Source organism: Chelativorans sp. M5D2P16, from assembly GCF_034427935.1.
In the GTDB taxonomy this organism is placed as follows: domain Bacteria; phylum Pseudomonadota; class Alphaproteobacteria; order Rhizobiales; family Rhizobiaceae; genus Chelativorans.
In genome coordinates, this window is record NZ_JAXQNM010000039.1 from 59,786 (window position 1) to 115,804 (window position 56,019).

General features: G+C 64.3%; 56 protein-coding genes and 1 pseudogene (2 of these 57 only partly in view). 33 read left to right on the plus strand and 24 right to left on the minus strand.

Annotation, left to right across the window (positions count from 1 at the left end; all coding sequences use genetic code 11):
• The 4 genes from SIN08_RS19915 to SIN08_RS19930 all read left to right on the plus strand — a co-directional run.
• Positions 1–843, plus strand: the 3' portion of a protein-coding gene (locus SIN08_RS19915) for an extracellular solute-binding protein (RefSeq protein ID WP_322453360.1). 402 nt of this gene lie to the left of the window's left edge; the window shows 843 of its 1,245 coding nt (coding positions 403–1,245); its start codon lies beyond the left edge, outside the window; its stop codon occupies positions 841–843.
• Positions 844–910: 67 nt separating this feature from the next.
• Complete coding sequence (locus tag SIN08_RS19920) at positions 911–1,786, plus strand: sugar ABC transporter permease (protein WP_322453361.1); 876 nt, start codon at positions 911–913, stop codon at positions 1,784–1,786.
• Positions 1,783–2,625, plus strand: coding sequence for a carbohydrate ABC transporter permease (locus SIN08_RS19925; RefSeq protein WP_322453362.1), 843 nt, complete (start codon positions 1,783–1,785; stop codon positions 2,623–2,625). The genes SIN08_RS19920 and SIN08_RS19925 overlap by 4 nt, the downstream gene beginning before the upstream one ends.
• 58 nt (positions 2,626–2,683) lie before the next feature.
• Positions 2,684–3,751, plus strand: coding sequence for a sn-glycerol-3-phosphate ABC transporter ATP-binding protein UgpC (locus SIN08_RS19930; protein ID WP_322453363.1), 1,068 nt, complete (start codon positions 2,684–2,686; stop codon positions 3,749–3,751).
• Positions 3,752–3,875: 124 nt separating this feature from the next.
• Here the strand turns inward: SIN08_RS19930 and SIN08_RS19935 are convergent, their stop codons facing one another.
• The 7 genes from SIN08_RS19935 to SIN08_RS19965 form a co-directional block, all read right to left on the minus strand.
• On the minus strand, positions 3,876–5,159 hold the full coding sequence (locus tag SIN08_RS19935; protein WP_322453364.1) for a MerC family mercury resistance protein: 1,284 nt from the start codon (positions 5,157–5,159) through the stop codon (positions 3,876–3,878).
• Between the two features lie 50 nt (positions 5,160–5,209).
• Positions 5,210–5,443, minus strand: a complete 234-nt coding sequence (locus SIN08_RS19940) for a zf-HC2 domain-containing protein (RefSeq protein WP_322453365.1) — start codon at positions 5,441–5,443, stop codon at positions 5,210–5,212.
• Positions 5,440–6,048 carry a sigma-70 family RNA polymerase sigma factor gene (locus SIN08_RS19945; protein WP_322453366.1) on the minus strand — a complete coding sequence of 203 codons (609 nt, stop codon included), beginning with the start codon at positions 6,046–6,048 and terminating at the stop codon, positions 5,440–5,442. Before SIN08_RS19945 ends, SIN08_RS19940 begins: the two co-directional genes overlap by 4 nt.
• A 192-nt stretch (positions 6,049–6,240) precedes the next feature.
• Positions 6,241–6,609: a DsrE family protein gene (locus SIN08_RS19950; protein WP_322453367.1), complete on the minus strand. Its 369-nt coding sequence runs from the start codon at positions 6,607–6,609 to the stop codon at positions 6,241–6,243.
• A 255-nt stretch (positions 6,610–6,864) separates the two neighbouring features.
• Positions 6,865–8,148, minus strand: a complete 1,284-nt coding sequence (locus SIN08_RS19955; protein WP_322453368.1) for an NAD(P)/FAD-dependent oxidoreductase — start codon at positions 8,146–8,148, stop codon at positions 6,865–6,867.
• Positions 8,145–8,468: a c-type cytochrome gene (locus SIN08_RS19960; RefSeq protein ID WP_322453369.1), complete on the minus strand. Its 324-nt coding sequence runs from the start codon at positions 8,466–8,468 to the stop codon at positions 8,145–8,147. Before SIN08_RS19960 ends, SIN08_RS19955 begins: the two co-directional genes overlap by 4 nt.
• A gap of 29 nt (positions 8,469–8,497) precedes the next feature.
• Positions 8,498–8,944, minus strand: a complete 447-nt coding sequence (locus tag SIN08_RS19965) for a hypothetical protein (RefSeq protein WP_322453370.1) — start codon at positions 8,942–8,944, stop codon at positions 8,498–8,500.
• 225 nt (positions 8,945–9,169) lie between these two features.
• Here SIN08_RS19965 and SIN08_RS19970 point away from each other — a divergent pair, with 225 nt between their 5' ends.
• Positions 9,170–10,174 carry a helix-turn-helix domain-containing protein gene (locus SIN08_RS19970; RefSeq protein WP_322453371.1) on the plus strand — a complete coding sequence of 335 codons (1,005 nt, stop codon included), beginning with the start codon at positions 9,170–9,172 and terminating at the stop codon, positions 10,172–10,174.
• A gap of 1,174 nt (positions 10,175–11,348) precedes the next feature.
• On the opposite strand, the gene SIN08_RS19975 is transcribed toward SIN08_RS19970, so the two are convergent.
• From SIN08_RS19975 to SIN08_RS19985, 3 genes are all read right to left on the minus strand, one after another.
• Positions 11,349–11,594, minus strand: coding sequence for a hypothetical protein (locus SIN08_RS19975; RefSeq protein ID WP_322453372.1), 246 nt, complete (start codon positions 11,592–11,594; stop codon positions 11,349–11,351).
• 114 nt (positions 11,595–11,708) lie between these two features.
• Positions 11,709–11,918, minus strand: coding sequence for a cold-shock protein (locus tag SIN08_RS19980; protein ID WP_322453373.1), 210 nt, complete (start codon positions 11,916–11,918; stop codon positions 11,709–11,711).
• Between the two features lie 500 nt (positions 11,919–12,418).
• On the minus strand, positions 12,419–12,562 hold the full coding sequence (locus tag SIN08_RS19985) for a hypothetical protein (RefSeq protein ID WP_322453374.1): 144 nt from the start codon (positions 12,560–12,562) through the stop codon (positions 12,419–12,421).
• A gap of 948 nt (positions 12,563–13,510) precedes the next feature.
• On the opposite strand from SIN08_RS19985, the gene SIN08_RS19990 reads away from it, so the two are divergent.
• Positions 13,511–13,939, plus strand: a complete 429-nt coding sequence (locus SIN08_RS19990) for a RidA family protein (RefSeq protein WP_322453375.1) — start codon at positions 13,511–13,513, stop codon at positions 13,937–13,939.
• Positions 13,940–14,180: 241 nt separating this feature from the next.
• On the opposite strand, the gene SIN08_RS19995 is transcribed toward SIN08_RS19990, so the two are convergent.
• A complete protein-coding gene (locus tag SIN08_RS19995) occupies positions 14,181–15,209 on the minus strand; it encodes a LacI family DNA-binding transcriptional regulator (protein WP_322453376.1) in 1,029 nt (342 codons plus the stop codon).
• A 124-nt stretch (positions 15,210–15,333) separates the two neighbouring features.
• On the opposite strand from SIN08_RS19995, the gene SIN08_RS20000 reads away from it, so the two are divergent.
• The 7 genes from SIN08_RS20000 (at position 15,334) to SIN08_RS20030 (ending at position 22,666) form a co-directional block, all read left to right on the plus strand.
• Positions 15,334–15,918, plus strand: a complete 585-nt coding sequence (locus SIN08_RS20000; RefSeq protein ID WP_322453377.1) for a gluconokinase — start codon at positions 15,334–15,336, stop codon at positions 15,916–15,918.
• Between the two features lie 18 nt (positions 15,919–15,936).
• Positions 15,937–16,956 carry a TRAP transporter substrate-binding protein gene (locus SIN08_RS20005; protein ID WP_322453378.1) on the plus strand — a complete coding sequence of 340 codons (1,020 nt, stop codon included), beginning with the start codon at positions 15,937–15,939 and terminating at the stop codon, positions 16,954–16,956.
• 55 nt (positions 16,957–17,011) lie between these two features.
• Positions 17,012–17,593 (plus strand): TRAP transporter small permease, encoded by a 582-nt coding sequence (locus tag SIN08_RS20010; protein ID WP_322453379.1) that lies wholly within the window; start codon positions 17,012–17,014, stop codon positions 17,591–17,593.
• The gene (locus tag SIN08_RS20015; RefSeq protein ID WP_322453380.1) at positions 17,593–18,918 is read left to right on the plus strand and encodes a TRAP transporter large permease subunit; all 1,326 of its coding nucleotides are present in this window, start codon (positions 17,593–17,595) and stop codon (positions 18,916–18,918) included. Before SIN08_RS20010 ends, SIN08_RS20015 begins: the two co-directional genes overlap by 1 nt.
• A 326-nt stretch (positions 18,919–19,244) precedes the next feature.
• Complete coding sequence (locus tag SIN08_RS20020) at positions 19,245–20,942, plus strand: thiamine pyrophosphate-requiring protein (protein WP_322453381.1); 1,698 nt, start codon at positions 19,245–19,247, stop codon at positions 20,940–20,942.
• Between the two features lie 10 nt (positions 20,943–20,952).
• Positions 20,953–22,173, plus strand: coding sequence for an alpha-hydroxy acid oxidase (locus tag SIN08_RS20025; protein ID WP_322453382.1), 1,221 nt, complete (start codon positions 20,953–20,955; stop codon positions 22,171–22,173).
• A 4-nt stretch (positions 22,174–22,177) separates the two neighbouring features.
• Positions 22,178–22,666, plus strand: a complete 489-nt coding sequence (locus SIN08_RS20030) for a TIGR02444 family protein (RefSeq protein ID WP_322453383.1) — start codon at positions 22,178–22,180, stop codon at positions 22,664–22,666.
• Here SIN08_RS20030 and SIN08_RS20035 read toward each other — a convergent pair.
• Complete coding sequence (locus SIN08_RS20035; protein WP_322453384.1) at positions 22,663–23,244, minus strand: UbiX family flavin prenyltransferase; 582 nt, start codon at positions 23,242–23,244, stop codon at positions 22,663–22,665. The genes SIN08_RS20030 and SIN08_RS20035 overlap by 4 nt on opposite strands.
• A 120-nt stretch (positions 23,245–23,364) precedes the next feature.
• Complete coding sequence (locus tag SIN08_RS20040; protein WP_322453385.1) at positions 23,365–24,303, minus strand: LysR family transcriptional regulator; 939 nt, start codon at positions 24,301–24,303, stop codon at positions 23,365–23,367.
• A gap of 127 nt (positions 24,304–24,430) precedes the next feature.
• Here SIN08_RS20040 and SIN08_RS20045 point away from each other — a divergent pair, with 127 nt between their 5' ends.
• The 7 genes from SIN08_RS20045 (at position 24,431) to SIN08_RS20075 (ending at position 32,677) form a co-directional block, all read left to right on the plus strand.
• A complete protein-coding gene (locus SIN08_RS20045; protein WP_322453386.1) occupies positions 24,431–25,861 on the plus strand; it encodes a UbiD family decarboxylase in 1,431 nt (476 codons plus the stop codon).
• Positions 25,861–27,048, plus strand: coding sequence for a mandelate racemase/muconate lactonizing enzyme family protein (locus SIN08_RS20050; protein WP_322453387.1), 1,188 nt, complete (start codon positions 25,861–25,863; stop codon positions 27,046–27,048). Before SIN08_RS20045 ends, SIN08_RS20050 begins: the two co-directional genes overlap by 1 nt.
• Positions 27,049–27,108: 60 nt before the next feature.
• Positions 27,109–28,116, plus strand: a complete 1,008-nt coding sequence (locus tag SIN08_RS20055; protein WP_322453388.1) for a TAXI family TRAP transporter solute-binding subunit — start codon at positions 27,109–27,111, stop codon at positions 28,114–28,116.
• A 122-nt stretch (positions 28,117–28,238) separates the two neighbouring features.
• Positions 28,239–29,249 (plus strand): TAXI family TRAP transporter solute-binding subunit, encoded by a 1,011-nt coding sequence (locus SIN08_RS20060; RefSeq protein WP_322453389.1) that lies wholly within the window; start codon positions 28,239–28,241, stop codon positions 29,247–29,249.
• 77 nt (positions 29,250–29,326) lie between these two features.
• Positions 29,327–30,385, plus strand: coding sequence for a TRAP transporter fused permease subunit (locus tag SIN08_RS20065; protein WP_322453390.1), 1,059 nt, complete (start codon positions 29,327–29,329; stop codon positions 30,383–30,385).
• Complete coding sequence (locus SIN08_RS20070) at positions 30,316–31,218, plus strand: TRAP transporter large permease subunit (RefSeq protein ID WP_322453391.1); 903 nt, start codon at positions 30,316–30,318, stop codon at positions 31,216–31,218. Before SIN08_RS20065 ends, SIN08_RS20070 begins: the two co-directional genes overlap by 70 nt.
• Before the next feature lie 7 nt (positions 31,219–31,225).
• Positions 31,226–32,677, plus strand: coding sequence for an aldehyde dehydrogenase family protein (locus SIN08_RS20075; RefSeq protein ID WP_322453392.1), 1,452 nt, complete (start codon positions 31,226–31,228; stop codon positions 32,675–32,677).
• A gap of 245 nt (positions 32,678–32,922) precedes the next feature.
• Here the strand turns inward: SIN08_RS20075 and SIN08_RS20080 are convergent.
• Positions 32,923–33,039: pseudogene (locus SIN08_RS20080) on the minus strand (amino acid ABC transporter ATP-binding protein); the annotation flags it as partial.
• Positions 33,040–33,133: 94 nt separating this feature from the next.
• Here SIN08_RS20080 and SIN08_RS20085 point away from each other — a divergent pair.
• Genes SIN08_RS20085 through SIN08_RS20105 form a run of 5 tightly spaced genes read left to right on the plus strand, consistent with a single transcriptional unit; the run spans position 33,134 to position 37,211 of the window.
• Positions 33,134–34,180 carry a LacI family DNA-binding transcriptional regulator gene (locus SIN08_RS20085; protein WP_322453393.1) on the plus strand — a complete coding sequence of 349 codons (1,047 nt, stop codon included), beginning with the start codon at positions 33,134–33,136 and terminating at the stop codon, positions 34,178–34,180.
• 57 nt (positions 34,181–34,237) lie between these two features.
• On the plus strand, positions 34,238–34,909 hold the full coding sequence (locus tag SIN08_RS20090) for an amino acid ABC transporter permease (RefSeq protein ID WP_322453440.1): 672 nt from the start codon (positions 34,238–34,240) through the stop codon (positions 34,907–34,909).
• Positions 34,910–34,919: 10 nt separating this feature from the next.
• Positions 34,920–35,576, plus strand: a complete 657-nt coding sequence (locus SIN08_RS20095) for an amino acid ABC transporter permease (protein WP_322453394.1) — start codon at positions 34,920–34,922, stop codon at positions 35,574–35,576.
• 28 nt (positions 35,577–35,604) lie between these two features.
• Positions 35,605–36,405 (plus strand): transporter substrate-binding domain-containing protein, encoded by an 801-nt coding sequence (locus SIN08_RS20100; protein ID WP_322453395.1) that lies wholly within the window; start codon positions 35,605–35,607, stop codon positions 36,403–36,405.
• A 32-nt stretch (positions 36,406–36,437) separates the two neighbouring features.
• Positions 36,438–37,211, plus strand: coding sequence for an amino acid ABC transporter ATP-binding protein (locus tag SIN08_RS20105; RefSeq protein ID WP_322453396.1), 774 nt, complete (start codon positions 36,438–36,440; stop codon positions 37,209–37,211).
• A gap of 284 nt (positions 37,212–37,495) precedes the next feature.
• Here the strand turns inward: SIN08_RS20105 and argE are convergent, their stop codons facing one another.
• From argE to SIN08_RS20130, 5 genes are all read right to left on the minus strand, one after another.
• Positions 37,496–38,683: an acetylornithine deacetylase gene (argE, locus tag SIN08_RS20110; RefSeq protein WP_322453397.1), complete on the minus strand. Its 1,188-nt coding sequence runs from the start codon at positions 38,681–38,683 to the stop codon at positions 37,496–37,498.
• Positions 38,684–38,708: 25 nt separating this feature from the next.
• Positions 38,709–40,778, minus strand: a complete 2,070-nt coding sequence (locus SIN08_RS20115) for an FAD-dependent oxidoreductase (protein ID WP_322453398.1) — start codon at positions 40,776–40,778, stop codon at positions 38,709–38,711.
• Between the two features lie 250 nt (positions 40,779–41,028).
• Positions 41,029–41,964 (minus strand): LysR substrate-binding domain-containing protein, encoded by a 936-nt coding sequence (locus tag SIN08_RS20120; protein ID WP_322453399.1) that lies wholly within the window; start codon positions 41,962–41,964, stop codon positions 41,029–41,031.
• Between the two features lie 32 nt (positions 41,965–41,996).
• On the minus strand, positions 41,997–43,505 hold the full coding sequence (locus SIN08_RS20125; RefSeq protein WP_322453400.1) for an aldehyde dehydrogenase: 1,509 nt from the start codon (positions 43,503–43,505) through the stop codon (positions 41,997–41,999).
• A 183-nt stretch (positions 43,506–43,688) separates the two neighbouring features.
• Positions 43,689–44,819 carry a branched-chain amino acid ABC transporter substrate-binding protein gene (locus tag SIN08_RS20130; RefSeq protein WP_322453401.1) on the minus strand — a complete coding sequence of 377 codons (1,131 nt, stop codon included), beginning with the start codon at positions 44,817–44,819 and terminating at the stop codon, positions 43,689–43,691.
• Positions 44,820–45,013: 194 nt separating this feature from the next.
• Here SIN08_RS20130 and SIN08_RS20135 point away from each other — a divergent pair, with 194 nt between their 5' ends.
• From SIN08_RS20135 to SIN08_RS20150, 4 genes are read left to right on the plus strand one after another with little or no spacing between them, the layout of a single operon-like run.
• Positions 45,014–45,931 carry a branched-chain amino acid ABC transporter permease gene (locus SIN08_RS20135; protein WP_322453402.1) on the plus strand — a complete coding sequence of 306 codons (918 nt, stop codon included), beginning with the start codon at positions 45,014–45,016 and terminating at the stop codon, positions 45,929–45,931.
• Positions 45,932–45,933: 2 nt separating this feature from the next.
• Positions 45,934–47,109: a branched-chain amino acid ABC transporter permease gene (locus tag SIN08_RS20140; RefSeq protein ID WP_322453403.1), complete on the plus strand. Its 1,176-nt coding sequence runs from the start codon at positions 45,934–45,936 to the stop codon at positions 47,107–47,109.
• A complete protein-coding gene (locus SIN08_RS20145; protein WP_322453404.1) occupies positions 47,106–47,891 on the plus strand; it encodes an ABC transporter ATP-binding protein in 786 nt (261 codons plus the stop codon). Before SIN08_RS20140 ends, SIN08_RS20145 begins: the two co-directional genes overlap by 4 nt.
• Positions 47,884–48,585, plus strand: a complete 702-nt coding sequence (locus SIN08_RS20150; RefSeq protein WP_322453405.1) for an ABC transporter ATP-binding protein — start codon at positions 47,884–47,886, stop codon at positions 48,583–48,585. Before SIN08_RS20145 ends, SIN08_RS20150 begins: the two co-directional genes overlap by 8 nt.
• Positions 48,586–48,682: 97 nt before the next feature.
• Here the strand turns inward: SIN08_RS20150 and SIN08_RS20155 are convergent, their stop codons facing one another.
• From SIN08_RS20155 to SIN08_RS20165, 3 genes are all read right to left on the minus strand, one after another.
• Positions 48,683–49,357 carry a DUF1028 domain-containing protein gene (locus tag SIN08_RS20155; RefSeq protein ID WP_322453406.1) on the minus strand — a complete coding sequence of 225 codons (675 nt, stop codon included), beginning with the start codon at positions 49,355–49,357 and terminating at the stop codon, positions 48,683–48,685.
• Between the two features lie 4 nt (positions 49,358–49,361).
• Positions 49,362–49,778 (minus strand): RidA family protein, encoded by a 417-nt coding sequence (locus tag SIN08_RS20160; protein WP_322453407.1) that lies wholly within the window; start codon positions 49,776–49,778, stop codon positions 49,362–49,364.
• Positions 49,779–49,876: 98 nt separating this feature from the next.
• A complete protein-coding gene (locus SIN08_RS20165) occupies positions 49,877–51,148 on the minus strand; it encodes an NAD(P)/FAD-dependent oxidoreductase (protein WP_322453408.1) in 1,272 nt (423 codons plus the stop codon).
• 470 nt (positions 51,149–51,618) lie between these two features.
• Here SIN08_RS20165 and SIN08_RS20170 point away from each other — a divergent pair, with 470 nt between their 5' ends.
• Positions 51,619–51,816 carry a hypothetical protein gene (locus SIN08_RS20170; RefSeq protein ID WP_322453409.1) on the plus strand — a complete coding sequence of 66 codons (198 nt, stop codon included), beginning with the start codon at positions 51,619–51,621 and terminating at the stop codon, positions 51,814–51,816.
• Positions 51,817–51,832: 16 nt separating this feature from the next.
• The gene (locus SIN08_RS20175; RefSeq protein WP_322453410.1) at positions 51,833–53,233 is read left to right on the plus strand and encodes an APC family permease; all 1,401 of its coding nucleotides are present in this window, start codon (positions 51,833–51,835) and stop codon (positions 53,231–53,233) included.
• 169 nt (positions 53,234–53,402) lie between these two features.
• Here the strand turns inward: SIN08_RS20175 and SIN08_RS20180 are convergent, their stop codons facing one another.
• A complete protein-coding gene (locus tag SIN08_RS20180; RefSeq protein WP_322453411.1) occupies positions 53,403–54,260 on the minus strand; it encodes a LysR family transcriptional regulator in 858 nt (285 codons plus the stop codon).
• 94 nt (positions 54,261–54,354) lie between these two features.
• Here SIN08_RS20180 and SIN08_RS20185 point away from each other — a divergent pair, with 94 nt between their 5' ends.
• Positions 54,355–54,735, plus strand: a complete 381-nt coding sequence (locus SIN08_RS20185; RefSeq protein ID WP_322453412.1) for a tautomerase family protein — start codon at positions 54,355–54,357, stop codon at positions 54,733–54,735.
• A gap of 123 nt (positions 54,736–54,858) precedes the next feature.
• Here SIN08_RS20185 and SIN08_RS20190 read toward each other — a convergent pair whose 3' ends face one another.
• The gene (locus tag SIN08_RS20190; RefSeq protein ID WP_322453413.1) at positions 54,859–55,872 is read right to left on the minus strand and encodes a GlxA family transcriptional regulator; all 1,014 of its coding nucleotides are present in this window, start codon (positions 55,870–55,872) and stop codon (positions 54,859–54,861) included.
• Positions 55,873–55,972: 100 nt separating this feature from the next.
• On the opposite strand from SIN08_RS20190, the gene SIN08_RS20195 reads away from it, so the two are divergent.
• Positions 55,973–56,019: the 5' end (the start) of a sarcosine oxidase subunit beta family protein gene (locus SIN08_RS20195; RefSeq protein ID WP_322453414.1), read on the plus strand. 1,207 nt of this gene lie beyond the right edge of the window; only the first 47 of its 1,254 coding nucleotides appear in the window; it begins with the start codon at positions 55,973–55,975; its stop codon lies off the right edge, out of view.

Sequence of the window (56,019 nt, forward strand, 5' to 3'; positions counted from 1 at the left end):
ATCTACTCAATGCCGATCATGACCAACACGGAACTTTTCTTCTACCGCTCGGATCTCTTCGAGGAAGCCGGCATCGAGCCGCCGACGACCATGGAAGAGTACATGGCCGCCGCAGCCCAGCTCGATACACCAAGGCGGGCGGGCACGATCATGTCGCTGAAGCCCGTCGACGCTGCGCTGAACGAGGCACATTGGTATATCAATGCCATCGGCGACGGCTGGTTCGACGAGGAATGGCGGCCGATCTTCAACAACGAGGCGGGCGTCGAGGCCATCACCATGATGAAGGAGATGACGCAGTACGCGCCGCGCGGCTTCACCTCGCACGCCAACGACGAGTCGACCATCAATCTGCAGCAGGGGCTTGCGGCCATGGGGCTGCAGTGGTTTACGCGCGCCGCGGCGATGGACAATCCCGAGCAATCACGCGTGGTCGATCAGATCGACTGGGTGGCCCCGCCAGGCGGTGGGGCGCGGCTGGCCAATGACGGCTTCGCGATCTCCAAGTTCTCCTCCGCCGACAAGGAAGAGATGTTCCGCATGCTTGCCGAAGCGGCGAGCGAGGAAAGCATGCGCGAGGGCGCCCGGTACGCCATGCCGCCGCGCCTTTCGGTGCTTGAGGACGAGGAACTGGCGAAGCAGTACCGGTGGTACCCGGCGGCACGCAGGGCACTCGAAACAGGCAAGGCGTTTCCCGCCATGCCCGACTTCCTGGATGTCGGCGAGATCGTGACGCGGCACATCCTGCAGGCCGTCACCGGCGAGGTCGAAGTCAAGGCGGCGCTCGACCAGGCGGCCGCCGAAACGGAAGAGCTGCTTCGCTCGCGCGACTACTACAAGTGATCGACCGTCCAGCGGCCCGCGGCCTCTTCCGGCCGCGGACCCCGCCTTTCATTGATGGAATTGCACGATGGTGCGTTGGCAAAGAGGTCTGTGGCTCTTCTTCCTGCCCAGCTTTGGACTGCTTGCAGTGGTCCTGCTCTGGCCGCTCGCCTATGCCTTCTACCTGAGCTTCTTCGACTACTATCTCGGCTCCGACGAGCGGAGCTTCGTCGGCTTCGGCAATTACGTCGCGCTCCTGACCGAGGCGCGGCTCTGGGCGTCGATGTGGACGACGATCATCATCGCCTTCGGTTCCGTCGGGCTCGAATTCGTCGTCGGTTTCGCCCTGGCCCTCGGACTTTACCGGCTGCACGGCAGCGCCAAGGTGCTTTCGGTTCTGCTGTTCCTGCCCCACATCGTCACGCCGGTGGTCGCGTCGCTTTTCCTGAAGTGGATACTCGCTTCGAATTGGGGGTTGCTCGATGCAACGCTGCTGACCTTCAACATCACGCCGCCCGACTGGCTGGGCGATCCATTCTGGGCGAAGCTCAGCGTCATCTTCGCCGATGCCTGGATATTCACGCCGCTCATCATGATGGTGCTCTATGCCGCGCTTCAGGGCCTCGACCATGCGCTGATCGAGGCGGCGCAGATCGATGGCGCAAGCAATTGGCGCATTCTGCGGCACATCATCATACCGGCCCTCATTCCGGCGATCATTTTCACCATCTCCGTGCGGCTGATGGATGTCTTCCGCTTCTTCGACATCATCTACGTCCTCACCGGTGGCGGTCCGGGCACGGCGACCGAAACGATAACCATGTACACCTATCAGCTCGGCTTCAGGATGTTGCAGGTCGGCAAGGCGTCGGCGCTCGGCGTCATCACGCTCGTGGTGGTCGCCGTGCTGCTGCTCAGCTTCAACAAGCTCCTGAACCGCATCTACAGGGCGGGTGACATATGAGGAAGACGGACAATTTCGCACGGCGGCGCCGTGAACGGCTTCTCGTGTTCTTCGCCCTGAGCATCTTCACGATACTCAATCTGGTGCCGCTCCTGTGGGCCTTGCTGACGTCGCTCAAGGATCCGGCGGACGCCTTCACCATCCCGCCGACGCTGATCTTCGAACCAACGCTCGAATACCACCGGCAGGTATGGCTTGAGAACGACTTCGTCCGCTTTCTCATGAACAGCCTGATCGTATCGGCGGGAACGGTCCTGATATCCGTGCCAGCCGGCAGTCTCGCCGCCTATGCGCTGTCGCGCATTCCAAGGCGCAGTGCCGGCCCGATACTGAGCACGCTCTTCACGATCCGCATGTTTCCACACATGCTTCTGGCGATCCCGTTCTTCGTGATGGGCAGCTATCTCCACATGATCGATACCTATCCGCTGCTCATCCTGGCTCTCGTCGCCATCAACCAGCCTTTCACGATCTGGCTGATGCACGGCTTCTTCCTGGAGATCCCGCGCGATCTGGACGAGGCGGCGGCGATCGACGGCTGCAGCAGTTGGCAGGCATTCCGGATCGTCATCCTGCCCCTGGCGCGGCCGGGCATGACGGTCGCCGCCCTGTTCAGTCTGCTGCTTTCCTACAACGAGTTTCTCTTCGCTCTCGTGCTGACCGGCGTCGATACCAAAACCCTGCCGGTGGCGATCGCCTCCTTCGGCGGTGAAGACATCACCTCCTGGTCCCTCTCGGCCGCCGGCGCCATCGGCATCATGCTTCCCATCGTCGTCATCATGCTGCTCCTGCAGCGCCATCTTGTGCGCGGCCTGACCGCCGGAGCGGTCAAGGGATGAGGACCGGCGCTGCCACACCACCCGCTCTCCGTTTGAAACGATACCGGACCCCTGACCGATGGCACCACTGAAAATCCATCACGCGATCAAGTCCTACGGCGCGGTGCGCATCCTGCACGGAATCGATGTCGAGATAGACGACGGCGAGTTCGTCGTCCTTGTCGGTCCTTCGGGCTGCGGCAAGTCGACACTTCTGCGCCTTATCGCCGGGCTGGAAGACATGACGGAGGGCGACATACTGATCGACGGCAGGGTCGTGACGCGCCTCCACCCGAAGGACCGTGACATCGCAATGGTCTTTCAGTCCTATGCCCTCTATCCGCATATGTCGGTCGCCGAGAACATGGGCTTCTCGCTCCGGATGCGTCAGGCGCGCAAGGAGGAGATCGACCGCAAGGTGCGCGAGGCCGCGGCGATCCTGGACCTGACGCCCTTGCTCGAGCGCTATCCGCGCCAGCTCTCCGGCGGCCAGCGCCAGCGCGTGGCGATGGGTCGCGCCATTGTGCGCGATCCCAAGGTTTTTCTCTTCGACGAGCCGCTTTCGAACCTGGATGCCAAGCTCCGGGTCCAGATGCGCAGCGAAATCCGCGAACTGCATAAGAAGCTGCGCACGACCACGGTTTACGTGACGCACGACCAGATCGAGGCAATGACCATGGCCGACAAGATCGTGGTGATGCGCGACGGCCATGTGGAGCAGATCGGCACGCCGCTCGACCTCTACGACGATCCGGCAAATGTCTTCGTTGCCGGCTTTCTCGGGTCGCCGGCGATGAACCTTCTGGAGGGCCGCGTGAGCGACCACGATCCGCTGGCATTTCAATTGATGAATGGCGGCACGATCCGTTTGCCACGGGCGCTGCCCGTCGAAGCGGGCCGGACGGTCATCCTCGGCCTGCGCCCTGAAGACATCGTGCTCGCGACAGGAGGCACCAAAGCGCGGGTGCAACTGGTCGAGCCAACCGGGGCGGACGTACAGGTCAACTTCGCCGTCGGCGGAAACACCGTTACCGCAGTCTTTCATGAGCGCCTCGACCTGGAGGAGGGCAGTGAGGTGGCGCTCGGCATTCCGATGGAAAAGCTTCATATCTTCAACGCCGAGACGCAGCAAAAGCTTGCCTCGTGACCGGGTCCTATCCCGAAGAGCGGGCCGGCTTCCATGCGAGCGAGCATTGTCTTGGCAAGCTCGCCTTACGGCTGACTGGCGGATGAAACGCCGCAGGCTTGACCGCACACCGGAGGCGCCGTCATCATTCACCCTTGCCGTGGTGGGGCATCATCACCGACCCGGCTGAAGCATCGCGGCCGAAGCCTTTACGTTCGCTCGGGATGCACTCGGATCGGTAAATCAGATAGAGATCGAGGCCGACACCGCCGATCAGGACAGCAAAGCCCAACGCCTCGACGAACGGATTGTAGTTCCAGAACATGACGTAGGCGATCAGGGCAGCGCCGAGTCCCGTCGCCAGCAAGGGCCAGGGTTGCCGGTGACGCGGCAGGTTGAAGGCGGTGGCGATGACCGCCAGGACGGCGGCGCCGACAATGGTTGCCGCCCACGTGCCCTCGGGAAGCGCCAGGGCAATGCCCATCAGCGACAGAAGCCCCAAAAAAGCGAGCGTGCCGTAGCAGGCGATTAGCGAAGCCGCGGCCGCCAATGCTCCCCACAATCCCCGTCCACCGATCGCCACCTGCAGGCGCCTCGGGTGGAGGCGGCTCGCAACGCGTTTGACGATGGCCGGCGTCTTCGCTTCGACCGGCCGGCGCATGACGACATCGATCGAGCGTGCGCCGAGACCTGCGGCGATGCGGCGCGTGTCGGCGCTCGGGCTTTCGGCGAAATAGTCTAATTCCGAGAGCACCTCCACATCCGCGAAGCCGGTCTCGCGGAAAAGCTCCAGATAATCCTCGTCGACCGACGCACCGACCACGCATTCGGCCCACAGCTTGGGGTCGCCGCGCCCGCCGACCGGCACCGGCCTGCCGATGACGATGTCGGCAAGTTGCACGCGTCCCTCGGGCTTCAGCACGCGGAAGATCTCGGCAAATGCCTTGCGCTTGTCGGGGACGAGATTGAGCGCGCCGTTCGAGGTGACCACGTCCACCGAATTGTCGGGCAGGGGAATGTGCTCGGCATCCGCCTCGATGGTCTCGACATTCTCGATCCCGCCCTCGTCCAGCGTTTCCGCTAAGCGGGCCAGCATGGCGGGCGTGATATCGAGCGCATAGACCTTGCCGCCTTCCCCGACAAGCCGGCTGGCGATCAGCGTGTCGGTTCCCGAGCCCGAGCCGATGTCGAGCACCGTATCCCCCGGCCTGATGACGCTGGCGCGGAAGGGATAACCGACGCCGACGAAGCGATCCACGACAGCCTGCGGGAGGCGGTCGAGTTCTTCTTCGGCATAGCCAAGGGCGCGCGCGGCCGGACGGCCGACGGGGAAATGGAAGCCCTGGTGCGGATCGTCCGCCACACTGCCATACATGGCTTGCACGGCCATTCTGATCTGTTCTTTCGAGAATCCCAGGATCGCAACCATATCGCCCTCCGGTTCTTCTTCGAGCCTCGGCGCCGTGTCCCTTGATGTGTTCAGTAGTGCTCGACGATCGCCCGGACGCGTCGGCGCAGGGATTCGGGTGCCTTTACCTTGCCGGTCTCGTTGACGCGCGCGCGCAGCTTCCGCTCGAACTCCGCCCGCGTGAAGCAGGCCCGGCAGGTTTCCATGTGGCGGGCAAGCGCCTCGTCGGTCTCCGCATCCAACTCGCGGTCGAGATATTCGAGGAGCTTGTCGATCACCTCCTCGCAGCGCAGGTCCTGCGTCATCGGGAACCCCCTTTCGCATTGCAGGTCGCTATGCCCGCTTCGCCCGCCTGATGCCACAGGGCCGCCTGTAAAAGGCTGCGGCCGCGGGCGAGCCTGGAACGCACCGTGCCGACGGGAATATCGAGAGTCTCTGCCGTTTCGGCATAGCTGAGACCCCACAGCTCAACCATGATCACCACCAGCCGGAATTCCTCCGGAAGCTCTTCCACCGCGCTTTCGATGTCTTCGCGCAGGAGCTTGTCCAGAAGCTCCTGCTCCGGATTGCCCCACCACAGGAGGAAGGGCTGATGTACCTTCTCGAACAGGGAAAAGCCGTCCTGCCCGCATTGCGTTTCGCGCGGCCGCGCCTGCCGCTTGCGGCGCTCGCTGATGAAGCCGTTGACGAGGATGCGGAAAACCCATTTCTCGAAAGCCTGCCGATCCTTGAGCTTGGGAAGCGTGGCCCAGGCCTTGGCGAGTGTCTCGGCGACCAGGTCCTCGGCATCGGTGCGGTTGCGCGTTAGTCGCAGGGCGGTTCCGTAGAGCCGGTCCAGGAGACGCTCCACTTCCGCCTCGAAGAAGGCTTGAGGCGGACACTCTGACTGCTTCTTACGGGCTTCGTTCATCGCTCCGTTGCCCAAGGCCGAGGCCGCCGCCGGTCCCGGCTGTTCCCGCCACTTTATGCCCTGGCGGCCGAATGCGATACGCTTTTCACGCCGCATTCCGGCTGGCCCAAGTGGACTGCTTCTTCTTCAGGGCGGCGGGATCGGCGCGTTCCTCGCCAACCTGCCGCCGCGTGGCTGCTTCGCGTTCCCTGCTCAGAAGCTCAAGGTCGCAGCGCCCGCCTTGATGCGCTCGTGCATGGGGCTTGCGCCTGTAACGATGACGCCGTCGATCAGGTCCTCCTCGGTGTAGCCGCGCGCCTTCACGCAAGGCGTGCAGGCCCACAGCGTGCCGCCGCGTTCGAGAAAGTCGCTGATGAGCGAAGGAAGCGGCTCCAGCGGTTCCACATGGGTCATGTCGACCGCGCGCTTGCGCACCAGATCGACGGCGGCACTGGTCAGGAACACCGACACCTTGAGGCCGGCCGTCATCCCGCCATTGGCGATGGTGAAGGCGACGGACGAAACCTCGTGGTCGGCGCCGTGGGTCATCAGCACGACGAGTTCTTCGGTCGGATTGGCCATCGTTTTCCTCCTTGTGATCCTTGCTTGAAGTTGCGGTCTTTGCGTCTGCGGGGCGTTCCCGGGATTTCATTTTAGATACCGGCCCTGGCTGAGGCCCGTCTTTGCAATCGGGGAAGCAAGGTTTGGCGATATGCGCATAGCGATCAGTGCCTGCCTTCGCGTGAGAAGGCCCGCAGGCGCGATGGGGGCAAAAATAGCGAGCCGCGCTTGTTGGTTTTCCCCGTCTTTTCAGGACGCGCGGCGGTATGCGACGGGCTACCACCGCCGGCCCCAGATGTCCTGCGTGATCGCCTCGTACCAGCCGGCGGCGTAGCGGGCCTCGGCACGGCGGAAGGCCGAATCGGCATCGGCGGGGCTCAGGCCCCCGGCGCCCGGCACTTCCGCGATCTCGCCGTCGGCCAACCTGTAGTGACCGGCCACAGAGATGCCGTAGTCGGGCGAAAGCAGGCTATAGCAGGTGTTGGTCCAGACGGGCGGCGGCGGCGCACGACCGTCGAGCATGGCGGCGATCGCCGCGGCGACCACCTTGCCCTGGGCACTGGCGGAGAAGCCGGACTTCGGCATGGGCGCGGCCACCGTGGCGTCGCCCACCACGTGAATGTCGGGGACGGCACGCGACTGGAAGGTCTCGGGCTCGATCGGCACCCAGCCGGACTCGTCCGTCACCCCGGCGCGCTCGGCGATCAGGCCGGCCTTCTGCGGCGGGACGACGTTGAGCACGTCGGCGCGGTGGCGGCCGCCGAACTCGGTCTCAACCTCGCGCCTTTCGGCGTCGACGCGGATCACCCGGCCGTCGTCGGACTGGCTCACCCACTCGATCATGTCACCGTAGAGCTCTTTCCAGCCGGCGGTGAACAGGCCCTGCTTGGAGAAGGCGTTCTTGGCGTCGAGGATGAGGATCTTGGAGCGTGGCTTGGCGCGCTTGAAGTAGTTGGCGACGAGGCTCGCGCGCTCGTAGGGCCCGGGCGGGCAGCGGAAGGGATTGGATGGCGCGACCAGCACGAAAACACCGCCGTCTTCCATCGCCTCGAGCCGACGCCTGAGAAGGCGGGTTTGGGCACCGGCCTTCCAGGCATGCGGCGCCTCCTCGGTGGCGGTCGCGTCATAGCCTTCGATGGCGTCCCAGCGCATGTCGATGCCGGGCGACAGCACCAGTTTGTCGTAGGCGAGTTCCGCGCCGCCGGCGAGCCGCACCCGATGTGCCGCGCCGTCGACGTCTCCTGCCATATCGCGGATCACTTCCACCCCGAGGGCGCGGAGTTCGTCGAAACCGTGGCCGATCGCGCCGAAGTCGCGCAAGCCTGCAAGATAGAGATTGGAGAACGGGCAGGTGTAGAAGCGCTCCGCCGGCTCCACCAGCGTGACGGCGATACCGGGGTCGTGCTGCTTGAGATACTTCGCCGTGGTGGCGCCGCCGAAGCCGCCGCCGACGATGACCACCCGGCCGGCCTGGGCGCGGGCGACGCCGGGAAGGCCGAGCGAAGCAGCCGCGGCCGAGGCGGCGCCGAGCAGGGACAGGGTCTCGCGTCGCGTCTTCATTGCTCTTCCTCCGCCGTCAGGTTCGCGAAGTAGCGCGCGAGCGCCTCGAGTTCGTCGTCGCTGTATCCGGCGGCGATGCGCGACATGATGGTGGCGTCGGGATCATCGCCTGCCTTGAAGGCAGAAAGCTTGGCCGTCAGCACCGCGCGGGGTGTGCCCGCCAGCGGCGGTATGGCGCCCGGTGAGCGGCCCTCGGTGCCATGGCAGCTTGCGCAGCCCGCCGCCAGCGCAGACACCGTATCCCGGTCCGTGGCGGACGCGGGGAAGCCGCAGGCCAGGAGAAGACCGAGCCCGGCCGCCGCCGATCGCCTTATGCACATGGGTCCCGTCTCCCTCACCTGCGCTGCGATCAACGCGCCTGTTGCAGCGTCGCCTCGAAGAGCTCGGCAAAGGCGGGCTTCCCCTTTTTTACCGCCGCCTCCAGATTGGGGTCGGGATTGAGTTCCGTCATGAAGTCCAGGTCCAGTCTGGACATGCGCGACTGGCCGTCCTCCTCGTAGAAGGCGAGGTGGCCGCAGGGCATCATCGCCATGACGTGCCAGCCCGCCGCCACGATGTCCGGGCCGAGCGGCGCGTAACAGATCTTGACCGCCGTCACCTTGCCACCGGCCAGGCCGAACTCGGCCATGTAGAGCCAGTCGTCATGGGATTCGGCATGGTCGCGGATCGCGGCCACGGCCTCGTCCGGGCTCTGTGTAAGGTCGCTCACGATAAAGGGGCCGCTCTCCTGTGCCGTTGCCTGCCCCAGAGAAAGCGCCAGAGCGCCCGCTGCGGTCATGCCAAGAAACCGTTTCACCTCTTTTCTCCTCCTACTGGTTGTTGAAACCTGGTCGTCGTGCGGTGCTGCCGCCGAGGCCTGTTTGCTGTCTCGGGGCATAGCTGCTTTGTCGAAGGTGTGTCTTGGCGTTTCGGGAAGGCAGGCTTCGCGATTTGTGCAGGGTACCTGAGTGCGGCCCGGGAACTTTTTCGACGGCGTTGCGTCCTTTGCCGCCAACAGCCGAACAAAGAGGAGGAGCAGGACATGACCGAAATCTTTGCCGCGCGCCCGTGCCAACCGGCAATGCGGCTGCCGGCAACCCACCGCTCTCCCGCACTATGGAACGGGACGATCGAGACCCGTTGCGACCGGCCGGAGGCGCTCTGGATCAGAGAGCGGACGCTCGCCGACGCCGTCGTGGCGGAGATCGAATCCCCACCCGTCACGGTGACGCAAGATGGCTCGGCCGGGGACAACCCTCATCGCTTCCATGTGGTTCTTCTGCTCAAAGGATACGGCATCTACCGCTGGGCGGGCGGCACTGCCACGCAGCGACCCGGCGACGTCATGCTGGTGGACATTGCGGAGCCGTCCCAGGTGGTCTCTCCGGTCGATTGCCGACTCCTGAGATGGAGCTTTCCCGAGGCGCTTATCGCGCCCTTCCTGCCGGTGCGCGATGTCTGTCCCGCGCTGCTTCTTCCCGCCGGCAAGGGGCTGATGAAGGTGGTCGCGGAGCATGCCTGGCAGCTTGCACGCGAAGCAGATCAGCTCGATCGCAGCGTCCAGCAAGGTCTGCTTACGCATCTGTGCGGCCTTGTCGGCCTCGCCATCGAAACGGAGAGAAAATCGCGCCCGGCCCGACGCCACAACTACCGCGCTCATCAGCGCCAGAGGGTCCTCGCCTATATCGAGGCCCATCTGTGCGATCCGCATTGCACGGCGAAGCGCGCGGCGCACGATCTCGGGATGTCGACACGCTGGCTGTACTCGCTGCTCGAGGACATGGCGGATGGCTTTGCCGATCTCGTCGCCCGTCGCCGCCTGGAGAAAAGCCTGACGCTCCTCCAAGACCCGGCTTCGGATCACCTGTCGATCGCCGAGATCGCCTTTCTCTCGGGCTTCAACGACCTGTCGACCTTCTATCGCCGCTTCGGCGAGCACTACGGCATGACACCTGGAGAGGCACGGCGCCGGAAGTCGCTGCCGGCCGGTGATATGCCGCGGGTCGAAGGCTCGGGAACGTCGCAATTTCTGGATGCGGCCGAATGATCCCGGGCTGCGGGACTTGATGAACTTGGTGCGCTGGCAATGGGTTCGATGCTGCTTTCCACTGCGTAGACGCAGGAAAGCCAAAACGTCGACGATGCTCCGGCGCACGATCATTCGCCGGGCATGGGAAGGGTGCCGAGGCCGGCTTTCGTGAAGAAGTCGGGGTCCACGCTGGTTGTTGAAGAGCAACGAGACCGCGCTTCAATCAGGCGAAATCACTGTCGGAGAAAACGGGGCAGAAGCCGTCGAAACGCTCGCTGTGGAGCAGGTCCCTTCCAGCACCTGGCACCGTGAAGAGTGATGATGTTGCTCATTCGGTCCATGGTCAGCCGCCAAAGCGACTAAAAGGTGATGCTTGTCAGGACAACGTACAGAAGCGTCCCGATCACACCCCCAGCTATTAGAATGAGCAGCCAAACGGTCGGGTCGGCATTCAGCCGGGAAAGATATCTCATGCTGCGGCATCCTTACGCGCGGCGGGGATCAACGGGAATCGAAAGCGGCCAGAAGTTCGGCCTCATGGCCGCGCCGTACAGGAATTCCTGACCAACGGGGCGGCAACGTCGGCTGGCGTCAGGTGCTGCTGGTGATACTATTGCAAAGCATGACGCCCTCCTTCATGTCGGGGCAAGGGGTGCGATGGTCACCCTCAATCGGCAGCGCCCTGAATGAAGCTGTCGACGATGCTGACTTTATCAGCATTCGCAGGCCGGCACGAGGATATTCACTGCCTAAATAACGATATATGACTCGCTGTATTGTATCCGCGCTAACGGAAGGTTTCGCACGCGACCGGGCGCGCTTTTGTGGCCGTTGCCGCGAGCCTGAGACCGTACTGCAAGGAGCTGACCAATCCGATCCGCGATCCGTCGCGTTGCTCGCGGAGCCGAAGGGCGCGAATGGCTTCAGCCGCAAGGGCATTGTCGAGAGGGCGGGATGGGCTACAACCGCCCGGCCGGAGGCCGGGGGCGCTGGCGGTGGCCTGCGAGCGGCCCGGGCGGCGTCCTAGCCTGAGTACGGACGTTCGGTGGTTATGTGGCTCTGGCTCGCCGCTTCGGCCATCGTGGCATTTGTCGGGGGAGCGCCTCCCGCCGATAGCCGATCTGAGCAAGCGTGGAATGCGTTCCGTGCTCGACATCCGCTTGGACTGAGCGTCCGTGCATCATCGTCGCTGTCAGGAGGACGAACGGGAACCCTGCTTCGCCGCCCTGCTTCGCCGGGGCTTCCCAGGCGCAGCCGGGGTGGACGACTTGGCTTCGTTTTCCAGCCGCGCCTGCCGGAGCCTCGCGGTCTTGGCCTCGCGGCGCGCCGCTTCATCTCCGATGATCGCGCGCGCGGTGTGGTCCGTGATGTCGGCCTTGGTTTCGGCCTTGGACGGCTTGGGTTTGAACAGGTTGTCTTTGGTGGCGGAGCGACTCATGTCTTTGTCCTCGGTTCCGAAAAAGCAAAAAGGCCGGGCGAACCCGGCCTTTCCTATGCGCCTCGATAATCAGTGCCAGTACATCCGTGGTCAAAGACCAGAAGCGCGGTCTCGTTACGCAGCCTGAAGGTTTTCGGCCGCGCTCTTGCCGTTGCGATTGTCCTTGACAACGTCGAAGCCGAGCTTCTGGCCCTCAACAAGCGAGGTCATGCCGGCGCGCTCGACGGCCGAGATGTGGACAAACACGTCCGGCTGGCCATTACCCTGCTCGATAAAGCCAAAGCCCTTGGTCGCATTGAAGAACTTTACGGTTCCGGTATTCATGGCGATTTCCTTTTTTCAATCGGTCATACAAAATTGCTTACCGTGCGGAATGCGCGGCAAACGGTTCAGATCGATTTTGAGAGAGGAAGATCGCAGATGACGCGGTTCGCGCCAGAAACAAAGTTCGACAAGCAAGATCGATGTCCGGAATATAAGCTTGAAAGGTCGTCGAAACAAGGTACCCACGGAAATAAACCTCGCATCCCCGAGGACACTGACCACGGATCGGACGGGTTCACACCGTACTATCGGCATTTCGCGTTGTGGCGTGGGTTTGTCGGCGTTTCGAGGATCGTTCAGTTCGCAAACCAGTCGGCTGTCGATGCCGGACGGATCGTTTCACTGGAAGCCCCCTGAAAGCAGGATGTAGACGAGGAGCACGATGGCACCGGTCAAGGCCAGCCTCATGAGCATGCCTCCGAAATCATCGAGATTGATGTGGTCCGGAACATGCGTACTTGCTTTGCCTCTCCTTCGTGCCTCCCGCAGTCTTCGGCGAGTCAGTTTCCGCCCTTGCGGCGAGGCGCGTTGGTGTCCGCCGCGGGCTTGAGCTGGTTGGCGAACGAATTCTCAGGCTTCGGCGGGGCCTTCTCCTGCTTCGGTTTTCGGTGCTCGCGGTTGCTGCGTTTCTGTCCCTTGGCCATTGCCGAAAGTCCTTTCAATGAGGGTTGTGCCGTTCCCGGACGGCGGAAGGCCGGCGGCTTTGAGGGCATCCTGCGTCGCTACCCGTTCATGCTGTTCGTCGTCGCTGCGGATGCGGTATTGCGGAGAGTTGTCCCTCGGCGGGAGCGTTCCGGTGACGCGATAGAATTCTGCGGTTGTCGGGGAGACGCCGAACCGGGACTTCATCTGGACCATCTGTCCGATACGGAACAGATGGGACGCCGTTTCAGGCGAGCGCTTTCGCGCATGGTTTTGGTGGGCTGAAGCAGTCATGCTTTCTCGCAATCGCTCGCTGGTGCGGCTTGGCGCTCGTCGGGGACAATCGCATCATCTGTTGTACCGCGACGGTTGCAGACGGTGCGAATTGTCGAATTCCGACGCGCACCGTCACGCGGCGCGTTTGTCTATCGAGGATCCGGAAGGAGATGGCGGGTCGGAGGCCTCTGACACCGCGGAAAAGCCATTTCGGCCAAATCAACGAATACTCCATATACTACGATTGCGTTCCAATTGAGGCCCGGCCGCTTTGCGCCTTCGATCGCGCCGTTACTCCGGTATCGCGTCTGGCCCATTCTCCGGTCGGCCTCTGCACAGGTATGATCTCAATATCTTGTGATAGAGGGCGCGCCTCTCGTTGGACCGACATCCGCCCTGAGTTCGTTCATCGAGGCGGCAGGAAGCCTCTATAAGGGCTTTGCGCGCAGCCTGGATCGGCTTCGCACGGTTCTCCTCCATTGTTTCTGCCCGGCGCTACGGAGCCATTGTCCCCCGAATTCAGATCCGTTGCGTATCTGCATTGACATGCGTCGCGTATGTGAGGCATTCAGATACGATGCGTATGTCAATACATGCTTGCCTCCTGTGAAGTCCCGGATGCTGACGGTCAGGCGATCGGAATGCGGGGCGGAGATATATAGAAGGACCATCACATGACACAGCGCGACGCTGTCTTCCCTGCGAACCGCCATGCGCTCTACGAGGCACATGGCTATTCCGCCGCAATCCGTTCGGGCGATCTGCTGTTCGTTTCCGGACAGGTCGGCAGCCGTGCCGACGGCACGCCGGAACCGGACTTTGCCGCACAGGTTCGCCGGGCCTTCTCCAATCTTGAGGCGACCCTGGCGGCGGCCGGCTGCAGCTTCGACGACATCGTCGATGTGACAACCTTCCATACCAACCCTGAAAACCAGTTCGAGACCATTATGATGGTCAAGAACGAGATCTTTCCCCGGCCCCCATATCCGAACTGGACCGCAGTCGGTGTGAACTGGCTGGCTGGGTTCGACTTTGAAATCAAGGTGATCGCCCGTATCCCCGACAGGGAATCGCGCCGAAATGGCAGCGATCAAAGCGGCTGAACAGGGCATGATCGGCAAAGACGTCGGAGCGGGCGATTTGCCCTGATGACGGGGATGGCGGATTCGGGATCGGTGATTTTGGCGCGGCTTTCCGGCGTGGCCGGTCGCATCCTGACTACATCGTGATTCACGAGGCTCCCCGGGATTATTGGGAATGTTTTGCCGACCTCGCGGCCCCGACGGTCCCGGCGGAACAGGAGATCGCTGGTACGATCGCTTCCTGGCCGAGTGATTGAAGGCCTTACGCGGCGGTGCGCCCTTCCGTGCTGCGGCGCTTGCGGATCTCGTAGCCGAGATCGATCACCTGGCGCTCGCGCGGGCCGGGCGCGTCGATCGCCTCGACCAGCATCTCCACGGCCCGCCGTCCCATCTCGTTGCGGAAGGTGCGCACGCTGGTGACGGGTGGCTCGGCGGCCGCCATCATTTCGAAATCGTTGAAGCCGCAGATGCCCAGCCGCTCCGGCACCGCAATGCGGCGGCGCTGGGCCTCGAACAGAACGCCGAGCGCCAGGTCGTCATTGTTGCAGAAGACGGCGTCCGCCTCTGGCGCCTGGCCGATCAGTTCCCCGAAGAGCTGCGCCCCGAGGCTGACGGAGGAGGAGGTGGCGGTGGTGATGACCCGCTTTTCGGAGAAGAGACCCACCTCGGCCGCCGCATCGCGGAAACCGCGAAAGCGCCGCTGCGAGCGGGGGTCCATGCGGGCCCCGACGAAGGCGGGCTTGCGGTAGCCCTGCTCAGCCATATGCCGGGTTGCCATGCGAGCCGCCTCGTAATGGGAGAACCCTATCATGAGGTCGATCGGGTTCTCATTGATCTCCATGATCTGCACCACCGGGCAGGGAGCGGCCTCGAGCATCTGCTGCGACGTCTCGGACTGATCGATGCCGGTGACGATCAGGCCGGCCGGCTTCTGGCGCAGGAAGAGACGAAGCAGATTTTCCTCCTTGAGCGCCGAATAGCGCGTGTTGCCGAGCTGGATGTAGAACGGAGTCTCCTCGATCGCCGTGTACATGCCGAGGAGCACGTCGGAGAAGACATTGTTGGTGACGGAGGGGATGACGACGCCGATGACGTCGGTGCGGCTGGAGGCGAGCGCCCGCGCGGCGGGGTCGGGCACATAGCCGAGATCGGCGATGGCGGAGGCGATCTCCTCGCGCAGCCGGACCGAGACTTTATCCGGCGTGCGCAACGCGCGGGAGACGGTGATTGCGCTAACACCCACGCGCCCGGCGACGTCCGACAGCGTCACCTTCTTGAATTCGCTTGCCAATTGGCAATCCTCCTACAGTAATTGCAATGAATTTAAAGGAGAAGCTTGACAGATGCTAGCGCTAACAGTAGGTGGCAGCGCTAACATTCATGTCCGTCTGGACCACGCGCATCGGGAGGAGGGTGTGTCGAAGCAATGCAGGAATGTGCTGGTAATGGGCGTGTGCGGCGTCGGCAAGTCGACCATCGCGCGCCGGCTCGCCGAGTCCTGCCACGGTCGCTTCGTGGAAGGCGACGGCTTTCACTCCCCCGAAAATGTTCGCGCCATGTCGAGCGGGGTGCCGCTCACGGACGCGCAGCGGTGGGACTGGCTCGGCGCTATCTGCAGCGAGGTCGAGCGGCTCAATGCCGGCGATCCGCGGCCCGTCTTCATCGCCTGCTCGGCGCTCAAGAAGCCCTACCGTGCGCTGCTTTCCCAGCGGGTCGGGCCGATTGCCGTGATCCATCTCGACGGTGAACCGACGCTCATCCGCCACCGGCTCGCCGCGCGCAGTGACCACTTCATGCCGCCCAGCCTGCTTGAAAGCCAGCTCAACGACCTGCAAGCACCCGACGGGGAGGAAGGCTTTCCTCTTCTGCGCCTCGATGTTGCGGACAGTGTCGGGGTGGTCGTGCAAGCGGCTTCCGGGTTCTGCCGGCGTCACGTTGCCAACGTCGGCAGTAACGGGCAAGGTCCGGACCCTGCGGGCAACGAAAAGCAAAGAATCTGAAATCGGAGGAAATGCACAATGAGACCCTTCCTGAAACTTACCTGCGCGGCGGCCGCCGTGTTTGCCTTTTCGGGCGCTGCCACGGCCCAGGAATACAGCTTCACATTCCAGTCCAGCGATCCGTCCGGCAATCCGAACTTCGAATTGCAGCAGACCTGGGTCGAAGCGATTGCCGAGAGAACGGACGGCAACGTGAAGATCGAGCTTCTGCCCGTTGGTTCAGTAGTGGAGCACAACGAGACGCAGGACGCGATCGCCGCCGGCATTCTCGACGGCCACATCACCGACACGTCCTATTTCGCCGGCAAGGATCCCGCCTTCGGTCTGATCGCCAACCCGGTCGGCGCCTGGTCGGCACCGCAGCAGATGTTCGACTTCATGTCGGAAGGCGGCGGCAATGAATTGATGAACGAGCTGCTGGAGCCCTACGGCCTGCACTTCATCGGCGCCACCACGCCGGGCCTGGAGGCCTTCGTCTCGAAGGTGCCGCTCGAAGGCGTGGACGATCTTCAGGGTCTGAAGATGCGTGCGCCGGAAGGGCTGGTACAGCAGGTGTTCGCGGCGGCGGGCGCGACGCCTGTGAACCTGCCGGGCTCGGAGGTCTTCACCTCGCTCGACAAGGGGGTGATCGACGCGGCCGACTACTCCGTCTTCTCGACCAACCAGGCGCAGGGGCTGAACGACGTCGCCCCTCATCCGGTCTATCCCGGCTTCCACTCGATGCCGCTGGTCGAGGTCTCCATGAACAAGGAGAAGTGGGATGCCCTGCCGGACGACATCAAGACCGCCTTCGAGGAGACCGTTGCCGAGTTCGCCCAGCGCCAGGTGAAGGCGCTCGCCGAGAACGATGCCGAGGCGGTCGCGGCCGCCAAGGAAAGCGGCGAGATCACCGTCCACGACTGGTCGGAGGAGGAGCGCGCCGAGTTCCGCAAGATCGCCCAGGGTGAGTGGGAGAAGGTCGCCGCCAAGTCCGAAAAAGCCCAGAAGGTCTACGACCAGCTGACGGCCTATCTCCAGGAGAAGGGCCTGGTGGACTGACAGGCAGGACGGCGGCGGGACAGGCCCGCCGCCGCCCGCACGTTCGGGAGGAAGCATGTCGGATGGAGACAGCCATCGTGTCGAGGCGACAGTCGAGACGGACCGCCACCGCGCCATAGAAGAGGCCGGCTGGCTCGGCCGGCTGGTGGACCGGGGCGGCATCATCTTCGCTGTCGGTATCGTTGCCGCCATGCTGATCCTGATCCAGGAAGTGATCCTGCGCTATGTCTTCAACGCCCCGACCATCTGGGCACATGAGACGACGGTTTTCCTGACGGCGACCGCCTTCGTCTATGGCGGGCTCTACTGCACGGCGCGCGACACGCATATCCGCGTCGTTCTGCTCTACGACCTGGCGCAGGGACGCGCGCGGCGCGTGCTCGACGCGGTGATCTCCCTTATCTGCATGGTGTCGAGCGGCTTCTTCGCCTGGGCGGCCTGGCTGATGGTGCGGCGCGCCATCTTCCGCCCCGACGGCTCGATCCATTTCGAGACCTCGGGCAGCGCCTGGGATCCGGCCTATCCGGCCTATCTCAAACTGTTCCTGCTCTTCATCCTGGGGCTGATGGCGCTGCAGTTCCTCATCCTCAGCGTCAATCATTTGCGCGCCGCCTTCCGCGGCGGGGATTCCGCCTGATGGAAGGCCTCGACTTCCTGTTCGACCTCAAGTCGCTCGGCATCGAATATGGCACCCTCGCCATGTTCGCCCTTCTGTTCGGGCTGCTGCTGGTCGGCATTCCGCTCGCCTATGTGACGCTGCTGGTGGCGCTGATCTTCGCCATCGGCTGGTTCGGCCCCGCCGCGGTGCCGCTGATAACGAGCCGCGTCTATTCCTTCGTCTCATCCTTCGTCTTCGTGTCGGTGCCGATGTTCGTGCTGATGGCGGCGCTGCTCGACCGCTCCGGTATCGCGCGCGACCTGTTCGACGCCATGAAACTGATCGGCGGGCGCGTGCGCGGCGCGGTGGCCGTACAGACCATCTTCGTGGCCGTCATTCTGGCCGCCATGAGCGGCATCATCGGCGGGGAAATCGTGCTTCTCGGCCTGCTCGCCCTGCCGCAGATGCTGCGCCTCGGTTACGACCGCAACCTCGCCATCGGCGTGATCTGCGCGGGCGGCTCACTCGGCACCATGATCCCGCCGTCGATCGTGCTGATCATCTACGGTCTGACAGCCAATGTCTCGATCGGCGACCTCTTCACGGCGGCCTTCATCCCCGGCTTCATGCTGGCCGGCTTCTACGTCACCTATGTGCTGGTGCGTTGCTGGCTGAAGCCTTCACTCGCACCGACGCCGGAGCCCGATCCGCGGCCGCTTTCGGAGAAGCTGACGCTGCTCAAGGGCATCATCCTGCCGATCATGGTCGTCATCTTCGTGCTGGGATCGATCTACGGCGGCATCGCCTCGGTGACGGAGGCCTCCGCGGTCGGCGTGGCCGGCGTTCTCCTGTCGACCGTGATCCGTGGCGAGTTCTCGCTGAAGATGCTGAAGGGGGCGGCGCTTCAGACACTGTCGACCTGTGGCATGATCGTGTGGATCGGCATCGGCGCCAGCGCTCTTGTCGGCGTCTTCAACCTGATGGGCGGCATCGACTTCGTTTCCGGTCTGCTTACCGGCGTCTCGGAAAACCCGACCGTTATCCTCCTGGTCATGATGGCGATCCTGTTCCTGCTCGGCATGTTCCTCGACTGGGTGGGGATCGCGCTGCTCACAATGCCGATCTTCGTGCCTGTGGTGGTGGAACTGGGGTACGATCCGGTATGGTTCGGCGTGCTCTTTGCCATGAACATGCAGGTATCCTTTCTCACACCACCTTTCGGGCCCGCTGCCTTTTACCTGAAGAGCGTGGCGCCGAAGGAGATCTCGCTCGGCAATATCTTCCAGGCGCTGGTGCCTTTTATCTGTCTGCAGATTCTGGCTGTCGGACTGTTGATCGCCTTCCCTGGGATAACCGGCAGATAGGAAACGCGCTAACGGACTTGCCCACCGTCTCGGAATCGGAGCGGCTCGACCAGGTGCGTCAGCGGAAATTCCATGCAGCCGTCGAGCTGGCGATATGCGTCGCATAGTCGATAGCGTTCAAATCTTCCGGCAAAGGAGGAGTGGCTGGTGGTACCGTGCACATGCACCGCGCCCGTAAAGTCTACGCTCCGCCAGCTCGAACGGCGCTGCTGTCCATGGCATGGTATTTCGTCTCGCTATAGGCTGGAGTGCAAATGATTATTGGATTTGATGCCTTGTGATGCGCTAACGCTCTGATCATTGCGAGGAGGAGGAGAAGACGAAAGATGGACGGGGCGACCGGTCGGAACACGACAACCGTGGAGAGATCGTCGGCGGATACGCTATTACGGGTCCTGGCCGAGGCCGGGATCGACTATCTCTTCGTCAACGGCGGCACCGATTTTCCCCCGATCGTGGAAGCCTACTGCCGGGCCGAGGCCGAGGGCTGGGACGTTCCCAAGCCCATCGTCGTCCCGCACGAGAACACGGCCGTTGCCATGGCCCATGGCGTCTACCTCGCGACGGGGCGGATGCAGGCGGTCATGGTCCACGTCAACGTGGGCACCGCCAATGCGATCAACGCCGTGCTCGACGCCAGCCGCGAACAGATCCCGATTCTGCTGATGGCCGGGCGCTCACCCTATTCGGAAAAGGGGCGGCATGGCACCAGGACGCGCTATATCCACTGGGCGCAGGAGATGTACGACCAGGCCGGCATGATCCGCGAGGCGGTGAAGTGGGACTACGAGTTGCACCTGCCCGAGCAGATGTCGGACGTGGTCAGCCGGGCGCTGGAAGTGGCGCAGAGCGGGCCGAAGGGGCCAGTCTACCTGACCCTGCCACGCGACGTCCTGGCCGGCACCGACACTCGCGCCGAAACCGGGCGCGCCATCGCCCCGGTCGAACCCGCACCCGCCGATCCGGCGAAGGTTGCAAAGGTGGCCCGGATGATTGCCGAGGCGGAGCGCCCTGTGATCGTCACCGCGAATGCGGGCCGCGATGCGGAGGCCTTCGATCTGCTTTCCGACATCGCCGAAACCCATGCCCTTCCGGTGACGAGCTACCATCAGCGCTTCACCTCGATTGCCTCGAACCACCCGTTCGAGGCCGGTCACGACCCGATGCCGTGGGTGAAACAGGCCGATCTGGTGCTGGTGCTCGACTGCGACGTGCCGTGGGTGCCCGCGATCGCCGAACCGCCCGAGAGCGCGAAAATCGTGCATGTGGGCGAAGACCCGATCTTTTCCCGATACCCAATGCGGAGCTTCCGCGCGGACGTCACTCTGGCGACCACGCCTGCGCTGTTTCTCAAGGCGTTGCGTGCTGAACTTGGTGCCGCCTCTCCGGCGGCGCAGGCGCGGCGTGAAGGCATTGTTTCCCGCATCGCGGCTGACAAGGCCAGGCTGGCGGCAGCGGCCGAGGACGAGGCTGTCATGACTCCGGAGCTGATCAGCCGGGTCATCGGTGAGGTCGCCGGACCCGAGGCCGTGATCGTCAATGAATACCCGCTGCGCGTGGAGCACTGCGCGCGGAACCGGCCCGGTACCTATTTCGGTCTTTCTCCCGCCGGAGGACTCGGCTGGGGCTTCGGCGCGGCTCTCGGCATCAAGCTGGCCGCGCCGGAGCGGGATGTGATCTGTACGATGGGTGACGGCGCCTATATCTTCACCAACCCCACAGCCAGTCACTGGGTCGCCCAGGCCCAAGGCCTGCCGGTGCTGATGGTGATCTTCAACAACGCGCTGCACGGCGCGGTGCGGAATTCGACCAACGCAATGTATCCCGACGGCTATTCGGCCCGCTCGAAGGGGCGGATGCTGGCCGACCTTTCGCCCAGTGTCGAATTCGAGTCGATGGCGGGCGCGAAGGGCAGGGGGTTCCGCGTCTCCGACCCGGCCGAACTGCGGCCCGTCCTGCATCAGGCTCTGGACGCCGTGCGGGGCGGCGAGCAGGCGCTTGTGAACATCCTCTGCGACTATTGAGGCGGGCGGCATGGCGGCGAAGAGCGCATGGGGTCCCGGCTCGAAGAGCGGGCGCGCGGCGCGGCTGACCTATGCCGCGCCGACCTATGAATTCCTCGAGAAACGCGCCCGGCGCCGGGTGCCGGGCTTCGCCTTCGACTTCGTCCAGGGCGGAACCGGTGCTGATTGGGGCGTCGATGAGAACCGGCGGGTACTCGACGCGGTCCAGATCGTGCCGCGCTACGGCGAGCTTGAGAAGGTCGAAACAGGCGTGGAGATCTACGGGCGGCGCTATGACGTGCCGATCGGGATCGCGCCCACGGGAATGGACGCGCTGATCTGGCCCGGCTCCACCATGGCGCTGGCGAAGGCCGCGGCCCACGGCAACATCCCCTACATCACCGGCACGCTCGCCAATTCCACACTTGAGGAGGTGGCCGAGGTGGCGGGCGGCAACACCTGGCTGCAACTCTACGGTTTTCCGCGCGAGGACCACCGCGTGACCTTCGACCTGATCGCCCGGGCAAAGACGGCCGGCGTTTCGGCCATCGTCGCCACGCTGGACGCGCCGGTGCGCGCCAAGCGCCCGCGCGATCTGCACAACCGCCTGGTGGTGCCCTTCCGCCCCACGCCGCGCACCGTGTGGCAGGTGGCCACCGCACCGCACTGGGCGCTGGCGCTGCTGCGCAACGGGATGCCGAGATTCGCCAATATCGACCGCTACGTCGACGGGCGCCCGACGCTCGACAACGTGGCCGGCTTCGTCCAGCGCGAGCTGAAGGGCACCTTCAGCTGGGAGGAGATCGCCCGCATGCGCCGCGAATGGGACGGCGCACTGCTGGTCAAGGGTGTGCTCCACCCCGACGACGCGGAAGAGGCGGTGAAAGCCGGGGCGGATGGGATCCTCGTGTCGAACCACGGCGGGCGCCAGTCGGACGCCGCGCCAAGCCCGGTGGACGTATTGCCCGGTATTCGCGATCGCGTTGACGGGCGGACCGACCTGTTCCTCGACAGCGGCGTGCGCAGCGGGCTGGACGCGGTGCGCGCGATGGCGCTCGGCGCGCGGGCGGTGTTCTGCGGGCGGGCTTATCTCTACGCGCTGGCCGCGCTGGGGGACGGGGGAGGCGCGCATTTCGCCGATCTGATCCGCGAGGAATTCGCCGTCGCCATGGCCCAGTCCGGCGCTTGGTCGCCTGCGGGGCTGGGCGATGTTACCTTCCGGCATCCGGGCGCATTCGACTTCGGAGCCTGAGGCGATGACACCGCATCCTTTCTGGTCGTTCTCGCTGGATCGCTACGGGCGAGACGGCGTGGCGCCGCTGTGCCTCGAACTGCAGGAGCGGCATGGGGCGGATGTGAACCTCGTCCTCTTCGCGCTGTGGCTGGGGCGGGACGGACGCGGGCTGGATGCCGAGGGTGCCGCGAGCGCGGCCGAGGCGGTAGCCGAGTGGCATCTTCACGTCGTGCGCCCGATGCGCGGCGTGCGCCGCTGGCTCAAGAATCGCGCGATCGGGGATCGTGCCGCCCGCGACCGTTTGCGCGCCGCTGTTCAGAAATACGAGATCGAGGCGGAACGGATGGAGCAGGACATGCTTTTCGCGCTGGCGCCCATGGTCGCCGCAGATCTTCCCGACGCCACCGTCCCCGCCGCAACCATGGTCCGCAACGCCGCGCACTTCTGCACGCCCCAGGGCGATAGCGCGCCGGAGGCTACGCTGGCGAGGCTCGCTGCGCTCTGTCTTTAAGAACCCTCGCTGTCCTTCCAGCGCCGCACCGTTCCGCTGTCTATGCCGAACTGGTCCAGCACGCGGCCAAGAGTGTGGTCCACCATCTCTTCGAGCGAGGCGGGCCTGGCGTAGAAGGCCGGCACTGGCGGCGCGATGATCGCGCCGATTTCCGCGAGCTGGGTCAGGGTCCGCAGGTGACCCAGATGCAGCGGCGTCTCGCGCACCATCAGGACAAGCTTGCGCCGCTCCTTCAGCACCACATCGGCGGCCCGCGTCAGGAGGGTTGAGGTCACGCCTGTCGCGATCTCCGAGGCCGAGCGGATCGAGCAGGGTGCCACGATCATGCCCATGGTGCGGAACGAGCCGCTGGAGATCGCCGCGCCGATGTCCTCCGGCTTGTAGCAGACGTCGGCTAGCTCGCTGATCCGCGCGATCTTGTGACGGGCCTCGCAGGCGACCGTCACCTCGGCCGAGCGCGACATGACAAGATGGGTCTCGACCTCCACCTCGCGCAGCATTTCGAGCAGGCGGATGCCGTAGATCACTCCGGACGCGCCGGAGATGCCCACGATCAGACGTGCGGGGCCTTGCGCCATCGCGGTCTTCCTTTCTTGACTTCCGCTATCTTGCGGGACGACGCGCTATCGCGGCAACTAACTATGCCCTATCCCGCCAATAACGGCGCATTATACCTTGGCGCTCGTGTCGGCGGCGGATCAGACTTCCGACAGACCGTTCTCGTCGCGAAGCTGGCGCTCTACGTCGAAGGAATATTCGATCATGTCCTCGCGGATCTCGGCGATCAGCGCCTCGGCGGCGGCGCTTAAGGGGCGCGCGGGGTTCGAGACGTAAACCAGCCGCCGGGGGATATCGGGCGTGATCGGATAAGCCTTCAAGTGCCCTTGTCGCAGCGCGCGAAAGACGGCGATGGGGGGAAGGATGGTGAAATAGTCGGTGGCGCGCACGAAATCCTCGATCAGCTTCAGCTCGTCGAACTCCATTCGCGGTGCCAGTGCGATGTTCTGCTCGGCCGCGGCACGGTCCATGATCAGCCGCAGGCCGTGGCGCTGCGAGGGGATGACCAGCTTCAACTCGTTGATCCGCTGCAGGCTGACCGGTCCGTCGAATTCCATCCCGGTGTCGGACGAGGTGATCAGGCACAGATCCTCGGTGACGATGTCGACCATGCGTGGGTCGCGCAGATGCGGTGGCGCATTCACCACGATCAGGTCGAGGCGCGAGGTGCGCAGCATCTCCTGCAGGTCGGTGGTGTAACCCCCGGTCGCCTTCACGCGCACCTCGGGGTACTTCAGGACGAATTTTTGCAACGTTTCGCCAAGCGCCTTGTTTGCGACCGACGCGACAACGCCGATCGAAACGGTGCCGCGGATCTGCTGCTGGTCGCCCGACAACGCCTGGCTGGCGGTTTCGAGGTCTCGGATGATGCCGGAAAAGCGCGTATAGGCCTCTTCGCCTTCACGGGTGGGGAGCATGCCTTTCGGGGTGCGGCTGAACAGGGGGCGCCCGATTTCCTCCTCAAGTTTGGATATCTGCTGGCTGAGCGCCGGCTGGACGACGTTGAGCCGCCTTGCGGCGCTGGTCAGCGAGCCTTCCTCGTACACGGCAAGGAAGTACTTCAACTGTCTGAATTCCAAGGCAGACCTCCAGCTTAGATCCGGTCATGCCGCATTCTATCACGCATTGTTATTCCTTCAATCAGTCATCATTAATAGAATTGATTGCCGCCTGCCCTTAGCGTCCAGGAGGATCAGGAGGAGGCGAATGAACGAGGTCGGCAACGCGCCAATCGCACCAGGCGGCGACTCCCGGCGGCGTGACATGGATCTGCGGGGCTGGCTGCGGCGCATGGAAGACACCGGCCGGCTGGCAATCGCCAAACCGGGCGCCTCGCTGCAATTTGCGGTGGCTGGTCTGGCGAACCGTCACGACGGTCGGCAGGCGCTGGTTGCTCCTGCGCCTGAAGGGCATCCCGACGGCATCGTCGTTTCGGGCCTGCTGTCACGGCGGGAATGGATGGCCGAAGCGCTGGGCATCGCGCCCCAGGACCTGTTGGCTGAATTTCAGGCCGCCATCCGTTCGCCCGTTGCCGTACGCGAAGTGGCCGATGCCCCGTGCCAGGAAGTGATTCACGAAAACGTGGACCTGACGCGCCTTCTGCCGATCCCGACCCACAACGAGCACGACAGCGGTGCCTATATAACCGCGGGCCTCGTGATCTGCCGCAACCCGGAGACCGGGGTGCAGAACGTCTCGATCCACCGGCTGCAGATTTCCGGCGCGCGCGAGATGGGCGCCCTGTTGCTGCCGCGCCATACCTTGAGCTTCTTCACCGAGGCGGAGGAGAGGGGCGTAGATCTGGAGGTCGCGGTGGTAGTCGGCGCCTCGCCCGCCTGCCTCCTGGCTTCGCAGGCCATCGTGCCGATCGATTTCGACGAACTGACGATCGCCGGCGCACTCGGCGGCGCGGGTGTCGAGGTCGTGCGCTGCCGCACCGTCGACCTGCTGGTCCCGGCGCAAAGCGAGATCGTCATCGAGGGCCGCTTCCGCGCCGGCCTGCGCAAGCCCGAAGGTCCGTTCGGAGAGTTTCCGCAATATTACGGTGAGCGCGCCGACCGCCACGTCCTGGAAGTCGATTGCGTCACGACGCGCCGGAACCCGATGCTGCACACCATCGTCGGAGGTGCGCTCGAACATCTGATCCTGGGCGCCATTCCGCGCGAGGCGACGATCCTGAACTCCCTGCGCGACAACTTTCCCAATGTGCAGGACGTGCATCTCGCCCCCGGCGGGACCTGCCGCTACCACCTCTACATCAAGATGAAGCCGCGCCAGGCCGGCGAAGCGAAAAACGTCATCATGGGCGCCTTCGCCGCGCATTACGACATCAAGCACGTCGTGGTGGTGAACGAGGACGTGGACATCCACGACGCCGAGATGGTCGAGTGGGCCGTCGCCACGCGCTTCCAGGCTGACCGCGACCTCGTGGTGGTGTCCGGGGTGCAGGGCTCCAAGCTCGACCCCTCCACCGACAATGGCTACGGGGCGAAGATGGGCCTCGATGCGACGGTGCCGGTCGATGCGCCGCCGTTCCGGTTCACCCGTATCCGCGTCCCGGGCGAGGCCGAGATCGACCTCAACGCGGCCGTCGCGCAGGGGGTGACCCTGGCCCAGGTACTGGACGAGGGCGCGTGATGGCACAGGCCCAGATTCTGCGGGACGCACCCGCCGACGCGCTCGCCATCGACGAGGTGCGGGCGTTCCCGGTTTCCGTACCGCTGCCCGAACATGCCCGGGTCATGCTCGGCGTGGGCACGACGGTCAAGCGCGACGCCGTTATAGTGCGGGTGCGGACGAAGGGCGGGTTGACCGGCTGGGGCGAGGCGCACCACGGCCGCGCGCCCCGCGCCATCGCTGCCATCGTCAACGACACCCTGGCCGAGGTGCTCGAGGGGCAGGACGCCTGCGACGCGGTCGCGTTGAACGCCCGCATGGCGCGGGCCGCGCAACTGACACAGGGCAGCGGTGCCGCCGCCGCGCTGGCGATCAGCGGCATCGACATTGCGCTGTGGGACCTTCGGGCTAAAGCGGTCAACTGGCCGCTCTGCCGCCTTCTCGGCGGGGCGCCGAAACCGGTCATGGCCTATGCGGGCGGCGTCGCCCTGTGCTGGGAGGAGCCTGCGGCGCTGGTCGAAGAGGCGAGAGGTCTCGTTGCGGAGGGCTACCGCGCGGTCAAGCAACGCGTCGGGCAGGATGTGGCGCGGGACGCCGGCCGCCTGCGCGCCCTGCGCGAGGCGCTTGGCCCAGATATCACCATCCTGGCCGATGCGAATTCGCTCTACCGCATGGACGACGTGCGGCGGATCATGCCCGTGCTCGGTGAATGTGCCGTCGGCTGGCTGGAAGAACCCTTCATGCCCCAGGAATCGCGGCTCTACCGCGATGCGGCGGCGCTGGCGACCGTGCCGCTGGCGGCGGGAGAGAATCTCTTCACCCGGCAGGAATTCCGCCGCCTCATCGAAGACGGCGCCGTCTGCGAGATACAGCCCGACCTGTCGAAGGCGGGCGGGCTCACCGAGTGCCTGCGTATCGCGGGCTTGGCGCTGGCCAATGGGCTGGTCGTGCACCCCCATGCCTCGATGACCGCGCTCAACGCCGCGGCTACGCTGCATCTGCTGAGCGCGGTCGAAAACGGCGGCTTTCTGGAGGCCGACGTCTCGCGCTACAACTCGCTTCGCGACGACCTCGTCAGCGGGGCGCCCGTCATCGGCGCGGACGGAACCTTCCGCGCCACCGAAGCACCCGGACTGGGTGTCGAGGTCAGTGAAGAATTCATTCGAGAACATCCGCCAATCACCGGCTCCGCCTATCGGCGGGCCTGACGGCGGCCGGGCCGCCTGCCGACGCGGCCGGATTTGTCGGCGACAGAAGGAGGAGGAAACATGAAAGCCACCATTCATTCCATCATCGCCGGGACCATCGCGGCAGCGGCTTCACTGGTGTCGACCCTGCCCGTGGCGGCGCAGGACGAGCCGGTAAACCTCACCATGGCGTCGTTCAACGTCGGCGGCAGCTGGTACATCTACGCCACGGCGATCGCCGGCGTGGCGCAGGGTGCGCTCTCCGAGGGCTCCACCGTCGAGGTGCTGCCTTACCAGGGCGGCGTCGGCAACCCGATCCTCGTGAACCGGGGCGAGGCCGACATGGGCCTGAGTTTCTCGGCCCTGTCGAACTGGGCCTACAAAGGCACCGTGGTTTTCGACGAGCCGCATGAGAACGTCCGTGCGCTGGTCGGCGGCCTGAACAACCCGCACCGCCTCGGCATCGTCGTGCGCACCGACGCCGGCATCGATAGCCTCGATGACGTGGCCGAGGTGCCGACCCGCCTTGTCACGGTGCAGCGCGGCGGCGCGGGCGAGGCTCTGGCGCGGATGGCGCTCGATGCCTATGGGCTGGACTATTCCGACATCGAGGCCGCGGGCGGTCGTGTGACCCAGGTGGATCTGCCGGTTGCGATCCAGCAGATGCGCGACGGACAGGCCGACATGTTCATCCACAACATCGGCTACCGTCAGCCCGATGTGATGGAATTGGCCCTCGGCGGCGACGTGACCTTCATTGCGCTCGGCGAAGGAGAGATGAACACGTTGGCCGAGGAGTACGGGCTCCAGCCGGGCCTCGCGATCAGCCCCGGCGAGTTCGAGGGCGTCGCCGAGGACGTGCCGTCGGTCGGCTATCCCACCGGTGTCATCGCGAACGCCGAAATGCCGGACGACGTGGCCTATGCGATCACCCGCGCCATCGTCGAAAAAGCCGACACGATCCGTGCGGCCCACGCGAGCCTCGCCGACTTCGATCCTGAAGTTGCGGGCGAGCCCCTGCGCAACGGTGGCGTGCCGCTGCATCCGGGCGCCGAGCGGTTCTATCGCGAACAGGGCTGGCTGGACTGAGCCACGCCGCCCTATCGCATGACCCCTGCCGATCTGATCCGGCCGGGACAAGCCGTGCAGGACACCCAGCGGTCCAAGGCCGGTCCATGGCCGGCCACGGCTCAAAGGGAGGGAGAGACGACATGAGACGTGATTTCCTGAAAGGCGCGCTGGCGGTGCTTGCGGCCCCGGCGCTGACAACCCCGCTCATCCGCGCGGCGCCGGCGCAGGTGGCCGATCCCGTGAACCTCAGCTTCGCCACCTTCAACGTGGGATCAAGCTGGTATGTCTACGGCACCGCGCTGTCGGGCCTGATGCAGGGCGCCTTGCCCCGGGGCTCCAGCATCGAGGTGCTGGCCTATCAGGGCGGCATCGGCAATCCGATCCTCGTCAACCGCGGCGACGCGCAGCTTGGCCTGAGCTTTTCGGCCCTCTCGAACTGGGCCGCCAAGGGGATCATCGCCTTCGACGAGCCGCTGACCGAGATCCGTGCGCTGATCGGGGACATCGCCACGCCGCACCGGCTCGGCATCGTCGTGCGCCGCGATGCCGGGATCGAAAGCGTCGGCGACGCCGCCGACATGCCGATCCGCCTCGTTACCACCGCCCGCGGCTCGGCCGGCGAGGCGCTGGCCCGTCTGTCGCTGGAAAGCTTCGGGCTGACCTACGACGACGTGACCGCCGCCGGCGGGCGCGTGACCCACATCGACCTTCCCGTGGCGATCCAGCAGATGCGCGACGGGCAAGCCGACATGCTGATCCACAATGTGGGCTACCGCCACCCGGCGGTGCTGGAACTGTCGCTGGGCGGTGGCGTCACCTTCATCGGATTGGGCGAGGAGCAGATGGCCTACATCGCGGAAAACTACGGGCTCCAGCCCGGCCTGTCGATCCCGGCGGACGAATTCGAGGGCGTTGCGGCCGATATTCCGAGCGTGGGCTATCCCACCTCGGTGATCGTCAATGCCTCGGTGCCCGAGGCGGTGGCCCATGCCATTACCCGCGCGGTGTGCAAGAACCCCGAGGCACTGCGCACAGCGCATCCGGGCCTGGCCTCGTTCGACCCCGTAAACGCGGCCGACCCGCTGCGCAATGGCAACGTCCCGCTGCACCCCGGCGCGGAACGCTATTACCGCGAGGCAGGGTTGCTCTAGACGACTGCACTCCGCCCCCTTACCGGCGGCGAACGCTCAAAGGGCACATCGCCGTCGGTCGTGCGAGAGAGACACACATGATCGCGTCCACTCACCTTGCCATCCGGGTCATTGCCGTCGGCATCACGGCCCTCCAGCTCTATTCGGTCTTCGTCGCCCCGCTTCCCCTGCACATGCATTACGCATTGTTCCTGGCGGCGGTGCTTGTCCTGGTCTTCGGCAAGGACCTGCCCGAGCGTCCGCGGCTGGCGCAAGCGATCGACCTTTTGCTGATCGCCGTCACCATCGCCTGGGCCGCCTATATCGTGGCCAACCACGACCGCTTCATTACCCGGATCGCCTTCGTCGACCGGCCGACGATGTGGGACATGATCATGGGCACAGCCCTGATCGCGACGCTGATGGAGGCCACGCGCCGGGTGGCGGGATGGGGGCTCTTCGTCATCGCGGGGATATTCATCCTCTACGGATTCTTCGGCTATATCCTTCCCTCCTCGATCGGTCATTCGGGGCTGGGCCTGTCGCGCTTCATTGACATTCAGGTGCTGTCCAACAACGGCATCTTCGGCATCCCGATCGGGGCCGTGGTATCCTATATCTTCTACTTCATCCTCTTCGCCACGTTCCTGGAGCTCTCGGGCGGGGGCCAGCTCTTCATCGACCTCGCCTTCTTCGCCACCGGCCGCACCCGTGGAGGCCCGGCCAAAAGCGCCGTCATCGCCTCGGGGCTGATGGGTTCGATCAACGGCTCGGCGGTGGCGAATGTGGTCGGCACCGGCACCTTCACCATCCCGCTGATGCGCCGCTTCGGCTACAAGCCCACCTTCGCCGCGGCGGTCGAGGCCGCCTCATCGACCGGCGGGCAGCTGATGCCGCCGATCATGGGGGCCGCGGCTTTCGTCATGGTCGAATTGACCGGGCTCGACTATGTGACGATCCTCACCGGCGCGGCGATCCCGGCGGTGCTCTACTACCTTGCCATCCTCTTCGCCGTGGACCTGACGGCCAAGAAGGACGGGCTCAGCGGCCTGCCCGCGAAAGAGCTTCCCGACGTCAGGGCGGCCTCATGCGCCGCATCCACCTTCTCTTGCCGCTGGTCGTGCTGGTCTATCTCATGGTCTCCGGTCGGTCGCTGATGATGGCCGCGATCTACGCCTTCCTCGCTGCGATCGCCGTCAGCTTCGTGCGCAAGGAGACCCGCATCAAGGCGATGGATATGCTGCGGGGGCTGGAACAGACGGCCTATGCGATCCTGATCGTCGCCGTGCCCTGTGCCACGGCGGGCCTAATCATCGGCATCATCGTGCAGACGGGCATCGGCCTGAAGTTCACCGATTTCATCCTGTCGCTGGCCTCGGGCTCGCTGCTGCTGTCGCTGATCGCGGTGATGGTGGCCTGCATCATTCTCGGCATGGGCATGCCGACCGTCTCGGCCTACATCATGGTGGCGATCCTGATGGCGCCCGCGCTGACGCAGCTCGACCTCTACGTGCTGTCGGTGCATCTCTTTATCTTCTACTTTGCGCTGCTCAGCTTCGTGACGCCACCCGTTGCGCTGGCCTCCTACGCGGCGGCGGCGCTGGCGCGGACCAGCGCGACCGCCACCGGGGTGCACGCCTTCAAGCTGACGCTGCCGGGTTTCCTGATCCCCTTCGCCTTCGCCTACAATCCCGCGCTGGTGATGAACGGTGCGTGGCATGAGGTGATCTGGGTAACAACCAGCTGCGCCATCGGAGTTTATGCCATCGCGGGAACCGTCGTGGGGATGCATCTGCGCCGCTCGACGGGGCTGGAACGGGCCGTCGCGTTCGGCGCGGCGCTCCTTCTGATCACGCCCGAGCATCTGACGGACCTCCTCGGTCTCGCGGTCTTCGCCGCATTGATGTTCTGGCAGCAGCGCCGTCCGGAAGACGCGCCTGTGGCCGGGAGCGAGCCGCTCCAGAACCCTGAACTTCAACATGGGGAGTAATTGAATCATGACCGGCTTTGCCGCCCTTCACGCCATCGGCAAGACGCGTTTGGAGGCGGGGGATCCCGCCGCCTCCATCAACCCGGCGACGGGCGAGGAGGTGGGACGCTTCCCGGCTGGCGGAAAGGCCGAGGCGGAGGCCGCCATCGCTGCCGCGCGCCGCGCCTTCGACACGACGCTCTGGCCGCAGGCCCCGCGTGAGCGGCAACTGGCGCTGCTGCGATGGGCCGATGCTATGGAGCGTGACCTGCCACGGCTGGCTGAACTTTTGACGCTGACGAACGGCAAGCCTCTCGCCCATTCGAAGGGCGAGATGGCGGGCGCGATTTCCGAGGTGCGTTACTACGCGGGTCTGACCCGGCACAATCCCGGCCACGCGATGGAAGTGGCGCCGGGCGAGATCTCGGTCATGCTGCGCGAGCCCATCGGGGTGGCAGGGCTGATCGTCCCGTGGAACGCGCCTGCGGTGCTGCTGGTCCGTTCGCTGGCCCCTGCACTGGCGGTGGGCTGCAGCACGGTGACAAAACCGGCCCCGCAGACCGCGCTCTTCACAGCGGCGTGCATGGCGCCGCTGATCGACGACCCCGAAGTGCCCGCGGGCGTCGTGAATCTCGTCCTGGAGACCGGGCACGAAGTGGCCGAAACGCTCGTCGCCTCGCCTGACGTGGATGTGATCAGCTTCACCGGGTCGAACCTCGTGGGGCAGCGGATCATGGCGGCAGCCGCGCCGACCATGAAGAAGCTGTCGCTGGAACTGGGCGGCAAGTCCTGCTGTCTCGTGCTCGACGACGCGGATGTGGAAGCCGTCGCACCGAAGCTTGCCGCCGCCGCCACGATCATCTCGGGCCAGCAATGCACGGCTGCGCGGCGGGTCCTGGTCCATGAAAGCCGCTATGCGGAGGCGAAGGCCGCCCTGGCCCAAGCGCTGTCCGGCATCCGCATCGGCAACGGGATGGATGCCGCGACCGCGATGGGGCCGCTGATCGATGCACGATCTTGCGATGCCGTGTGGCGCGAAATCGAGGCCACCTTCGAGGCGGCCGACGAGGTGGTGCTCAAGGGCGAGCGCATGCCCGGCCCCGACGGCAGCGCCTTCATGTCGCCTTCGCTCGTCGCCACGCGCGACGACAACGCCGGTTTCGTGCAGGAGGAGATCTTCGGCCCCCTTCTGGTGATCGAACCTTTCGCCGACGAGGCTGAGGCGATCGCCAAGGCCAACAACACCGTCTACGGTCTTTCGGCCTCTGTCTGGACGAACCGCACCGATGCTGCCTGGCGGCTTGCGCGTGCGCTGCGTGACGGCACCGTCTGGATCAACGACCACAACAAGCTCTTCGCCGAGGCCGAGACCGGCGGCTACCGCCGTTCGGGCATCGGGCGGTTGCACGGCTACGAGGCGCTGATGGATTTCTGCGAGCTGAAGCATGTCTACCAGAACGTCGGCGTCGTCGGCGGCTGAGGGACGGAGCCGGCGCGGAAAATAGCGAGAAGATGCAAGGCCATCGCCGGCGGAATCGGAACGGATTGCCGCTTCGACAAGAGCGCCGCGAACGCAAGTGAAACCGGTACGATGCCGGGACCGGCGGATGTCTCGATCACCCGCTCCGGAACAGCTTGGGCCCCCGCCTGCCACAGGCGATGTTCGCGAAGCTCCTGATGTCGTTGCCGGTCACGTAGCGCTGGTGATTGCCTCGTCGACGTGGCCCTATGCATGAAGAGGACGCGGCTGCACACGTCGCGGGCGAACTTCATCTCGTGGGTGAGCATGAGGAGGGTCATGCCTTCGTCGGCCAGCCCGCGCACGACGGTCAGGACTTCAGCCGACACGGAATGCTGCCTTTACCCTTGCGTACCCGGGCTCTAGTCTTGGATCGATCTAATGTGCCGGAGCGGCGGTTTGGGAAAAAGGGAAAGCGTGAAGGGGAAGGCGGCCAAGCAGGCCACGCTGCTCGATGTCGCCCAGAAGGCGGGCGTGTCGCGCGCGACGGCTTCGCTGGTGGTGCGAAAAAGCCCCCTGGTCAGCGAGACCACCCGGGCCATCGTCGAAGAGGCCATGGAAGAACTCGGCTATGTCTATAACCTCAGCGCCGCCCGCCTGCGCGCGGCGCGCAGCCGCACCGTCGGCGCAATCGTGCCGAATCTCACCAACCCGTTCTTCTCGATCATGCTCTCCGGCATGGAAAGCGTGCTTGAAGCGGCGGGGCTGGTCGTCATCCTGGCCAATTCGAGCGAAGACACCCACAAGCAGGCGGCTTTCATCAGGCGCATGCGCGAACACGCGGTCGACGGGCTGATCATCTGTCCTGCCAAGGGGACGACCACAGAGCAGATCCGCAACATACAGGACTGGAACCTTCCGGTGGTCCAGGCCCTGCGCGTCGTTGCCGACACGCGGACGGACTACAGCGGCATCGATTATCGCGGCGGAATGGCCGCGGCGACGCACCGTCTGATCGCCCTCGGGCACAGGCAAATCGGGTTCGTGAGCATCGAAGGACACCATTCCGCGGAAGCCGCCAGGTTGGAGGGGTTTCGTAGTGCGCTCGCGGAGAATGGCTTGGCACCGGCCTTCATCGTCGAATGCGAGACAAATTCGCAGGCAGCGCGTGCGCTCGCGCCGGCGCTTCTCCGTTTGCCAAATCCGGCTTCCGCCATAGCTTGCTTCAACGATGTGATCGGCCTCGGCCTCCACCGGGGTCTGGTGGATCTCGGGGTCAGAATCGGCAAGGAGGTCTCTTTGTTCGGCTTCGATGATGTTCCGGAAGCGGATCTTGTCTCGCCGGGGCTGTCCTCGGTTTCCACGGATCCCCACGGTGTCGGCGAGCGCGCCGCGAGGCTGCTGCTGCGCCGCATTGCGGAGCCCGACACGCCGGCGGAAGCGGTCATCGCGCCGACCAGCATCGTCGAACGCCCGTCGATCGGACCTGCCGCTTCCTTGACGACCAGCGGCAGGAGGGATTAGATCGATCTAACGGACCGAGGCTTTGCGGCACTCGCGCCCGCGTCAGGGAGGATCAAGCTGGACTATCGGTTCAAATTCGCGCCCGTGCTCGAAAATTTCGACCAGCTTCTGGCCGGGGCGCTGGTGACGATCGAGCTGACCTTCGGCGCCATCCTCCTCGGTACGCTGATCGCGATTCCCTGCGCGGCGGGCAAGTCGGCAGGGCCGCGGCCCGTGCGGTGGCTGGTCAACGCCTATGTGGAGTTGATCCGCAACACGCCCTTCCTGGTGCAGATATTCTTCATCTTCTTCGCGTTGCCGCGGCTCGGCCTGCGCCTTGATCCCAATACCGCGGCCCTGACCGCGCTGACGATCAATGTCGGCGCCTATGCGACGGAGATCGTGCGGGCAGGCATCGAATCCATCCAGCGTGGGCAGCTCGAAGCCGGCACCGCGCTCGGCCTCTCACGCTTGCAGATTTTCCGCTACATCGTCCTGAAGCCGGCAATGCGGACCATCTATCCGGCGCTCACCAGCCAATTCATCTATCTGATGCTGACATCGAGCGTCGTGTCGGTCATTTCGGCGACCGACCTTGCGGCGGCCGGCAACACGATCCAGTCCCAGACCTTCGCGGCTTTCGAGGTGTATCTGGTCATCACCCTCATGTACCTCATCCTTTCGCTCGGCTTTTCGGCGCTGTTCTCGTCGGTTCAGCGTGCCCTCTTCAATTATCCCCTGGCACGGTAGGCACCGAGCGATGATACGCAGCTTCGGGATAAATGAGTTCTGGTTCATCGTCCTGGCAGTGCAATGGACGCTGGCGCTGTCGGCGGTGGCCTTCGCAGGCGGCGCGGTGGGCGGCCTGTTGATCGCGTTAGCGCGTGTCTCGCGCCTCGCCATCCTACGTTATCCGGCTCTCGGTTATATCCGCCTTTTCCAAGGCACACCGCTGCTGATGCAGCTCTTCCTCGTCTTCTTCGGTCTTAACATCCTCGGCGTTTCCGTCGATCCCTGGATTGCCGCATCGATTGCCCTGACGCTCCATGCAAGCGCCTTTCTGGGCGAGATATGGCGCGGCTGCATCGATGCGGTGCCGGGCGGACAAATGGAAGCCTCCTGGGCGCTCGGCCTGAAATATTACGACCGGATGCGCCACGTCGTCCTGCCACAGGCGGCCAAGATTTCGGTGGCGCCCACGGTGGGCTTCCTGGTCCAGCTGATCAAGGGCACCTCGCTCGCCTCGATCATCGGCTTCGTCGAGCTGACGCGCGCCGGCCAGATCGTCAACAATGCCACATTCGCGCCCTTCACCGTCTTCGGCCTGGTCGCGATTCTCTATTTCATCCTGTGCTGGCCGCTATCGCTGCTGGCACGCAATCTTGAGCGGCGTTTCGCTCTCGCGACTCGACGTTGACGAGCTTCACCAAGGGAAGGAGGACACCATGCGTTTCTTAAACAGGGCAATCGGGCTGGCCGCCGCGGCGGCTGTAACGCTCGGTCTCGCCACAATCGCCGCCAGCGCCCAGACACCGGAGGAGATCCAGTCGCGCGGCACCATCAATATCGGCATGCTGGTGGATTTCCCGCCATTCGGCTTCCTCGACGAGCAGGGCCAGCCGGCCGGCTATGACGCTGAGGTGGCGCGGCTTCTGGCCGAGGATCTGGGTGTGGATCTCAACATCGTGCAGGTGACGGGGCCGAACCGCATCCCCTATCTCCTGTCGGGACAGGTCGATATCCTGGTCGCTTCCCTGGGCATCACGCCGGAACGGGCCGAGCAGGTCGATTTTTCCGACCCCTATGCGGGCATCGAGATCTTCGTCTATGGCGATGCCGACCTGGAGGTGAACGACGCGGAGGATCTGGCCAACCAGGACATCGCCGTGGCCCGCGCTTCGACGCAGGACACCGCTATCACTGAGATCGCCCCCGACAGCGCCAACATCCAGCGTTTCGATGACGATGCCAGCGCGGTCCAGGCGCTCCTGTCCGGCCAGGTGCCACTGATGGGCGCTTCCAACGTCGTCGTCGCCCAGCTCAACGAACGTGCGCCCGGCGAATACGATACGAAGTTTTCGCTCAGCAAGCAGAGCCAGGGCATCGCCACGCGCCCCGACCAGGACGAACTGATGGCCTATATCAACGATTTCCTGCAGCGTAAGAAGGAAAGCGACGAGCTGAATGCGCTTCATGAGGAATGGGTCGGTGGGCCGCTGCCAGAGTTCGTAGGCGAGACCCAGTAGAAACCGAGCCACGGCATGCCGGAGATGACGTGATGACGCGACAGGATTCACCTCGGAGCGCCGACCCCGGCACGCCCGCCATCCGCATGGAAGATGTCGACAAGTGGTTCGGCAAGTTCCAGGCACTGAATAAGATCAACCTCGAGGTGGCCCGCGGCGACAGGATCGTCGTCTGCGGGCCGTCGGGGTCCGGCAAGTCGACGCTCATCCGCTGTATCAATCAGCTCGAAACGGTGCAGGGCGGCAGGATCTTCGTGGACGGCGTAGAGCTGACGGCGGGACCGAAGAACGTGGAGAAGGTCCGGCGCGACGTTGGCATGGTCTTCCAGCAGTTCAATCTCTTTCCGCACATGACGGTGCTGCAGAACTGCATGCTTGCACCCATGAAGGTGCGCGGCGCCTCGCGCGCCGAAGCCGAAGAAACCGCGCGCCGATACCTCGCCCGCGTCAAGATCCCCGAGCAGGCAGACAAATATCCCGCCCAGCTATCGGGCGGCCAACAGCAGCGCGTGGCGATCGCCCGCGCCTTGTGCATGAATCCGAAGGTCATGCTGTTCGACGAGCCGACCTCGGCGCTCGATCCGGAGATGGTTCAGGAAGTGCTCGACACCATGATCGACCTCGCCCAGGAGGGCATGACCATGGTCGTCGTGACCCATGAGATGGGGTTTGCGCGGAAGGTGGCCGACCGGGTGGTGTTCATGGATGCCGGCGAGATCGTCGAAGCCGGCGAGCCCGAAAGCTTCTTTTCAAATCCGCGGCACAAGCGCACGAAAACCTTTCTGGGCCAGATTAGCGCGGCCTGAACTGGCGCTTCGTCCTGGCTGAGCCACTGCTGCCGCGGGCCGGCGACATCGGCTACATTCGAGCGGCCTTGCGTGCAGGCAGTGGGATAGAGCGGGGTGCGCTCACATTCGTTCGCTTGCCTGCTCTATCTGTTTGTTTTCGCCGCATTTGTGCCACGCCAAGTGATTCCACTTGGCTGCAAAATGCTCTAGGTAGTTAATCGTACATAGGTCACGCGCAGGCGAGCCGTGGTGCCGACTTCCCCCGGCTCTACCATCTGCCGCCCTTTTCCTGACGCGGGGCGCTACCGCGCTGACCTGCTCGCGTCCAATTGCATCAGAAGCCGGTCCATCATCCGATCGCAGCTGCCGAGCTGCGCCATGGTGACGTATTCGTCGGGTTTGTGGCCCTGTCCTTCCATGTCGCCCGGCCCGCAGATGAGCGTGGGGATGCCGAGCTGTGCGAAATAGCCGGCCTCGGTGCCATAGGCGACCTTGATGGTCTCATGTGCGCCGCTCAGCACGGCGACGCGACGGGCCGCCTCGTGATCGGGGGCGATCTGGAAACCGGGATAGGCATTGGTGCGTTCGATCGCGATCTGCGCTGCCGCGTCCTGCGTGCGGAAGGGCCGCAGGATGCGGTCCGTTTCCTGCCTCAGCCGTGTCAGGAAGTCTTCCTGCGTATCGCCGGGGAGGTGGCGCAGTTCGAACTCGATCCGGGCATGGTCGGGTACGATGTTCAGCGCCGTTCCTCCCTGCATCCGCCCGGCATGCACCGTCGAATAGGGCACGTCATATCCCGGGTCCCGCGCAGCCGAATGCGCATAGTGATCCTGCAGTCGGCGCAGGGCCGTAATGAATTCGGCGGCTAGATGCAGCGCGTTGACATAGCGCGGCGCAAGCGAGGAGTGACCGGCTGTGCCGCGGCATGTGGCCTGCAACGCGATCTTGCCCTTGTGGCCGATGGCCGGCCGCATTGCTGTCGGCTCGCCGACGATGCACAGTTCGGGTTGCCAGCCGAGCGCCTCGTATCCCGGCAGCATCTGCCGGATGCCGACGCAGCCGACCTCTTCGTCGTAGGAGATCGCCAGCATCAATGGCCGCTCAGGCGGCGTTTTCGCCGCCCGTGTTGCCAGCGACAGCATCGTGGCGAGATAGCCCTTCATATCCGTCGTTCCCCTGCCGTACAGCCTGTCGCCGTCGCGCGTCAGCCGAAACGGTGGGCGGGTCCAGTTCTGACCCTCGACCGGCACGACGTCGCTATGGGCCGACAGCATGACGCCGCCCGGCCCGTCGCCCCCCAGCCGAGCCATCAGCCCCGCCTTCCGTCCGGATGGATCGGGCAGACGGTGGGTCCGGAAACCGGCCTCGGTCAGATGCCGCTCTACGAAATCGATCAGGTCGAGATTGCTGTCGGCGCTGACCGTGGGGAAGGCGATCAGCCGTTCCAGCAGTTCGAGCGTGGTCGGATACGGGGCGGTTGTCTTGGTCATGACGGCGAAAGCCCGGCGAGGTGTGTCATTCGGCTGCCAATTCAGTGATCTCGCGCCGGAAGGGCAGCGCGTCACCGCTTGGCGCGCAATCCAGTTCACGGGCATAGCGGTGGCCGGCGTAGATCGCCCAGGCGATCGGGCCGGCAGCCTCGGCATCGCCGAAGATCCTGACCGATCTGATGCCGGCCTCGGCCCAGTTGTCCTGCCGGGAGAGCAGGTCCCGGTACAACTGATCGTTGCCGCTGCGCGAAGCCACCATCACCACCGCATCCGCCGGATACCGGCAGGTCTTGCCGGTATACACACAGTTGCTGACGACATGGTCGCTCGCGATCTCGGTGACGCCGCGATTCAGCACGATGTCTACGCCAAGCGCGTCCAGCCGCGCGTGGATCGTCCCCTGTTCCAGCGTGTTTCTGGTCCAGTCCGAAACATAGGCGGAGGGCGTGATCAGCGTGACCCTGGCGCCCTGCCGGACCAGCAGCTCGGCCAGAACACCGCCCATATAATAATGGTCGTCATCGAAAATCACCACGTCGCCGCCGGGAACATCGCCGTCCATCAGGTCGTCGGGGGTGTAGACGGTTGCGCCTTCGGCGATCTTCATCGGCACGACATGCTGGCGCGCAACGCCGTCACGGCGCCAGGTCGCGCCGGTGGCGATGGCGACGTTCTGAAAGCCGAATTCCATTATGTCTTCAGCGCTCAGCCGGCTGTCAAAATAGGTTTCGATATTGGGCTTCTGGCTGATCTGGTATTCACGATATTCCAGCACCCGACCCCAAGCAGACAGCCCAGGCAGGCGACGCTCCCGCGCTACGCGTCCGCCCAACTCGGTGCCGGCTTCGGCGATCGCCACGTCATAGCCACGCTCGGCCAGCGCCCGTGCGGCCTCCAGCCCCGCGGGGCCCGACCCCACGACAAGAACGTTGTCGCTGTCGCCCTTTTCGTTCATGCGCTCCGGGTGCCAGCCCTTGCGCCATTCCTCCATGAAGGTGGGGTTCTGCGTGCAGCGGCTGATCGACATGGTCATGTCGCCGGTGATGCAGATGTTGCAGCCGATGCATTCGCGGATGTCCTCGACCCGGCCTTCCTCGACCTTCTTCGGCAGGAACGGATCGGCGATCGAGGGGCGCGCGCAGCCGATGAAATCCAGCGTGCCCGACTTGATCATCTTCACCATCACATCAGGCGAGGTGAAACGCCCGACGCCGACGACGGGCTTATCGGAGAGTTCGCGGATTCCGTGGACGAGTTGTTCCTGCGCGGCTTCCTCCTTGAAGCGCGAGGGGCCGGAGCAATCCTCCCATGTGCCGTGCGCAAGATCCCACAGATCAGGCAGATTGCGGTTCATCTCGATGAAATCGCGCACCTCGGCGTTCGAGAAGCCAAGCTCACCGATCGTCTCGTCAAGGCTGATGCGCAGGGTGATGCCCATCGTGTCGCCCACCGCGTCCCGGATGTCGGCGACCACCTCGTTGACGAAGCGGGCGCGATTTTCCAGGCTGCCGCCATATTCGTCGATCCGCTGATTGGTCGCGCGGCTGAGGAAATGCTGGAAGATCCCGAACCCATGCGCGCCGTAAAGGCAGATCAGGTCGAAACCCGCGATCTTCGACCGCTCGGCCGCATTCACGAACCAGTGCCGCAGGTCGCGGATGTCCGATTTGGACAGCGCCCGCGCCTGCACCGGATCGTTGGTGAAGGTGCGGATGGGCAGGGCCGACGGCGCCAAAGGCACCTCTTTCGTGTAGAGGTTGGGGCCGTTGATGCCTGAATAGGCGAGCTGGATTCCGGCCAGCGCCCCATGCGCTTTCATCTTCTCGGACATGCGGCGCAACTGGGGGATGTCCTTGTCCTCCCACAGCCGCAACTCGATGAACGGCGTGATCTCGGACGTATGGTGCATCTCGCACTGTTCGGTGAAGATGACGCCCCAGCCGCCCTCGGCCTTGATGCCGCGCATCTCGGCAGCGGCCGAAGGATCGCGGTATCCGCCACCGTTGCAATGCGGCACCTGGTAGAACCGGTTCTTGGCCGTCACCGGGCCGATTTGCATCGGTTCGAACAGAACATCGTATCGAGGATCGCGCAATCCAGCCTCCCTTCCAATGCTCCGCCAGCATAGGAAGCATGGGGCCGAAGGAAAGTCGTGATTGCGAAAGCCCCGCTTCGGCGCAGCCTAATCTCCGTGCGATTTCTGCGCCTTGTGCACATGGACGCGGAAGGCCTCGTAAAGCCGCTTGCGAGCCGGTGGCCGATTAGAGTTCACGCCCTCACCGGGCGAGGGAAAGCAGCGGCTTTTCGTCGGGTGCGAAACCGTTCATCGGCCGGACATTCACGATTCATCTGACGACGCGTTCTGTACCGAAGACACCTTGCTCGAGGACGAAGCGACGGCAATGATCGAGGAAAGCCTGCACCGTCTGCGTGCGGTGCTCGGCATTGGGCATCGCAACGCCCATGGTGAGCGGCCTCAAATCGCTCTCCAGCGACACGAATACCAGCGGTTTGCCGTCGGGCGACATGGTGTTGAGCGGCCGCATGTTGGCGATGCCGTAGCCGAAACCGTTCCCGACCATGGAGCGCATCACCGCTATGTCCCCGGTGCGTTCGGCGATGTTGGGCCTCAAGCCCCTCATTTGAAATGCCGAAAGGAAATATTCGCGGCTGTAAGGCAGGTCGAGCAGAACCATCGGTTCCTCGACAAGCTCTTCGGGAGTAATCCCCTTCTGCAGTGCCAGGCGGTGCCCCCCTGGCAGCATGACATAGGCCGGCAACTGCATCAGCGGCTCGAACATGATGTCATGCGAGAGTTCCAGATCATAGGTGAGCGCCGCATCGATCTCGCCGCGTTGCAGCATCTCGAGCAATTGGCCCTGATTGCGCTCCACCTGCCTGACACGTACCTCCGGATAGGTGTCCTCGAACTTCCGGCGCAGCGCGGGAAGGACGATCTGCGCAAAGGTGAGCAGACAGCCTATCGCCAGCGGGCCCCGTACCTTTTCGGCGATGTCGCCGGCGATATCGTGAAGTGCGTCCGCATCGCCGAGCAAGCGCGCGGCTTCCTTGAAGAACACACGTCCGCCGGCCGTGAGCGACAGGCCGTGCGAATGCTTGCGAACGAAGAGCTGGATGCCGAACTCTTCCTCGAGCTGAGCGATCGACGCCGAGATGGACGGTGGAGAGACGTTGACCTGTTCGGCAGCCTTGGCTATCGAGCCAGCTTCGCCTACGGCAACGAAATATTCCAGTTGTCTGAGCGTAAAGCGAAGCGGCATGGACGTCTATATTGCCGGTTTCAGCACCGCGATCAAGCGGTCGGCTCCCTCGAATACTTGATCCAGGTCGTCTTGAGGGCAGTGTATTTGTCGAACGAATGAAGCGAAAGGTCCCGGCCGAAGCCCGACTGCTTGAAACCGCCGAACGGGGTCATCGGGCTCAACGCGTCCACCGTGTTCACCGACACCGTTCCGACGCGCAGCCGGCTGGCGACGCGCTGGGCGCGAGACAGGCTGTCCGTCCAAAGCGACGCGGCCAGCCCGTAGATGCTGTCGTTGGCGATGCGCACCGCCTCCTCCTCCTCGTCGAAAGGGATCACGGCCAGTACGGGACCGAATATCTCCTCGCGAGCGAGCGCGTCGTCCGGCATCACGCCGTCGAATATGGTGGGCTGCACGTAGTTGCCCCGCCCGTTGACGGTGACCCGGTCCCCGCCGGCGACAAGGCGCGCTGTCTTCTTGCCCGCCTCCACGAAGCGCATGACATTGGCGGTGTGGCCGGCATCCACCATCGCTCCCATTTTCGAAGCCGGGTCGAGCGGATCTCCCGGTTGGGTCCCCGCTGCCCGCTCGGCCAGCTTTTCGAGCAGCGCATCCTTGACGCCGCGCTGCACCAGCAGCCGAGAATTGGCCGAGCATACCTCCCCCTGGTTGAAGAAGATGCCAAGCGCGGCCATGTCTGCCGCTGCATCCAGATCTGTACAGTCGGCGAACACCAGGTTGGGGCTCTTGCCGCCGGTCTCCAGCCACACCTGCTTCATGTTCGACTGGCCCGAATACTGCAGGAACATCTTGCCGACCGCCGTCGAGCCGGTGAAGGCTAGGCAATCCACATCCATGTGCCGGCCAAGCGCCTGACCGGCGGTCTCGCCGAGACCCGGGACCACGTTGAGCACACCCGCGGGCAGCCCCGCTTCCACGGCGAGTTCCGCGAGCCTCAATGCCGAGAACGGCGACTGCTCGGCCGGCTTGAGCACGACGGAATTGCCCGCCGCAAGCGCGGGGGCGCACTTCCACGTTGCCATGTCGAGGGGGAAGTTCCACGGCACCACCGCGCCGACAACGCCGAGCGGTTCGCGCCGCACCAGCACCAGATCTCCCTCGCCCGTGGGCGCGACCTCGCCATAGATCTTATCGATGGCCTCCGCATACCACTGAAAGATCGCAGCCGCGCCCGGCACGTCGACGGTGGCTGCATCCTTGACCAGCTTGCCCATGTCCAGCGATTCCAGGAGCGCAAGCTCATGCAAATTTTCCCGCAGCAGTTCTGCAAGGCGCAGAAGCACCTGCTTGCGATGGGCGGGCGCGGCCCGCGACCACACTCCCGATTCGAAACTGCGCCGCGCTGCGGCGACCGCGAGATTGACTTCCTCTTCGCCGCAGGAGGCGACTTCGGCAAGCGTTTCGCCGGTCGCCGGGTTGATGCTGGCCAACGTCCTGCCCGAGGCTGATTCGACGAACCGGCCGTCGATAAACGCCTTGTCGCGGAAGCGGATCTGCGACGCCTTGGCGATCCAGTCTTTGTGGCCGAGTTCGCTCATTGATGGCTCCTGATGGCGTGATCATTCGTCGTGGCGAAAGGCGCAGCTTGGCGCAGTGTTGGTCCGCCAACGGTGCGATCGGACACTTTCCATCCGATCGCACCGCTGATCGACGAGCTGCCAGGACACGTCGCAGAAGGGCCCGCCAGTTTTGCGCGGGAGCGGTGCGGGCAGCCAGCTGCCTTACATATCGACCCATTCGCCGTCGCGAACGACGTGCAGGTCGATATTCACATCCATCTGGGTCTGGCCGTTCTCATCGAAGGAGACCTCGCCGAGTATGCCCTCATGCTGGATGTCGCGGATCGCTTGGCTCAGCGCTGCCTTGTCTTCGATGCCCTTGTCCTCGATGACCGCGAGCAGGATCTGCGCGGCTTCATAGGCGTATTTGGCGTAGGAGCCTGCCGGCTCGGCGAAACCCTGGGCCTCATAGGCTTCCTCGAACGCCTCCAGCTTCGGGTTCGACTGGACCGACGGCGTGCCCACGATGGTGCCCTCGGCAGCCGCGCCGGCGATCTCGATGAATTTCGGGTCGTAGATCCCCGAAATGCCGTACATCGGCAACGAGCCCATGCCGAGATCCGCCATCTGGCTGCGTACGAGTGCGGCTTCCGTCACCACGCCGCCGAAGTAGATCGCATCGGGCGATGCCGCCTTGGCGGTCGTCAGCATCGCGCGGAAGTCCGTCGTGCCGACGGCCGCGGCGTCTGACGAGACGATCTCGCCGCCGGCGGCGGTGAAGAACTCGGTGAACCATTTGGTGTTGGCCACCCCATAGTCCGTAGTGTCGGAGATGATCGCGATCTTCTTGACCTTGCCTTCCTCGATGATGGCGTCGGCAAGCGGCTTGTTTTCATTCACGAGCGTGGGCGTGACGCGCGTGACGTTGGGAAGGTTCTGCTCGGTGATCTTGGGACTGATCGCGCCCCAGACGATGAACGGCATCTGGGCGCGGTTGAAAATGGGGATCGTCGCCAGCGCGACGGGGCTGTTCCAGTGCCCGGTCGCGGCCACGACCGCCGGATCGTTCACCAGCTTCTGGGCCGCCGACACGCCGACGCTTGGGTCGGAAGCATCGTCGAGGACCACGGCCTCGACCTCATGCGGATAGCCTTCCGCATTGGCTTGCTCGATGGCCAGCAGGAAGCCGTTGCGCGCACCGAGACCCTGCTGGGCGTTGCCGCCCGACAACGGGCCGATAAAGCCGAGCTTGATCTGGTCGGCCTGGGCCTGGGCTACACCCAGTGCCAGGGCGAACACAGAGCCGGCAACGATGGAGGATACGCTCTTGAGCGCCTTTCGCCTGGTTTGCATGGTTCCACCTCAAAAGGATTGTCTGCCGCACCGAATGCGGTGCGCCGGTCGCTATCGCCGGTCAGGATGACCTTATTCCCCTGGGGGCGTGCGAGAAATTCGGAATTTGCTATCCGTGACTTCGGAGATTCATTATGTGCGCTCGGGGAGGTCGCTGGTAACTCTCCTGCCTCCACAACAAGAAGATGGACCGGATGGCGGAACTGCTTATCCAGCAATCGGTGAACTGGATTACCCTTGGCTCGATCTACGCCCTGCTCGCCATAGGGTTCAGTCTGATATTCGGCATTCTCAACGTCATTCATTTCTCCCATGGCGATGTGGCGATGACCGCGCCCTTCATTGCCCTGGCGGCGGCGCAGATCCTTGCCGCGAGCTTCGGGGCGTTTGCGCCGGCCTGGCTGGTGCTGGCGGTGATTGCGGCCGTGCTGGCCGTCGGTATGATCGGCGTGGTGCTCGACAGGGTGGTCATCCGCCGCTTTCGCGATGCGCCGGCGATGATGGCGCTGGTGGCGACGGTGGCGCTCGGCATCGTCATCCGCGAGCTCATCCGCCACCTCTATCCGCAAGGCTCCAATCCACACGCCTTTCCACGCCTGGTTTCAGGTGTGGCGTTCGATATTGCCGGGGTGCCGGTGAACTGGTTCGTGCTGCTGGTGGTCGGGACCACGGCGCTGCTGGTAGCGCTGTTGTTCGTCTTCCTGCGCATGACCCCGCTCGGCCTGCGCATTCGCGCCGCGTCGGAGGACCGCCTGGTGGCGCGCATGATGGGTATACGCGATCACCGCGTCTTCCAGGCGACCTTCTTCATCGCCTCATCAATCGGCGCGATCGCGGGCCTGCTTTTCGCTAGCTATGCCGGCGTCACCCGCTTCGATTTCGGCGTGATGGCCGGTTTGCTCGGCTTCTCGGCAGCGGTCATCGGCGGGCTGGGCTCGATGCCGGGCGCCATCATCGGCGGACTCGTCATCGCCGGCATCGAGGTGCTGGCCCAAACCTTCGTAGAGGACGGCGCATCCTACCGGCTGGTCTTCGTTTTCGTCCTCGTCATCGTCGTGCTCGTCTTCCGCCCCGCCGGGCTGCTCGGTCGGACCACCATGGAGAAGGTGTAGAAATGGGAGGTTCGACCTCGTCCCCCGCGCCGCGAACCGCAACGGCGGCCGCATTGGCTATCCTCTCCCAGTTGTGCGGCGCGGCCCTTCTCTATGCGATACTCAAGGCCGAGGGGACCTGGCACGTGGCGGGGCTCCTGGCCTTGCTCGGCCTGGGTTTCTACCTGCTGGAACGGTTTCCGTGGATAGGCGACTTCGTCACGGCAAGCCTGGCGCGCGTGCCGCTGGTCACCATGGCGACGGCGGCCGTCATTGTGCTGGGCTTCCCGTTCCTGGTGGGCACCAACACCTACGTTCTGCATCTGCTGATCGTGGCGCAGCTCTACGCGGTATTGGCATTGGCTCTCAACTTCCAGCTCGGCAGCGCCAACATCCCGAATTTTGCCACCGGCGCTTCCTACGGCATCGGCGCCTATGTGTCGGCGCTGCTGGCGCTCAATCTGGGGATGAGCTTCTGGCTGACGCTGCCCATCGCCGCGCTCGCCGCGACGCTGTTCGGCTTCATCATCGGCATTCCCTCCATGCGCACGCGTGACACCTATCTGGCGCTGGTCACCATCGCCTTCGGCGTGGTCGTGCAGCAATTGCTCAACAATCTCGACTGGACGGGCGGACCCAACGGCCTGGTCGGCATTCCCGCGCCCAGCCTTTTCGGCCATTCCTTCGCCAGCCCGCTGCAGGTGTTCGGCTGGACGCTTCCGAGCCAGGCAAATTTCTATTATCTGGCGGCCGCACTGGTGGTTGTAGCCATCGTCACGGCGCAGCGCCTCCACGGCTCGCGCATCGGTCTCGCCTGGAATGCACTGCGCGCCGACGAGATCGCCGCCAAGGCGCAAGGCATCAATGTCGCTTGGTACAAGGTGCTTGCCTTTGCCGTCGACGCCTTCCTGGCGGCTTTCGCCGGCACGATCTACGCCTTCTACGTTTCCTACATTTCGCCCGACAACTTCACCTTCCTGGTCTCCGTCACCATCATGACCATGGTCATCGTCGGCGGCATGGACAACATCTTCGGGGTGATCGTCGGGGCGTTCCTGCTGACCATCCTGCCGGAGAAGCTGCGCGCCTTCTCCGATTACCGTCTGCTGTTCTTCGGCGTCGTGGTTATCGGCTTCCTCATGATCCGTCCGCAGGGCCTATTCCCGCAACGCCTGCGCCATTATGGAGGCCATCGGTGAGCGTGCTTCTCGACATCGAGAACGTGACCATGCGCTTCGGTGGGCTGGTGGCGCTGGACGATGTCACCTTCTCCATCGAAAAGGGCTCGGTGCTGGCGGTGATCGGGCCGAACGGCGCCGGAAAGTCGACATTGTTCAACGTCGTGACCGGTGTCTACAAGCCGACAGCGGGGCGGGTGACGTTCGACGGGGCCGATATCACCGGAAAGCCGACCTACGAAGTGGTGCAGCGGGGGATTGCCCGTACCTTCCAGGCGTCGCGCCTGTTCTCCGACCTCAGCGTGCTCGACAACGTCATCATCGGCATGCATACGCGCACGAAGACCGGCGTTCTGAAAGCGCTCTTCCGCCCCGGCGCCTCGCGGCGCGAAATGGCGGCCTGCGTCGAGAAGGCGGAGACGCTTCTGCGCCTCGGCTCCGGCGATCTCTACGAGCAGCGCTACCGCCCGGCGGGTACCTTGGCGCAGGCCGACCGGCGCCGGCTGGAGATCGCCCGCGCGCTCGCCTCGCAGCCCAAGCTGCTCCTGCTCGACGAGCCGTCGGTCGGCATGGACGACACCGAGACCGATGCGCTGGTGGCCGATATCGCGCGGCTGCGCTCGGAACATCCGGAGCTGTCGGTGATCCTGATCGAGCACGACATGCGGGTCGTGGAAGCCTTCCCCGAGCGTGTCATGTGTGTCGATTACGGCAGCCTTATCGCCGAGGGTGGCTTCGCGGCGGTCCGCGCCGATCCGCGCGTGCAGGAAGCCTATCTGGGAAAGGCGGCGGCCCATGCTTGAGCTGAAGGACGTGGACACCGCCTATGGAACGGTGCCGATGCTGCGCAACGTGACGATGAGCGTGCGTGCCGGCGAACTGGTGTGCCTGCTCGGGCCGAACGGCGCCGGCAAGACCACCACCTTCATGACCGTGTGCGGCGTGGTGCGTGCGCAGCGCGGCAAGGTCGAGGTGATGGGCAAGAATATTGCCGTGCTGGGCACGGAGAACCTGGCCGCGCTCGGCGTCGGCCTCGTTCCGGAGGGGCGCCGTCTGTTTCCAAGCCTTACCGTCCTTGAGAACCTGCGCCTCGGCTACGATGCCGTCGCCGGCCGCGACCTGAATTTCGAGGTCCAGCTCGAGAAGATGTCGGACCTGTTTCCACGCATCCGCGAGCGGCTGCGGCAGGTGGCGGGCACGCTTTCGGGTGGTGAACAGGCGATGGTCGCGCTGGCGCGTGCGCTGATCGGCGAGCCGAAGCTCGTGGTGATGGACGAGCCGTCGCTGGGCCTCTCGCCCAGGCTGATCGGCGAGTATTTCGAAACCACACAGGAGATTCACCGCCGCGGAACCACCGTGCTTTTGATCGAGCAGAACGCCGAGATGGGGCTCAGCATCGCCGACCGCGGCTATGTCCTGGTCAAGGGCAGGGTGGCGCAGGAAGGGCCGGCACGGGAGCTGTTGTCGTCCAGGGCAGCCAAGAGCCTCTACCTCTGAGCATCACCGGTTTGCGGCATCCGGACCACGTCCGCGCGGACATGTTCAGCGCTTTTCGATCCTGAAGATGTAATCCGGGATGGCATTCCGCCCCGTGTCACTGGTCTCCAGGGACGCCGTAGGAGGGGGCTTCGCGCGGATCGAGGGCACGCTGGATGTAGGCGTCCAGTTGCGGCTTATAGATATCCCACGCGGTGGCGACGGCCTCGATCGGGCACTCTTCAGTCCAGTCGCAGCGCAGATCGGCGACAGGCCAACTGACCTTGTCGACGAGTTTGAGCCCCGCCGAATGCACCGGGCCGGCTTCGCCGCCGGCCGCCAGACCGGCCCGCATCGCGGCGATCAGGCGATCGCCCAGATGGCCCGAAGAGGCGAGAAATCCGTCGACGATGGCCTGCGGCACGCCGTCATTGGCGAGCAGGTTTCCCCCCGAGGCGACATTCTCGGCCTGCGCCTCAGTCCAGATGCCAAGGGAATTCGGACCGGAATGAATGGCCGTGCGCCCCGCGCGGTCGACCGCGAGCACCTGCCGGTAGGCGATGAACCTGCCACACCTCTTCACCTCGGCGATGGCCTCTTCGGCGCTCATGCCCTCTTCCATCAGGTCGAGCGCCAGCGGTCCCAGGGTCGGATCCGTCACGTTTTGCGATGCCACCGCGCCGACGCCGGCGCGGGCATAGGAGCAGCGCGCGGCAACGGCCGGGGAGGAGGAGGAGATGGCGACGCCGAACATGCCGGTTTCGTGGCAGCGGGCAACGAGTGAAAAGGTCATGGGATCACTCCGGGATCACTGCGGTGCCGTCGATCTCGACCAGCCACTCCGGCCGTGCCAGCGCCTGAACGACGAGCCCGGTCGACACCGGATGTACGTCTTTGATGTATTCGCCCATCGTGCGGTAGACGGCCTCACGGTGGCGCACATCGGTGAGATAGACCACCACCTTCACCAGATGCTCCATGCGGCCGCCGGCTTCTTCGATCAGCTGCTTGATGTTCTGCATGACCTTGTGGGTCTGTTCGACCGGGTCGTGGCTGTCGATGTTCGCCGCGTCGTCCAGGTTCTGCGGGCACTGGCCGCGCAGCCAGACGATCTTGCCGCCCCGGGTGACGACCGCCTGGCAAAGGTCGTTGTCGAGATTCTGCTCCGGATACGTGTCTTTCGTGTTGAACTTGCGAATACGGGTGTGCGCCATCTTGGTCTCCATCTCGAAGCGTCTTCGGGCCGAAGGACGGCCGCGATGCGAGCCGTGCCGGATTGCCGGAAGCTCCAGCCGCCGTCCTTCAACTGCCGTCAACGTTGGCTCTTGTGTCTCGCGGACTCATGATACTCCAGATACTTGCGCTGGGTGGAAATCTGGTCCGCCAGGTACTTGGCGTCGTGCCAGACGCCCCAGATGAAGCTGGATCCCCTTCGCGATTGCCACGGCAGTCCCAGGAAATAGATCCCCGACTCGACCGAAACACCGCGCTGATGCCTCGGCTTGCCCTTTTCGTCGAACGCGTCGATTTTCAGCCAGCTGTAATCAACGGCAAAGCCCGTCGCCCAGATGATCGAGGTTATTCCGGCTTCGGCCAGACTCAACTCACGAATGGGATCGGTTACACATGGCGGATCCGCTTCGATCTTGCGGGCATCGGGCTCTTCGGGAAGGTCGAGGCCGTTGCGGGCAACATAAGCGTCGGCTTCGTCCAGCAGCGACATGTAGTTGGCATCGCCGCGCGCAAGATTTTCGGCAAGATCCGGCGCAAAGGTCAGGACACCGTCCTTGTACGATTCGGTCAGGCCGACGAGCGTCATCCCCTGCGCGGCAAGGCGCCGGAAGTCGACCGTATGGCCGCCGCGCGCACCGCTCACCGAGATGGTGACATGTTCCGTGCCGGGCTCCTGGGCCTGTGCATCCCACTTGCCGAGAACCCCCAGCCACCAGCAGAAGTCACGCTGGCGATAGGCGCGCGGAGGACGATCGTGCGGACCGACCGACAGATAGACGCGCTTGCCCGCGCGCAGGAGTTCGTCCGCGATCTGCACCCCCGAAGATCCGGCACCGACCACCAGCACCGCACCCTCGGGCAACTGACGGGGATTGCGGTAGGCGCTGGAATGGATCTGCAGGGCCCCTGCATCTTCAGGAACCACAGCCGGGATGATGGGGCGTTGGAAAGGTCCGGTGGCTACGACCACGTTGTTGGCCTCGATCACGCCTTCGGAGGTTTCGACGCGGAAGCCCGGCCGGCCGACATTTCCCCGTACTTCCTTTACCTCCACACCGCAGCGGACGGGGGCAGCGATCTGTTGTGCGTAAGCGACAAAATAGTCCGCGACCTCCTCCTTGGGCACGAAGGCATCCGGATCGGTATCCGGAAACTCCATCCCCGGAAACCGGTCGTGCCATGCGGGACCGTTGGTAACCAGAGAGTCCCATCTTTCCGAACGCCAGCGCTCGGCAATACGGTGCCGCTCGAGGACGAGATGAGGCACGCCGCACTTGCTCAAATGCTCGCTCATGGCCAATCCGGCCTGGCCACCACCAACAACAAGCGTGTCGACTTCTTCAACTGACATTTCTGCGCCCTTCTCTGGCTCGCCAAGACTTTCCGCGGATGCGACGGCGGTCTGATTGCTGGTCTACTGGAGGGACCGGAGTGCGGAAATTACGATTTCATGCAGCAGTGGTTAGGTTGGCCCTAAATGCCGCGAGAGCTTGCCGAAGCGCGGTGCGCGCGAAAGGCACGAAGTGGAGCGCGACCGGGCCGGAACCGCGTCGGGGCGACAGAGGAATCGCAAGGGCGTTCACGATCCCCCCCAATGCCGTTTTTGGTGCGCCATCCTTGCAGAAATCCGAGCCGGCGGCATTCAGTACTTCCGAACCTCTGTGTCAATCCAAGGTAATGCCTTTCGTTTCGAAGGACTATTTCGTCCGAGCGACGATTAGCCTCTTCCTCACTACTGCGTCGGCAAACGGTAATTTGGCGGGCCGCCGATTTGGACCATAAGGAAAGCTGAACAGGCGGCGTCAGTGAGGGGGCGCAGGCATGGGGGCCGGCCAATCACACAGCGATCTGGATCCGACTGCACTGACCGGGATGCACGGCATCAAGGCAAAGGCCGGCTCACTCGGCGCGCCGGCCGGCGACCTGTTCGAGGTTGTCCACGAAGCGGAAAAGAAGCTCGGAGGAACGGATCGGGAATCGGCCGACAGGCTCTCACCCCGATTTGATGCCAAGCGCTGAAGAGGGAGGTACGACCATGTCTGTAATCAACAATATCCGGCCCGCCGGCGAGGCGGGCCGTCTCAAGGGATCGCTTGGCTTCTGGTCCCAACTCGCCGTCTGCGTCGGCCTCGTCGTCTCGCAAGGCGTGATGGTGATCATGCTGCAGGGCGCTGGGTTCGGCGGTTACGGCTTCCTGATGACGATCCTGGTGGCCTACGGGCTGGCGCTGACTTACGTCTTCTCCTTTTCCGAGCTGACGCTGATGTTCCGCAGTCCGGGTAGCCTCGCCACCTTTACCGAGGTGGCGATCGGCAACTTTCCCGCCATAGTTGCCGTCTTCTCCGGTTACCTGGTCGTCGCCATGTTCGCGCTTTCGGCCGAGCTGGTACTGATCGAGCTGATGCTGGTGGAAATCACAGGCCTCGAACTGCCGCCCGGCGTGCTGCTTCTGGCACTGCTTGCGACGTTCTCGATGCTCAACATCATGGGCATTGACGTTTTCGCAACGGTGCAGTCGGCGCTGTCCTTCATCATGGTCGCCACCATCGCGCTTCTCGGCGTAATCGCGCTCACCGGCCTCGGCATGCCGCGCCCGGCGGATCTGGTGACCGAGAGCGTCGGACCGTTCAGCGGCGGTATGTTCGCTCTGCTCGCCATCGCCATCTGGGGCTTCGTCGGGCTCGAATTCGCTTGCCCGCTGGTCAAGGAGACACGCGATCCCGCCCGGATCATTCCGCGTTCGATGATCGTCGGCGCCACGGTGATTCTGGTCATGTACCTGCTTTACTGCTGGGGCGCGCTGATCTACGTGCCGACAGAAACACTCGCCTCGCCCCCCTTGCCGCACTACGCCTATGTCGAGGCCGTGCTGGGCAAGGCAGGACTGATCTTCCTGACCGTGGCGGCCTTTACGGCCACCTGCAGTACCGTCAACACCTCGCTGGCGGCGGTCCCGCGCATGATATACGGCATGGCGCAGAACGGTCAGACCTTCGCCGTGTTCGGCAAGCTGCATCCCAGATTCGGCACACCGTGGACAGCCATCGTTCTGGTTGCACTCGCCACGGCCCTCCCAATCCTCATTTACGGGGTGAATGCCGACGCGATCCTGCTGCTGCTGGTCGGTGCTGCGGTCGCCTGGCTCATCGCCTATATCATCGCCCATATCGACGTGATCGTGCTGCGTCGGCGCTATCCGCGACTCGCGCGGCCTTTCAAGACGCCGCTCTACCCGCTCCCCCAGGTCCTCGGCATTGCCGGCATGCTCTATGCCATCTACTACGCCTCGCCGGCGCCGGAACTGACGATGACGGTATTCTCAGTCGCTGGGGGCACGCTTTTTGCCGGCGCCGTTCTGGCTGCGGTCTGGGTCAAGTTCGTGATGAAGAAGGGCCTTTTCGAGCCCGAACCAGCGGATCGTCACATAGACGTCTGAACACCCCTGAGCTCGATGGGACGGCGTCGGGCGGCAAAGCCCGACGCCGTCCCGCCGGGCCGGGGTGGAACTTGGGCATCGCCACACTGTCTCGGCGCTTCAAGTTGCGGGAGACGCTGCTAAATCCCGAACGTAGCTGGGCCGTCACGTCACCTTTGCCCGACGTGTTTCAGTCTCGTGCCGCGCTTCTGAAGGCGGCCGAAAGCGCGGCAAGGGCATCGCGCGACCGCCCGTCCTTAACCCGTGAGTGCAGTAGAACCGGCAAGCGCGGAAGATCGGGAAGCCCGAGCCTGGGGCCTACGTCAATCGCGCCGAATGGCAACATGCGCCGAGCCAACGCAGCCACGCCGAGCCCGGCCATAACGGCCGCAGAGACCGCTGCGACACCACCGCCAACAAAAGCTTCTGTCCAAGGCACGCCAGCTTCGTCGAGGAACTTGCCCGCCATGGCACGCACCCCGCAGGGCTCCGGCATCGTTGCCACGGGCAGGGGCTCGCCCGCGCGGTGCTGCCAGCTGGGTGCTGCATACCAGCCGAATTTTTCTTCGGTAAGAATTTGCCCGTCGGTTCGCCCCGTCTGCAGGCGGACGATCACCGTGTCGAGTTCGCGCCGGTCGAAGCTTTGAAGCAGGCCGCCCGAGGATCCGATCCGGATTTCGATCAACAGCTGCGGGTCTTGCGCATTCATGCGCGCGATCAGCGCAGGCAGCTCCGGTCCCGCAACGTGGTCGCTGATGCCGATGGTGAGACGTTCGCGGGTGCCGGAAAACACTGCGAACGCGCGCTCATGCACCTCCAGGAGTTCACGGGCGTGTTCGAGGAAAGCGGCGCCCTGCGCCGAAAGCTCCACGTAACGCGGCGTCCGCTCGAGAAGCCGGCGGCCGAGCCTCTCTTCAAGCCGCTTCAGCTTCAAGCTGACCGCAGACTGCGTCGTCCCTGTAGCCTCAGCCGCGCGCGTGAAGCTGCCAAGCTCGGCGACGCGAACAAAAGCCTGGACCGCATCCAGATCGAGGGGCCGTCTCACCATTTCTGATCGTTATCACTGAAATCAATCACCATTGAATATCATAATAATGGAGCGGGGGTAGTGTAAAGCCGGGACAATACGGAAAGGACCTGCAATGCCGCTCCTTCACATCTCATTGCGCGCCGGAAAGCCGGCGGCCTACAAACGGGCGATTTTCGACGGTCTCTATCAAGCTATGCGCGAGACGTTCGACGTGCCCGAAGACGACCAGTTCATGACCATCACGGAACATGACGTTTCGGACTTCCGCGTCAGTGCGACTTACCTCGGCGTCGCCCGGAGCGACGATGCCGTGCTGATCCAGATCACCGCGAACAACACAAGGACCGCGGAACAGAAGAAGGCACTGTACCGGCGGATCGCGGAGCTGCTCGGCGAAAACCCCGGCATCCGGCCAGAGGACGTATTCGTAAGCCTTGTCGAGGTTGCGAAAGAGAATTGGTCCCTCGGCCACGGCCTCGCGCAATATGCCTGAAGCGGCTACTCGCCACCTCAAGCTTGCGTGACCGTCACGGCCGGGCTCGCCAGGCAGGGCAAGAGGCAAGCGGTCGGCGTGTGAGCGACCGGCAGCACAGGCCGTCGGAAGCGCGGGCGTTCGTCAAACCGGTTGTGGCGCGCTGTGCGCCTGGCGGCGCCACGCCTCGGGCGTCATTCCCTCGCGGCGGCGGAACACCTGGATCAGATGCGAAAGATCGCAGAACCCCGTTGCAGCCGCGATCTCCGTCACCGATCTGTTCGATCCGCCGAGCAGGAAGCGTGCCTGTGACAGGCGCACCCGCAGAAACGCTTCGCCCGGGGTCAGCCCGAGCGCATTGTGGAAATGGCGCTCGAGCTTGCGACGGCTCACGCCGAGCCGCGCCGCGACGACCGCGACAGGCGGCGGACTGTCGAGGTGTTGTTGCATGTGCGACAGTGCCTTGCGCACCAGGGCATCGCGCGTCTTCAATTCCAGAGGCAATCCGGGCTGCGGGTCCTCAGCCGCCATCGCCTCATCGATGATCATGATGTGCAGGCTCTTGCGCGCGGCGGAACGGCCGATGTGCCGGTCCACCAGAAAGGCGGCGAGATGCGCAGAACTTGCTCCGCCAGAACAGGTGAGCCGCTCGCGGTCCACGACGAAGATCTGGTCCGAGACCGGGACGAGGCCGTCGAACTGCTCCAGAAAGTCGTCGTGGTGGAACCAGCTCACGCAGCAGCGGTAGTCCTGCATCAGTCCCGCACGGTGAAGGATGAATGCACCGGTGCACACACCCACGAGAGGCACGCCTGCCTCTGCGGCGTGGCGCAGGAAAACCACATATTCCGGGTTAAGCTTCTCGATCTCGTCGATCAGCCCGCCCACGACAACGATGTAGTCGAAGCGTGTCGGATCGCCCAGCCGCTCGTCCGGGGTGACGGCCACGCCGCAACTCGACGCGACCGGGTTCATCGTGGCCGAGAGCACCTTCCAGCTACAGTGAATCGGGCGCGAGCGATCGCCCTCGTCGGCGGCAAGGCGCAATACGTCAACGAAATTGGCGAACGCCGACAGCGTGAACCTGCGCGCCAGGACGAAGCCGATGCGCAGGCGGGGTCGGTTGTCGGGGCGCGGGATGTCGAGGCGTTCTTGCATGGCGCGATCATAACGCCGATTTGACGCAATTATCCAGTATCTCGCGGCCTTTTTCTGCGAGATTCGATCAGATGGCCGATCCTGCCGCAAGGAAGGTTCCATGACGCGATTCTCCGCCCTGTCACTTCTGAAAAATGCCCTGACCGG

Bases quoted from the DNA above. Each gene is read 5' to 3' on its own strand.
- SIN08_RS20045 (WP_322453386.1), top strand. From the start codon at position 24,431: ATGAACGAGGTCGGCAACGCGCCAATCGCACCAGGCGGCGACTCCCGG.
- SIN08_RS20030 (WP_322453383.1), top strand. From the start codon at position 22,178: ATGACACCGCATCCTTTCTGGTCGTTCTCGCTGGATCGCTACGGGCGA.
- SIN08_RS20025 (WP_322453382.1), top strand. From the start codon at position 20,953: ATGGCGGCGAAGAGCGCATGGGGTCCCGGCTCGAAGAGCGGGCGCGCG.
- SIN08_RS19955 (WP_322453368.1), bottom strand. From the start codon at position 8,148: ATGAAGACGCGACGCGAGACCCTGTCCCTGCTCGGCGCCGCCTCGGCC.
- SIN08_RS20160 (WP_322453407.1), bottom strand. From the start codon at position 49,778: ATGGCGCACACCCGTATTCGCAAGTTCAACACGAAAGACACGTATCCG.
- SIN08_RS19980 (WP_322453373.1), bottom strand. From the start codon at position 11,918: ATGAATACCGGAACCGTAAAGTTCTTCAATGCGACCAAGGGCTTTGGC.
- SIN08_RS19940 (WP_322453365.1), bottom strand. From the start codon at position 5,443: ATGACGCAGGACCTGCGCTGCGAGGAGGTGATCGACAAGCTCCTCGAA.
- SIN08_RS20075 (WP_322453392.1), top strand. From the start codon at position 31,226: ATGACCGGCTTTGCCGCCCTTCACGCCATCGGCAAGACGCGTTTGGAG.
- SIN08_RS20010 (WP_322453379.1), top strand. From the start codon at position 17,012: ATGTCGGATGGAGACAGCCATCGTGTCGAGGCGACAGTCGAGACGGAC.
- SIN08_RS19960 (WP_322453369.1), bottom strand. From the start codon at position 8,468: ATGTGCATAAGGCGATCGGCGGCGGCCGGGCTCGGTCTTCTCCTGGCC.
- SIN08_RS19950 (WP_322453367.1), bottom strand. From the start codon at position 6,609: ATGGCCAATCCGACCGAAGAACTCGTCGTGCTGATGACCCACGGCGCC.
- SIN08_RS20150 (WP_322453405.1), top strand. From the start codon at position 47,884: ATGCTTGAGCTGAAGGACGTGGACACCGCCTATGGAACGGTGCCGATG.
- SIN08_RS20100 (WP_322453395.1), top strand. From the start codon at position 35,605: ATGCGTTTCTTAAACAGGGCAATCGGGCTGGCCGCCGCGGCGGCTGTA.
- SIN08_RS20005 (WP_322453378.1), top strand. From the start codon at position 15,937: ATGAGACCCTTCCTGAAACTTACCTGCGCGGCGGCCGCCGTGTTTGCC.
- SIN08_RS20065 (WP_322453390.1), top strand. From the start codon at position 29,327: ATGATCGCGTCCACTCACCTTGCCATCCGGGTCATTGCCGTCGGCATC.
- SIN08_RS19975 (WP_322453372.1), bottom strand. From the start codon at position 11,594: ATGAGTCGCTCCGCCACCAAAGACAACCTGTTCAAACCCAAGCCGTCC.
- SIN08_RS20185 (WP_322453412.1), top strand. From the start codon at position 54,355: ATGCCGCTCCTTCACATCTCATTGCGCGCCGGAAAGCCGGCGGCCTAC.
- SIN08_RS19990 (WP_322453375.1), top strand. From the start codon at position 13,511: ATGACACAGCGCGACGCTGTCTTCCCTGCGAACCGCCATGCGCTCTAC.
- SIN08_RS20165 (WP_322453408.1), bottom strand. From the start codon at position 51,148: ATGTCAGTTGAAGAAGTCGACACGCTTGTTGTTGGTGGTGGCCAGGCC.
- SIN08_RS20050 (WP_322453387.1), top strand. From the start codon at position 25,861: ATGGCACAGGCCCAGATTCTGCGGGACGCACCCGCCGACGCGCTCGCC.
- SIN08_RS19930 (WP_322453363.1), top strand. From the start codon at position 2,684: ATGGCACCACTGAAAATCCATCACGCGATCAAGTCCTACGGCGCGGTG.
- SIN08_RS19935 (WP_322453364.1), bottom strand. From the start codon at position 5,159: ATGGTTGCGATCCTGGGATTCTCGAAAGAACAGATCAGAATGGCCGTG.
- SIN08_RS19945 (WP_322453366.1), bottom strand. From the start codon at position 6,048: ATGAACGAAGCCCGTAAGAAGCAGTCAGAGTGTCCGCCTCAAGCCTTC.
- SIN08_RS20095 (WP_322453394.1), top strand. From the start codon at position 34,920: ATGATACGCAGCTTCGGGATAAATGAGTTCTGGTTCATCGTCCTGGCA.
- SIN08_RS20070 (WP_322453391.1), top strand. From the start codon at position 30,316: ATGCGCCGCATCCACCTTCTCTTGCCGCTGGTCGTGCTGGTCTATCTC.
- SIN08_RS20135 (WP_322453402.1), top strand. From the start codon at position 45,014: ATGGCGGAACTGCTTATCCAGCAATCGGTGAACTGGATTACCCTTGGC.
- SIN08_RS20060 (WP_322453389.1), top strand. From the start codon at position 28,239: ATGAGACGTGATTTCCTGAAAGGCGCGCTGGCGGTGCTTGCGGCCCCG.
- SIN08_RS20155 (WP_322453406.1), bottom strand. From the start codon at position 49,357: ATGACCTTTTCACTCGTTGCCCGCTGCCACGAAACCGGCATGTTCGGC.
- SIN08_RS20125 (WP_322453400.1), bottom strand. From the start codon at position 43,505: ATGAGCGAACTCGGCCACAAAGACTGGATCGCCAAGGCGTCGCAGATC.
- SIN08_RS20170 (WP_322453409.1), top strand. From the start codon at position 51,619: ATGGGGGCCGGCCAATCACACAGCGATCTGGATCCGACTGCACTGACC.
- SIN08_RS20180 (WP_322453411.1), bottom strand. From the start codon at position 54,260: ATGGTGAGACGGCCCCTCGATCTGGATGCGGTCCAGGCTTTTGTTCGC.
- SIN08_RS19970 (WP_322453371.1), top strand. From the start codon at position 9,170: ATGACCGAAATCTTTGCCGCGCGCCCGTGCCAACCGGCAATGCGGCTG.
- SIN08_RS20140 (WP_322453403.1), top strand. From the start codon at position 45,934: ATGGGAGGTTCGACCTCGTCCCCCGCGCCGCGAACCGCAACGGCGGCC.
- SIN08_RS20120 (WP_322453399.1), bottom strand. From the start codon at position 41,964: ATGCCGCTTCGCTTTACGCTCAGACAACTGGAATATTTCGTTGCCGTA.
- SIN08_RS20020 (WP_322453381.1), top strand. From the start codon at position 19,245: ATGGACGGGGCGACCGGTCGGAACACGACAACCGTGGAGAGATCGTCG.
- SIN08_RS20015 (WP_322453380.1), top strand. From the start codon at position 17,593: ATGGAAGGCCTCGACTTCCTGTTCGACCTCAAGTCGCTCGGCATCGAA.
- SIN08_RS19985 (WP_322453374.1), bottom strand. From the start codon at position 12,562: ATGGCCAAGGGACAGAAACGCAGCAACCGCGAGCACCGAAAACCGAAG.
- SIN08_RS19925 (WP_322453362.1), top strand. From the start codon at position 1,783: ATGAGGAAGACGGACAATTTCGCACGGCGGCGCCGTGAACGGCTTCTC.
- argE (WP_322453397.1), bottom strand. From the start codon at position 38,683: ATGACCAAGACAACCGCCCCGTATCCGACCACGCTCGAACTGCTGGAA.
- SIN08_RS20105 (WP_322453396.1), top strand. From the start codon at position 36,438: ATGACGCGACAGGATTCACCTCGGAGCGCCGACCCCGGCACGCCCGCC.
- SIN08_RS20175 (WP_322453410.1), top strand. From the start codon at position 51,833: ATGTCTGTAATCAACAATATCCGGCCCGCCGGCGAGGCGGGCCGTCTC.
- SIN08_RS20035 (WP_322453384.1), bottom strand. From the start codon at position 23,244: ATGGCGCAAGGCCCCGCACGTCTGATCGTGGGCATCTCCGGCGCGTCC.
- SIN08_RS20130 (WP_322453401.1), bottom strand. From the start codon at position 44,819: ATGCAAACCAGGCGAAAGGCGCTCAAGAGCGTATCCTCCATCGTTGCC.
- SIN08_RS19920 (WP_322453361.1), top strand. From the start codon at position 911: ATGGTGCGTTGGCAAAGAGGTCTGTGGCTCTTCTTCCTGCCCAGCTTT.
- SIN08_RS20190 (WP_322453413.1), bottom strand. From the start codon at position 55,872: ATGCAAGAACGCCTCGACATCCCGCGCCCCGACAACCGACCCCGCCTG.
- SIN08_RS20055 (WP_322453388.1), top strand. From the start codon at position 27,109: ATGAAAGCCACCATTCATTCCATCATCGCCGGGACCATCGCGGCAGCG.